General features: G+C 72.3%; 35 protein-coding genes. 10 read left to right on the top strand and 25 right to left on the bottom strand.

Annotated elements, in window-relative coordinates; all coding sequences use genetic code 11:
* Positions 1-162: 162 nt before the first annotated feature.
* Positions 163-1089 (bottom strand): proline dehydrogenase family protein, encoded by a 927-nt coding sequence (locus tag P1P75_RS08195; RefSeq protein WP_319253029.1) that lies wholly within the window; start codon positions 1087-1089, stop codon positions 163-165.
* A gap of 164 nt (positions 1090-1253) precedes the next feature.
* Between P1P75_RS08195 and P1P75_RS08190 the strand changes: the two genes are divergently transcribed.
* The 5 genes from P1P75_RS08190 (at position 1254) to P1P75_RS08170 (ending at position 7474) form a co-directional block, all read left to right on the top strand.
* On the top strand, positions 1254-2441 hold the full coding sequence (locus tag P1P75_RS08190) for a helix-turn-helix domain-containing protein (RefSeq protein WP_319253027.1): 1188 nt from the start codon (positions 1254-1256) through the stop codon (positions 2439-2441).
* A gap of 102 nt (positions 2442-2543) precedes the next feature.
* Positions 2544-4043: an ABC transporter substrate-binding protein gene (locus P1P75_RS08185; RefSeq protein ID WP_319253025.1), complete on the top strand. Its 1500-nt coding sequence runs from the start codon at positions 2544-2546 to the stop codon at positions 4041-4043.
* Positions 4040-5788 carry an ABC transporter permease subunit gene (locus P1P75_RS08180; RefSeq protein ID WP_319253023.1) on the top strand — a complete coding sequence of 583 codons (1749 nt, stop codon included), beginning with the start codon at positions 4040-4042 and terminating at the stop codon, positions 5786-5788. Before P1P75_RS08185 ends, P1P75_RS08180 begins: the two co-directional genes overlap by 4 nt.
* Complete coding sequence (locus P1P75_RS08175) at positions 5778-6785, top strand: ABC transporter ATP-binding protein (RefSeq protein ID WP_319253021.1); 1008 nt, start codon at positions 5778-5780, stop codon at positions 6783-6785. The genes P1P75_RS08180 and P1P75_RS08175 overlap by 11 nt, the downstream gene beginning before the upstream one ends.
* Positions 6782-7474: a dipeptide/oligopeptide/nickel ABC transporter ATP-binding protein gene (locus P1P75_RS08170; protein ID WP_319253019.1), complete on the top strand. Its 693-nt coding sequence runs from the start codon at positions 6782-6784 to the stop codon at positions 7472-7474. The genes P1P75_RS08175 and P1P75_RS08170 overlap by 4 nt, the downstream gene beginning before the upstream one ends.
* Here the strand turns inward: P1P75_RS08170 and P1P75_RS08165 are convergent.
* Positions 7449-8033 carry a TetR/AcrR family transcriptional regulator gene (locus P1P75_RS08165; protein ID WP_319253017.1) on the bottom strand — a complete coding sequence of 195 codons (585 nt, stop codon included), beginning with the start codon at positions 8031-8033 and terminating at the stop codon, positions 7449-7451. The two genes, P1P75_RS08170 and P1P75_RS08165, sit on opposite strands and share 26 nt — an antisense overlap.
* Before the next feature lie 96 nt (positions 8034-8129).
* Here P1P75_RS08165 and P1P75_RS08160 point away from each other — a divergent pair, with 96 nt between their 5' ends.
* Positions 8130-9662, top strand: a complete 1533-nt coding sequence (locus P1P75_RS08160) for an MFS transporter (RefSeq protein ID WP_319253014.1) — start codon at positions 8130-8132, stop codon at positions 9660-9662.
* A gap of 65 nt (positions 9663-9727) precedes the next feature.
* On the opposite strand, the gene serA is transcribed toward P1P75_RS08160, so the two are convergent.
* The 6 genes from serA to P1P75_RS08130 form a co-directional block, all read right to left on the bottom strand.
* Entirely contained in the window at positions 9728-11317 is a 1590-nt protein-coding gene (gene serA / locus P1P75_RS08155) for a phosphoglycerate dehydrogenase (RefSeq protein ID WP_319253012.1), read from the bottom strand.
* Between the two features lie 268 nt (positions 11318-11585).
* Entirely contained in the window at positions 11586-12584 is a 999-nt protein-coding gene (ilvC, locus tag P1P75_RS08150) for a ketol-acid reductoisomerase (RefSeq protein WP_319253010.1), read from the bottom strand.
* Positions 12585-12713: 129 nt separating this feature from the next.
* Positions 12714-13241 carry an acetolactate synthase small subunit gene (gene ilvN / locus P1P75_RS08145; protein WP_073494430.1) on the bottom strand — a complete coding sequence of 176 codons (528 nt, stop codon included), beginning with the start codon at positions 13239-13241 and terminating at the stop codon, positions 12714-12716.
* Positions 13242-13261: 20 nt separating this feature from the next.
* Entirely contained in the window at positions 13262-15115 is a 1854-nt protein-coding gene (locus P1P75_RS08140; protein ID WP_319253008.1) for an acetolactate synthase large subunit, read from the bottom strand.
* Between the two features lie 244 nt (positions 15116-15359).
* Positions 15360-18383 (bottom strand): EAL domain-containing protein, encoded by a 3024-nt coding sequence (locus P1P75_RS08135; RefSeq protein WP_319253007.1) that lies wholly within the window; start codon positions 18381-18383, stop codon positions 15360-15362.
* A 416-nt stretch (positions 18384-18799) separates the two neighbouring features.
* Positions 18800-19765 carry a 2-hydroxyacid dehydrogenase gene (locus P1P75_RS08130; RefSeq protein ID WP_319253005.1) on the bottom strand — a complete coding sequence of 322 codons (966 nt, stop codon included), beginning with the start codon at positions 19763-19765 and terminating at the stop codon, positions 18800-18802.
* A gap of 76 nt (positions 19766-19841) precedes the next feature.
* On the opposite strand from P1P75_RS08130, the gene P1P75_RS08125 reads away from it, so the two are divergent.
* Together P1P75_RS08125 and P1P75_RS08120 are read left to right on the top strand one after the other, a co-directional pair.
* Positions 19842-20840, top strand: coding sequence for an aldo/keto reductase (locus tag P1P75_RS08125; protein ID WP_319253003.1), 999 nt, complete (start codon positions 19842-19844; stop codon positions 20838-20840).
* Positions 20841-20986: 146 nt separating this feature from the next.
* Positions 20987-22129, top strand: a complete 1143-nt coding sequence (locus P1P75_RS08120; RefSeq protein ID WP_319253045.1) for a PQQ-dependent sugar dehydrogenase — start codon at positions 20987-20989, stop codon at positions 22127-22129.
* Between the two features lie 26 nt (positions 22130-22155).
* Here the strand turns inward: P1P75_RS08120 and P1P75_RS08115 are convergent, their stop codons facing one another.
* From P1P75_RS08115 to P1P75_RS08040, 16 genes are all read right to left on the bottom strand, one after another.
* A complete protein-coding gene (locus tag P1P75_RS08115; protein ID WP_319253001.1) occupies positions 22156-22422 on the bottom strand; it encodes a DUF6191 domain-containing protein in 267 nt (88 codons plus the stop codon).
* A gap of 35 nt (positions 22423-22457) precedes the next feature.
* Complete coding sequence (locus P1P75_RS08110; protein WP_319252999.1) at positions 22458-25502, bottom strand: AAA family ATPase; 3045 nt, start codon at positions 25500-25502, stop codon at positions 22458-22460.
* Positions 25503-25765: 263 nt separating this feature from the next.
* Positions 25766-25963, bottom strand: coding sequence for a hypothetical protein (locus P1P75_RS08105; RefSeq protein WP_319252997.1), 198 nt, complete (start codon positions 25961-25963; stop codon positions 25766-25768).
* A 216-nt stretch (positions 25964-26179) separates the two neighbouring features.
* Positions 26180-26770 carry a hypothetical protein gene (locus P1P75_RS08100; protein WP_319252995.1) on the bottom strand — a complete coding sequence of 197 codons (591 nt, stop codon included), beginning with the start codon at positions 26768-26770 and terminating at the stop codon, positions 26180-26182.
* A 35-nt stretch (positions 26771-26805) separates the two neighbouring features.
* A complete protein-coding gene (locus P1P75_RS08095) occupies positions 26806-27378 on the bottom strand; it encodes a GNAT family protein (RefSeq protein ID WP_319252993.1) in 573 nt (190 codons plus the stop codon).
* Positions 27356-29584: an MMPL family transporter gene (locus P1P75_RS08090; protein WP_319252991.1), complete on the bottom strand. Its 2229-nt coding sequence runs from the start codon at positions 29582-29584 to the stop codon at positions 27356-27358. The genes P1P75_RS08095 and P1P75_RS08090 overlap by 23 nt, the downstream gene beginning before the upstream one ends.
* A gap of 245 nt (positions 29585-29829) precedes the next feature.
* Entirely contained in the window at positions 29830-30276 is a 447-nt protein-coding gene (locus P1P75_RS08085; protein ID WP_319252989.1) for a hypothetical protein, read from the bottom strand.
* A gap of 87 nt (positions 30277-30363) precedes the next feature.
* Positions 30364-31878, bottom strand: a complete 1515-nt coding sequence (gene gatB, locus P1P75_RS08080) for an Asp-tRNA(Asn)/Glu-tRNA(Gln) amidotransferase subunit GatB (protein ID WP_319252987.1) — start codon at positions 31876-31878, stop codon at positions 30364-30366.
* A gap of 15 nt (positions 31879-31893) precedes the next feature.
* Positions 31894-32136 (bottom strand): hypothetical protein, encoded by a 243-nt coding sequence (locus tag P1P75_RS08075; protein ID WP_319252985.1) that lies wholly within the window; start codon positions 32134-32136, stop codon positions 31894-31896.
* Positions 32133-33635 (bottom strand): Asp-tRNA(Asn)/Glu-tRNA(Gln) amidotransferase subunit GatA, encoded by a 1503-nt coding sequence (gene gatA, locus P1P75_RS08070; RefSeq protein WP_319252983.1) that lies wholly within the window; start codon positions 33633-33635, stop codon positions 32133-32135. The genes P1P75_RS08075 and gatA overlap by 4 nt, the downstream gene beginning before the upstream one ends.
* A gap of 5 nt (positions 33636-33640) precedes the next feature.
* The gene (gene gatC / locus P1P75_RS08065; protein WP_073498632.1) at positions 33641-33937 is read right to left on the bottom strand and encodes an Asp-tRNA(Asn)/Glu-tRNA(Gln) amidotransferase subunit GatC; all 297 of its coding nucleotides are present in this window, start codon (positions 33935-33937) and stop codon (positions 33641-33643) included.
* A 246-nt stretch (positions 33938-34183) separates the two neighbouring features.
* Positions 34184-36445, bottom strand: a complete 2262-nt coding sequence (locus tag P1P75_RS08060) for a bifunctional diguanylate cyclase/phosphodiesterase (RefSeq protein WP_319252981.1) — start codon at positions 36443-36445, stop codon at positions 34184-34186.
* A 266-nt stretch (positions 36446-36711) separates the two neighbouring features.
* Complete coding sequence (gene ligA / locus P1P75_RS08055; protein WP_319252979.1) at positions 36712-38907, bottom strand: NAD-dependent DNA ligase LigA; 2196 nt, start codon at positions 38905-38907, stop codon at positions 36712-36714.
* Positions 38908-38922: 15 nt separating this feature from the next.
* Positions 38923-39924 carry a methionine synthase gene (locus tag P1P75_RS08050; protein WP_319252977.1) on the bottom strand — a complete coding sequence of 334 codons (1002 nt, stop codon included), beginning with the start codon at positions 39922-39924 and terminating at the stop codon, positions 38923-38925.
* A gap of 57 nt (positions 39925-39981) precedes the next feature.
* Entirely contained in the window at positions 39982-40680 is a 699-nt protein-coding gene (locus P1P75_RS08045; RefSeq protein WP_319252975.1) for an SDR family oxidoreductase, read from the bottom strand.
* A gap of 18 nt (positions 40681-40698) precedes the next feature.
* Positions 40699-41238 (bottom strand): TIGR00730 family Rossman fold protein, encoded by a 540-nt coding sequence (locus tag P1P75_RS08040; RefSeq protein ID WP_319252973.1) that lies wholly within the window; start codon positions 41236-41238, stop codon positions 40699-40701.
* A 51-nt stretch (positions 41239-41289) separates the two neighbouring features.
* Between P1P75_RS08040 and P1P75_RS08035 the strand changes: the two genes are divergently transcribed.
* Entirely contained in the window at positions 41290-41613 is a 324-nt protein-coding gene (locus P1P75_RS08035) for a DUF427 domain-containing protein (RefSeq protein WP_319252971.1), read from the top strand.
* A 38-nt stretch (positions 41614-41651) separates the two neighbouring features.
* On the top strand, positions 41652-42434 hold the full coding sequence (locus P1P75_RS08030) for an alpha/beta fold hydrolase (RefSeq protein ID WP_319252969.1): 783 nt from the start codon (positions 41652-41654) through the stop codon (positions 42432-42434).
* A gap of 25 nt (positions 42435-42459) precedes the next feature.
* On the opposite strand, the gene mnmA is transcribed toward P1P75_RS08030, so the two are convergent.
* Positions 42460-43584 (bottom strand): tRNA 2-thiouridine(34) synthase MnmA, encoded by a 1125-nt coding sequence (mnmA, locus tag P1P75_RS08025; RefSeq protein ID WP_319252966.1) that lies wholly within the window; start codon positions 43582-43584, stop codon positions 42460-42462.
* Positions 43585-43702: the final 118 nt, after the last annotated feature.

The raw sequence follows: 43702 nt of genomic DNA, 5'->3' as shown, positions 1-43702 counted from the left end.
GGCCGAAGCCGCGACGCAGCCTCGTCACATCAGCCATGACTGATCACACTCCGCAGGAAGAACCGCAGGTTCGCCGGCTTCTCCGCCAGCCTCCGCATGCTGCGCCTCCCCGGGGGACAACCCCCGAACCCCCGGCCGAAGCCGCGACGCAGCCTCGTCACATCAGCCATGACTGATCACACTCCGCAGGAAGAACCGCAGGTTCGCCGGCTTCTCCGCCAGCCTCCGCATGAAGTAGCCGTACCAGTCGGTGCCGTATGCCGTGTAGACGCGCATGCGGTGGCCCTCGGCGGCCAGGCGCAGGTGTTCCTCGCCGCGGATGCCGTACAGCATCTGGAACTCGTACTCGTCGGGCTTGCGGCCGGCCTTGCGGGCGAGTTCCTGGGCGATGGAGATCAGGCGCGGGTCGTGGGAGCCGATCATCGGGTATCCCTCGCCCTCCATCAGGACCTTCAGGATCCGGACGTACGCCTTGTCGATCTCGTGTTTCTGCTGGTGGGCGACCTCGGCGGGCTCCTTGTAGGCGCCCTTGACGAGTCGCACGCGGCTGCCGTTCGCGGCGAGGCGGCGGGCGTCGGCCTCGGTGCGGAAGAGGTAGGCCTGGATGACGCAGCCGGTCTGGGGGTGGTCCTCGCGCAGTTCCTCGTGGATGGTGAACATCGAGTCGAGGGTGGTGTGGTCCTCTGCGTCCAGGGTGACGGTCGTGCCGATGGCGGCGGCGGCCTCGACGACCGGGCGGACGTTGGCGAGGGCCAGTTCGTGCCCGTTTTCCAGCGCCTGGCCGAACATCGACAGCTTGACGGACATCTCGACGCGCTCGCCGAGACCGAGCTCCGCGAGGCGGTCCACCAGCGCCAGGTAGGCGTCGCGGGCGGCGGCGGCCTGCTCGGGGGTGGTGATGTCCTCGCCGACGACGTCCATCGTCAACTCCAGACCGCGCCCGGTCAGCTCCTCGATGATCGGGACGATGTCGTCCACCGTCTCACCGGGGATGAAGCGGTCCACGACCTGCTTCGTCACCGGGGCCGCCGAGATCAGGCGTCGCATCCGGTCGCTGCGCGACGCGGCGAGAATCACGGGACCCAGCACGGGGCACCTCCACATACCAACCCATACGAGGCCGCTTCCCGACGTTTCGGGAACGGCACGGAGAACCACCGTGAAACCTAAGGATCCCTCCGATCGTCGGCCATCGACAGCTGTCACGCATCCGTGCCGCAGATCTCAGACAGATGTATGAAGGGGCCGCAAGGATGCGGGAGAATGACCGGGTGACGGCGGACTTCAAGGGCGAATACCAGGAGCTGGTCGACGAGATCTCGGAGCTGCTCGGCGCCCCGGCGACCCTGGAGAACCGCGACTTCGAGCTGATCGCCTTCGGTGCCTACGACAGCGAGGACGAACTGGCCGCCGCCGCGCTGGACCCGGTGCGCACCCGCTCGATCCTCACCCGTCGTTCCACCGCGGCGGTCCGGGCCTGGTTCGAGGGCTTCGGCATCACGCGGGCCACGGGCCCGGTGCGCATCCCGCCGGCCCCGGAGGCCGGCGTCCACCGGGGCCGTATCTGCCTGCCGGTGCGCCACCGCGGGGTCGTCCTCGGCTACGTCTGGCTGCTGGACGGCGGGCAGGGGCCCTCGGACGACCAGCTGGCGGGCGCGATGGAGGTGGCGGGCCGGATCGGCGCCCTGCTCGCCGACGAGGCCCAGCACGGCGCCGACCTCACCCGCGAACTGCGGGCGGTGCTGGCCGCCGACCGGGGCTGGCAGCGCGACATGGCGGTGGCGGAGCTGCGCACCGCGCTCGGCAGCCGCGCGGACGGCCCTCATACGGTGGTGTGCGTGGCGCCCTGGCCGTCGGCCGACCCGGACGAAGCGCCGTCGCTGCGTACCCTGCCCGGCGCGGAGGCCCTGTGCACGGTGCCGTGGGGGGTGAGCGGCCAGTGCCTCGCGGTGCTGGTCAGGCTGCGCTCGACGGACACCCTGACGCCGGCGACCTCGGCGGCGGCGCGGCTGCTGGAGCGGGCCGGCCGGGCGGGCGCGGCCGGGGTCGCGGCGGGGCGGGCCGGTCTGGCGGAGCTGGGGGCGGCCTGGCAGGAGGCGTCCGCGTCGGCACGGGCGGCGCTGGCGGAGCCCCGCCTCGGCCCGACCGCCGAGTGGGCGTCGATCGGCCCCTACCGGCTGCTGACATCGCTGCCGGCCGGCTCGGCCCAGGATCCCGCCGTACAGGCGCTGTTGACGCCTGCCCATCGTGAACTGGCCCGCACCGCCGAGGTGTACCTGGACCGTGCGGGTCAGGCGGGCCGGGCCGCGGCGGAGTTGGGCATCCACCGGCAGACGTTGTACTACCGGCTGTCGCGGGTGGAGCAGTTGACGGGCCTGGACCTCGACGAGGGGGAGGACCGGCTGCTGCTGCACATGGCGCTGAAGGCGCGGCGGCTCTAGACCGCGCTCCTCACCCGCACACCCTCGCTACTGAAAACGATTGTCATCGTGCTACGGTCGGCGCACCCTTGAATCTTTGACGACCCCTCTCCGGAGTGTTCCGTGCGCCTGCCCACCCGCCGCCTGCTCCCCGTACCGGCCCTCGCCGCCGCCTCCGCGCTGCTCACCGGCTGCTTCTCCGGTGACGGAACCACGGCCGGGTCCGGCGGCGCGGACGGAAAGCGGGTGCGGCTCGCGATGATGCTGCCGCCGCGCTCGGGCCTGTCCCCGCTGTCCGACGACGCCTTCAAGCTCTCGCGCTGGTCGACCGCCGAGACCCTGGTCAAGCTGGACGCGGCCGGTGACGCCCAGCCCGCGCTCGCCACCTCCTGGCGGCGCGACGGCCGGACCTGGAGCTTCGAGATACGCGACGGCGTCACCTTCCACGACGGCACGAAGCTCGACGCCGACGCCGTCGTACGCTCCCTCACCCGGGCCGCGGGCGCCTCCCCCAAGCCCCGCATCCTGGACGGCGTCGAACTGACCGCGAAGGCCGCCGACGCCGACACCGTCACCGTGACGACCGCCGCCGAGGACCCGCTGGTCCCGCAGCGGCTCAGCTCGCCGCAGCTGGCCGTCCTCGCCGCGAAGGCGTACACGGGCAAGACCGTGAACCCGGTCGGCGCCGGCACCGGCCCCTTCGAACTGACCGAGGTCAACGGCACCTCGACCGCCACCCTCGACCGCTACGACGCCTACTGGGGCGGCAGGGCCAAGGCCCCCGGCATCGACGTGCGGTTCGTGCCCGACGGCACCGCCCGTGCCGCCGCTCTGCGCAGCGGCGAGGCCGACATCGTCGAATCGGTCCCCGTCTCCCAGGCCGCGCTGCTCGACGAGGACCTCGTCACCGAGGTGCCCATGCCGCGCACCAACACCCTCTACCTGAACACCGGGAAGGGCGTGTTCAAGGACGCCTCGCTGCGCGCCGCCGCCCGTGAGGCGATCGACGCCGAGTCGATCGTGAAGGGCGTCTACGAGGGCCGCGCCGATGTAGCCGAGGGCCTGCTCGGCCCCGCGCTGCCCTGGGCGGCCGGGCTGCGCACACCGGTGACCCGGACCCAGGCGGGCGATCCGGCGGGGCGGACCGTCACCATCGGCACCTTCACCGACCGCGCCGAACTCCCCGAGGTCGCCGCGGCCCTGCAACAGCAGCTGCAGAAGGCCGGGTTCAGGGTGAAGCTGGACGTGCGCGAGTACGCCAACATCGAATCCGACGCGCTGGCCGGCGAGTTCGACGCGTTCGTCCTGTCCCGCGCGACCGTCCTCGACTCCGGTGACCCGGCCGCCTACCTCTACAGCGACTTCGCCTCCGACGGCTCCTTCAACATCGCCCAGCTCGACAACCCCTCGGTGGACGCCGGGTTGAGGAAGGCCGGCGAGACGCCCGCCGGAGACGCCCGCCGCAGGGCCGTCATCGCCGCCGAGGCCGCCGTCCTCGCGACCGACGCCGCTGTGCCGATGCTGCACGAGCGGGTCATCCAGGGCGACGCGGCCACAGTCGTCGGTGCCGCCCACGACCCGCGCGAGCGGGAACTCGTCACGGCCGCCACCCACGTCAAGTGAGACCCTCCGCCCGTCGGCTGTGGCCCGGCGCCGCCGGGGCGACCCGCTCGCTGTCCCTCCTCGCGGTCGTCGCCGCCGTCGGCCTGCTGCCCTGGCTGTCCGGCCGCGACCCCGCCCTGTCCGTCCTGCGGGCCCGCTCCGCCGAGCAGGAACCCACCCGGGAGGCCCTGGACGCCATCCGCCGCGACCTCGGCCTGGACGCCGGTCCACTGTCCCTGCTGGGCAGCTGGGCGGCCGGTCTGGTCCGCGGCGACCTCGGGCTCTCCTGGGTGTCCGGCACCGACGTGGGGCCCTCCGTGCTGGCCGGGCTCCAGGTGTCGCTGGCCCTGATGGGCGCGGCGTTCGGGGTGGCGGTGCTGCTCGGCGTCGCGCTCGTGGCGCCGGTGCTGGTGCGCGGACGGGCGTCGGCCGGCGCGGGCGCCGCGATGCTGGCGGCCGTGCCGGAGTTCCTGCTGGCCACGGTCGGGCTGCTGGTGGGCGGGGTGTGGCTGGGTCTGCTGCCGACGTCCGGCTGGGACGGCCCCTCGTCCATGGTGCTGCCCTCGGTCGCGCTCGGCGTCCCGGCGGGCGGCCTGCTCGGCCGCCTCGTCGCGGACGCGCTGCCGGCCGTCCTGGAGGAGCGGTGGGTCGAGCTGTGGCGGGGCGCCGGAGTGAGCCGCGCCCGCGTCTCGGCCGCCGCGCTGCGCCGCGTCCTGCCGCCGCTGGTACCGCAGTTCGGCATGGCCGCGGTCGGCCTGACCGGTGGCGCGGTCGCCGTGGAGACGGTGTTCGCGGTCCCCGGCATCGGCCGTACGGCGCTGGGGGCGGCCAAGTCGCAGGACCTGCCGCTGCTGCAGGGCGCGGTCCTGGCCCTGCTGCTCCTGGGCCTGGTCACCGGCGCGCTGTCGGCGCTCGTACGGCGGCGGCTCCTGGGCCCTGCCCTGCGGGACGCCTCGCTGTCGCTGCCGCCGCCGCTGCCGGTCCGCGTCCACCCCGCGATCCCGCTGACCCTGGCCGCGCTGCTCGCCACGGCGATCGGCTGGGGCCTGCTGCGCGACCCGTACGCCGTGAACACGGCCGTCCGGCTGGCCCCGCCCTCCTGGGCGCACCCGCTCGGCACCGACGGGCTCGGCCGGGACGTCCTGGCCCGCCTCGGACACGGCGCCGCGTCGACGGTCGGCACGGCGGCGGCCGTCTGCCTGCTCAGCCTGGTCCTCTCGCTCGCGCTGGGCTTCCTGCCCGGGGTCGCTGCCGGGGCGGCGGACATCGCCAACGCGCTGCCCCCGGTGATCGTCGGCATCCTGGTCGCGGCCGTCGCGGGCCCCGGCACCGGCGGGGCGGCCTTCGCCGTCGCCCTGATCTCCTGGCCGCCACTGGCCGCGCACGCGGCCGCACTGGTGCAGGAGGTGCGCGCGTCGGGGTTCCTCACCGCCCAACGGGCCATCGGCGCGACCCCGTCGTGGATCCTCACCCGGCATGTGCTGCCCACGGTCGCCGCGCCCGTCGCCCGGCACGCCCTCCTCCGGCTGCCCGGCATCGCCCTCGCCCTGGCCTCCCTGGGCTTCCTCGGCCTCGGCGCCCAGCCCCCGGCCCCCGAGTGGGGGCTTCTCCTGGACGAGTCCCGCGCCTACGTGGAACGCGCCCCGTGGGCCGCCCTGTCCCCGGCGATCGCCCTGGCCCTGCTGGCGGGGCTGGCGGTGTCGGGGGCGGCGTACACACAGGGCGTCGCACGAACTGCCGGAAAGGAGGCCCCCGTTGGAGTCTGAGGTGACAAAGGCGCCGCCGGTAGGGCACCCGAGCCTGCTCTCGGTCCGTGACCTGCGTGTCTCCTTCGGCGGCACCGAGGCCGTACGCGGGCTGTCCTTCGACGTTGGCCCCGGTGAAGTCCTCGCGCTGGTCGGGGAGTCGGGGGCGGGCAAGTCCCTCACCGCTCGCGCCCTGCTGGGGATGCTTCCGCGGGGCGCGGCCATGAGCGGGGACATCCGGCTGGACGGTTCCGCGGACCTCGCCGCCGCCCGCGGCCGCCGTATCTCGCTCGTGCCGCAGGACGCCCTGTCCGCCCTCTCCCCCGTGCACCCCGTCGGCGAGCAACTCGCCGCCGCCGTACGGTCGCTGCACCGTGTCTCCCGCGCCGAGGCCCGCGCGCGTGCCGTCGCCGCGCTGGACCGGGTGGGCATCCCGGACGCCGCCCGGCGGGCGCGGGCGTATCCGCACGAGTACTCCGGCGGGATGCGCCAGCGGGCGGTGATCGCGATGGCGATGTTGGGCGAACCGGACCTGGTGGTGGCCGACGAGCCGACCACCGCGCTGGACGCCGAGCGCCGCGAGCAGGTGCTGCGGGTGCTCGCCGAACAGCGTGAGGCGGCCGGCGCCGCCCTGCTCCTCGTCACCCACGACCTGGACGTCGTACGCGACCACGCGGACCGCGTGCTGGTGATGTACGCGGGACGGTTGAGCGAACTCGGCCCCACGGACGTCGTGTTGAACCGTCCGCGCGCCCCCTATACCGCCGGACTCCTGGCCTCCCTCCCCCAGGACGGCCCCCGGCGCCGCAGGCTGACCACCCTCCCCGGCACGCCTCCGGCACCGGGCGCCCTGCCGCCCGGCTGCGCCTTCGCGCCCCGCTGCCCGCTGGCGGCGGACGTGTGCCGCACCGGGGAACCGGAGCCGCGGAGCGTGGACGGACGGCTCGTCGCCTGCCACCTGGCGGACGAAGTCCCCGCGCGCGCCGTCACGTTGTTCGGGGAAGGACGACCGGCATGACCGCACCCCTGCTCGACGTGCGCGATCTCGTGGTCCGCTACGGGTCCGTCACCGCCGTGGACGGTGTCTCCTTCGCCCTGGAGGCGGGCGAGACCCTCGCCCTCGACGGCCCGTCCGGCTGCGGCAAGTCGACCACCGCCCTGGCCGTCCTTCAGCTGCGCCGCCCCGACTCCGGCGAAGTCCGCTTCGAGGGCCGGGAGTTGACGGCCCTCACCGATCGGGAGCTGCGCCCCCTGCGCCCGCGCATGCAGCCGGTCTTCCAGGATCCCTACGGCTCCCTCAACCCCCGCCACCGCATCCGCGACGCGGTGGCGGAACCCCTGAAGGTCCAGGGCCGCTGGACCGACGCCGACGGCCCCGCGCGCGTGGCCGCGCTTCTCGACCGGGTCGGCCTCGACCCGTCGTACGGCGACCGCCGCCCCCACGAACTCTCCGGCGGGCAGTGCCAGCGCGCCGGCATCGCCCGCGCGCTCGCCTCCGAGCCTCGCCTGCTGGTCCTCGACGAACCGGTGTCGGCCCTGGACCCGTCGGTTCGCGCGGGGATCCTGAACCTGCTGGCCGACCTCCGCGACGACCTGGGGCTCGGCTACCTGTTCATCTGCCACGACCGGGCGGTGGTACGGCACTTCGCGGACCGGGTGGTGCGGATGCGGGACGGACGGGTCAGTCCTTCGTCGCCGCCGCGATGACCTGGCGCAGCCCTTCCGCGAGCTGGTCCGCCTCGGGCGCGGTCTTCGGGTCGAAGGACCACTGTGCGATGAGGCCGGTCATCAGGGTGACGTAGAACAGGCCGACGGTGTCGGCGGTCTCGTCGGACACGTCCTCCTCGCGGCCGCCCATGAGCAGCGGGATCAGGCCGCGTCCGGCCTCCCGCTGGGCCCGCGACAGATGGTCGCGGACCTCGGGCAGTTTGTCGCCCATGACGAGGATCTCCATGCTGAGCCGCCACAGCGAGCCGGGCTCGCGCATGGTGCCGATGATGTTCGCCCACACGCAGCGGAAGCGTTCGAGAGAGCCGGGCTCCCCCGCCGGCCCCGCGCCGTCGCTCCCCTCGAAGGCGTCACCCATCCCCTCGACCAGCGAGATGTAGGCCTGCGCCAGGAGCGCGTCCTTCGAGCCGTAGTGGTAGCCGATCGAGGCCAGGTTGGTCCCCGACTCCTTGACGACGTCCCGCGCGGTGGTGCGCGCGAACCCCTTCTCCAGCAGGCAGCGCTTGGCGCCCTCCAGCAGATCCTCACGGTGTCCCATGCGGCCAGCGTACCCCCCGATCCATACAGTCGTCCCATACGCATGACTTATACATGCGTTCTAGACAACCGTTTAAGACACTCGTACAGTCCCGGCATGACGAACTCGACGAGCACCTCCCCGGGCCCCCGCGCCGGGCGCCGCGAATGGACCGCCCTCGGCGTCCTGATGCTCCCGCTGCTGCTGGTCTCCATGGACGTCTCCGTCCTCTACTTCGCCATCCCGGCGATCAGCGCCGACCTGGAGCCCACCGGCACCCAACAGCTGTGGATCTTCGACATCTACGCCTTCGTCCTGGCCGGCCTTCTGATGACGATGGGCTCCCTCGGCGACCGCATCGGCCACCGCAGGCTCCTCCTGATCGGCGCCGCCGCCTTCGGTACGGCCTCGTTGGTGGCGGCGTACGCGAACAGCGCCGAGACCCTGATCGCGGCCCGCGCAGTCCTTGGCATCGGCGGTGCGACCCTGATGCCGTCGACGATGGCGCTGCTGCGCACGATGTTCACCGACCCCGGTCAGCGTGCGAAGGCGATCGGCATGTGGTCCGGGGTGATGACGGCGGGCATCGCACTCGGCTCGGTCATGAGCGGTGTGCTCGTCGAGTACTTCTGGTGGGGCTCGGTCTTCCTGGTCAATCTGCCCGCGATGGCCCTGCTGCTGGTCCTCGGGCGAGCGCTGCTCCCCGAGTCGAGGAACCCCGCCCCCGGCCGCTTCGACCGGCCGAGCGTCCCGCTGTCGATGGCCGCCGTGCTCCCTGTGGTCTACGGCCTCAAAGAGATCCCGTCCGAGGGCTGGAACGTCCGTTACGTCGTCTCGATCACCGTCGGCCTGCTCTTCGCGGCCCTCTTCGTCCACCGCCAGCGCACCGCAGCCTCGCCGATGATCTCCCCGGCCCTGTTCCGCGGCCGCGGCTTCGCGCCCTCCGTCGCCCTGAACCTCGTCTCGGCCTTCGGGATCATGGGGTCGGCGTACTTCACCACGCAGTACCTGCAGTCGGTACTCGACAAGAGCGCGCTGGAGGCGGCCCTGTGGGCGCTGCTGCCGTCGGTACCGATCGGGGCGGCCGCCCCGGCCGCCACTGCCCTGGTGCACAAGGGCGTCGACCGCGCCCACGTCGTCACAGCGGGCTTCGCGACCGCCGCGGGCGGTTTCGCGCTGCTGTCCCTCGCCGGCACGGACTCGATGTGGCTGGTGCTGGTCGCGTGCGCCGTCCTCGCCGTCGGGGGCGTCATCGTGATGTCCCAGATCATGGACCTCGCGATGGGCACCGCTCCGGTGGAGCGGGCGGGCTCCGCGTCCTCCCTGATGGAGACGGGCGCGGAGTTCGGCGGCGCGCTGGGCATGGCGGTGCTCGGATCGATCGGCACAGCGGTCTACCGCCACGAGATGCCGTCCACGGCCCCGGATGTCGCAAGGGAGACGCTGGGCGGGGCGCTGGCAGTCGCCGATCAGGTGCCGGGGCTGGCGACGATGGCCCGGGAGGCGTTCACGAGCGGGATGAACGGCGCGGCGATCGCCGGGGCGGTGCTGCTGTCGGGGGCGGCCGGCCTGGCGGCGGTGACGCTGCGGGGAGTCCAGGCGCACAACAAAACGCCGGACGAGCTGCACAGCTCGTCCGGCGTCGTCTGAGAACGAGGCCCTCAAGGGCCGAAGCGGGGGTCCGCGGGCGGCAGCCCCCGGACCCCCCACCCACGTCAGACCAGGTTCACCGCGCGCGCGGACGCCGCGCCGATCTCCACGGCGACCTCCGCCAGGACACCCGCGGGGACCGAGTCGTCCACGGTGAGGACCGCGAGGGCCTCCCCGCCGACCGCCGCGCGGGCGACCTGCATGCCGGCGATGTTGATCCCGGCCTCGCCGAAGATGCGCCCGACGGTGCCGACGACACCCGGACGGTCCTCGTACCGCAGCACGACCATGTGGTCGGCGAGCGCGAGGTCCACGTCGTACTCACCGACGGCGACGATCTTCTGCAGGTGCTTCGGACCGGCCAGCGTGCCGGACACCGACACCTCCTCGCCGCTGCTGAGCGTGCCGCGCACCGTGACGACGTTGCGGTGGTCGGCCGACTCCGAGCTGGTCGTCAGCCGCACCTCGACGCCGCGCTCCTGCGCGAACAACGGGGCGTTGACGTACGACACGGTCTCGTCGACGACGTCCTCGAAGACACCCTTCAGCGCGGACAGCTCCAGCACCTTCACGTCGTGCTGGGTGATCTCGCCGTAGACCTCGACGTCGAGGCGGACGGCGACCTCACCGGCGAGCGCGGTGAAGATGCGGCCGAGGCGCTCGGCGAGGGGCAGGCCAGGCTTGACGTCCTCGGCGATGACGCCGCCCTGGACGTTCACCGCGTCCGGGACCAGCTCGCCGGCGAGGGCGAGGCGCACCGAGCGGGCGACGGCGATGCCGGCCTTCTCCTGCGCCTCGTCGGTGGAGGCACCGAGGTGCGGGGTGGCGACGACCTGGTCGAACTCGAACAGCGGGGAGTCCGTGCAGGGCTCCTTGGCGTACACGTCGAGGCCGGCGCCGGCGACCCGGCCCTCCTTCAGCGCCGAGTACAGCGCCGCCTCGTCGACGATGCCGCCCCGGGCCGCGTTGACGATCCGCACGCTGGGCTTGACCTTGCGCAGCGCCTCGTCGCCGATCAGACCGACCGTCTCGGGGGTCTTGGGCAGGTGGACCGTGATGAAGTCGGAGACCTCGAGCAGCTCGTCCAGCGACAGGACCTTGACGCCCATCTGCGCGGCCCGCGCGGGCTGCACATAGGGGTCGTAGGCGACGACCTTCATCCCGAAGCCCGACATGCGCTGGGCGACGAGCGCGCCGATACGGCCGAGGCCCACGACGCCGAGGGTCTTCTCGGCCAGCTCCACGCCGGTGTACTTGCTGCGCTTCCACTCGCCGTTCTTCAGCGCGGCGTTGGCCTGCGGAATGTGGCGGGCGGTGGCGAGCAGGAGACCGCACGCCAGCTCGGCGGCGGTCACGATGTTGGAGGTGGGGGCGTTGACGACCATCACGCCGGCCTTGGTGGCGGCGGACACGTCGACGTTGTCCAGGCCGACGCCGGCTCGCGCGACGACCTTCAGCTTCTTCGCGGCGGTGATCGCCTCGGCGTCCACCTTGGTGGCCGAGCGGATCAGGATCGCGTCGACATCGGCGATGGCCGGGAGCAGTTCGGCTCGATCCGCTCCGTTGCAGTGCCGGATCTCGAAGTCCGGGCCGAGTGCGTCCACGGTCGCGGGCGACAGCTCTTCAGCGATGAGTACGACAGGTTTCGAGCTCACGTGAGTCCTCACAAGTCCAAAGCGTGCGGACGGCCGTCCCGACGGCCGCAGGCGGAGGAGGGGCTAGCCGCGTGGAAGACGCACGACGCTGTGGGCCTGACGCGTATTAGTGCAGCAGTGTAGTGGCGCGGCGAGGAGCGTCTTGCGCCTCTGCGGAAGGATCACCCGTCCGTGGCTGGACGGGCTGGACAACACCATGACACACGGCGTTACCCCTGGTTAACCGACGAGGGCCGGAGCGAATCGCTCCGGCCCCCCGGCGTGAGGCTTACGCCTCCTCGTCGACCCAGCTCATCAGCTTGCGCAGCTGCTTGCCGGTGGTCTCCAGCAGGTGCTCGGAGTCGGCCGTCTTGTACTCGTTGTACTTCTTCAGACCGCCGTGGTACTCGTCCATCCAGTTCTGGGCGAAGGTGCCGTCCTGGATCTCGGCGAGGACCTGCTTCATCTCGGCCTTGGTGGCGTCCGTGATGATGCGCGGGCCGGTGACGTAGTCGCCCCACTCGGCGGTCTCGGAGACCGACCAGCGCATCTTCTCCAGGCCGCCCTCGTACATGAGGTCCACGATCAGCTTCAGCTCGTGGAGGCACTCGAAGTAGGCGATCTCCGGCTGGTAGCCGGCCTCGACCAGGGTCTCGAAGCCCGCCTTGACCAGCGCCGAGGTGCCACCGCACAGCACGGCCTGCTCACCGAACAGGTCGGTCTCGGTCTCCTCGGTGAAGGTCGTCTTGATGACACCGGCGCGGGTGCCGCCGATGGCCTTGGCGTACGACAGGGCCAGCGCGAAGGCGTTGCCGGTGGCGTCCTGCTCGACGGCCGCGATCGCGGGGACGCCGCGGCCCTCCTCGTACTGACGGCGGACCAGGTGGCCCGGACCCTTCGGGGCGACCAGGGCGACGTCCACGCCGGCCGGGGCCTTGATGAAGCCGAAGCGCACGTTGAAGCCGTGCGCGAAGAACAGCGCGTCGCCGTCCTTCAGGTTCGGGGCGATGGACTCCTCATAGACCTGGGCCTGGATCGGGTCCGGGATCAGGATCATGATGAGGTCGGCCTCGGCGGACGCCTCCGCCGGGCTCAGCACGCGCAGACCCTGCTCCTCGGCCTTGGCCTTGGACTTGGAGCCCTCGTGCAGACCGACCCGCACGTCGACACCGGAGTCGCGCAGCGACAGCGCGTGGGCGTGGCCCTGGCTGCCGTAGCCGATGACCGCGACCTTGCGGCCCTGGATGATGGACAGGTCGGCGTCAGCGTCGTAGAACAGCTCGGCCACTTTGGGTTCTCTCCTTGGTGTGCAGGTGTTGCGTCCCACCGTATGACGGCGGGCGGAAGGGAAGTCTCGGGGTCTCGGTATACGGGCGGCCCGTGTCGGCCGGCCGCCCGGTTCCGTCGCCTCGCGTCGTTACGCCGACCGGTCCAGTGCTCGCAGCGAACGGTCGGTGATCGAACGGGAGCCGCGGCCGATCGCGATCGTGCCGGACTGGACCAGCTCCTTGATGCCGTACGGCTCGAGCATCTTGAGCATGGCGGTGAGCTTGTCGCTGCCGCCGGTGGCCTCGATGGTGACGGCTTCCGGGGAGACGTCCACGGTCTTGGCGCGGAACAGCTGGACGATCTCGACGATCTGGGAGCGCGTCTCGTTGTCGGCGCGCACCTTCACCAGAACGAGTTCGCGCTGAACGGCCGATCCGGGTTCCAGCTCCACGATCTTCAGCACGTTGACGAGCTTGTTGAGCTGCTTGGTGACCTGCTCGAGCGGCAGTTCCTCGATCACGTTCACCACGATGGTGATGCGCGAGATCTCGGGGTGCTCGGTGACACCGACCGCGAGCGAGTCGATGTTGAAGCCTCGGCGGGAGAACAGGGCGGCGATCCGGGCGAGGATGCCGGGCGTGTTCTCCACCAGGACGGAGAGCGTGTGCTTGGACATGTCTCTTGGGTCTTCCTCGCTCAGTCGTCTTCGTTGTCGCCGAAGTCGGGGCGGACGTCCCGTGCGGCCATGATCTCGTCGTTGGAGGTGCCTGCGGCGACCATCGGCCACACCATCGCGTCCTCGTGGACGATGAAGTCCACGACGACGGGGCGGTCGTTGATCGAGTTCGCCTCTTCGATGACCTTGTCCAGGTCGGCCGGGTCCTCGCAGCGGATCGCGTAGCAGCCCATCGCCTCCGACAGCTTGACGAAGTCGGGGACGCGGGTGCCGGCGCTCGGCTGCTTGCCGTCCGCCTCCGGGCCGCTGTGCAGCACGGTGTTGGAGTAGCGCTGGTTGTAGAAGAGGGTCTGCCACTGGCGGACCATCCCGAGGGCGCCGTTGTTGATGATGGCGACCTTGATCGGGATGTTGTTCAGGGCGCAGGTGGTCAGTTCCTGATTGGTCATCTGGAAGCAGCCGTCGCCGTCGATCGCCCAGACGGTCTTGGAGGGGACGCCCGCCTTGGCACCCATCGCGGCCGGGACCGCGTAGCCCATCGTGCCGGCGCCGCCGGAGTTCAGCCAGGTGGCGGGCTTCTCGTACTGGATGAAGTGCGCGGCCCACATCTGGTGCTGGCCGACGCCCGCCGCGAACACCGTGCCCTCGGGCGCGAGCTGCCCGATGCGCTCGATGACCTGCTGCGGGGAGAGCGAGCCGTCCGCGGGCTGGTCGTAGCCCAGCGGGTAGGTCTCGCGCCAGCGGCTGAGGTCCTTCCACCAGGCGGTGTAGTCGCCCGGCCCGCTCTCGGTGTGCTCCTTCTGCACGGCCTGGATCAGGTCGGCGAGGACCTCGCGGGCGTCGCCCACGATCGGCACGTCGGCGGCACGGTTCTTGCCGATCTCGGCCGGGTCGACGTCCGCGTGGACGATCTTGGCGTACGGCGCGAAGCTGTCGAGCTTCCCGGTGACGCGGTCGTCGAAGCGGGCGCCGAGGGCGACGATCAGGTCGGCCTTCTGGAGTCCGGTGACGGCGGCCACCGAGCCGTGCATGCCGGGCATGCCCAGGTGCAGCGGGTGGGTGTCGGGGAACGCGCCCAGCGCCATCAGGGTGGTGGTGACGGGCGCGCCGGTCAGCTCGGCGAGGACCTTCAGCTCGGCGGTCGCCTGGGCCTTGAGGACGCCGCCGCCGACGTAGAGGACCGGCCGCTTGGCGGCGGTGATCAGCTTGGCGGCCTCGCGGATCTGCTTGGCGTGCGGCTTGGTCACCGGGCGGTAGCCGGGCAGGTCCATGGTGGGCGGCCAGGAGAAGGTCGTCCGCGCCTGGAGGGCGTCCTTGGCGATGTCGACCAGGACCGGCCCTGGACGGCCGGTGGAGGCGATGTGGAAGGCCTGCGCGATGACGCGCGGGATGTCCTCGGCCTTGGTGACCAGGAAGTTGTGCTTGGTGATCGGCATGGTGATGCCGACGATGTCCGCCTCCTGGAAGGCGTCCGTGCCGATCGCCTTGGAGGCGACCTGGCCGGTGATCGCGACCAGCGGCACCGAGTCCATGTGGGCGTCGGCGATCGGGGTGACCAGGTTGGTGGCGCCCGGTCCCGAGGTGGCCATGCAGACACCGACCTTGCCGGTGGCCTGCGCGTATCCGGTGGCGGCGTGGCCCGCGCCCTGCTCGTGGCGGACCAGGATGTGACGGACCCTCGTGGAGTCCATCAGCGGGTCGTACGCGGGAAGGATCGCACCGCCGGGAATGCCGAATACCGTGTCGGCGCCGACCTCCTCGAGAGAACGGATGAGGGACTGCGCACCCGTCACGTGCTCGACGGGCGCGGAGTGCTGCCCTCCGGATCGGGGCCGCGGCTGCGGGTGATGGGCCCCGGTGGCCTGCTCGGTCATCGGCATTCTCTTCTCGATGCTGAGGGTTTTTGCGAGGTTTGTACGGTGTTCGACTGCTGGACTGCAGGTACTGGTGCAACAAAAAACCCCTCGTGCCAAAAGGCAAGCGAGGGGAGCGCGCCGGTGTGGGTCGCTGGGGATTCCGGATCGTCCTCCGGTGCGTCCCAGCTCAGCCGACGCGCTGTCCAAGTACGAGAATTCGGGTGCGCATGGCATTGACCCTCCCCCCGGCACGCACCGACTGTCAAGTGGGTGGGACGGGGGTCTCATTATGTGAGCGCAGGGCCGTGCCACCACCGAGGCTGCCGCCTCCCAGGACGGCCGGGACCCCCGCGGTGAACACCCCCGCGGCGCCCCCGGTGAACGCGGGCTCGGCGGGCCCGTGCGGCAAGGGGCAGCTGCCCCGCCCGAGCGCCCGGCGCAGCCGGTACTCGTCGAGCGGTCCGGCGAAGGCCATGCCCTGCCCGTGCGTGCAGCCCATCGAGCGCAGGGCGACGACCTGCTCCGGAAGGTCCACGCCCTCGGCCACGGACTGGAGTCCGAGTTCTCCGGCGATCCGCAGCAGCCCACTGGTGATCTTGTGCAGCCGGTCGGACTCCACGACCCCCTCGACCAGACCCCGGTCGAGTTTCAGTACGTCGACGGGGAGCCGGCGCAGCGCCGTTATGGCCACGCCGCCGCCGAAGCCGTCCAGCACGATCCGGACACCCAGGCGCCTCAGTGCGGCGAGCCGGCGCTCCAGGTCGTCCAGACGGACCCCGGCGTCGATGTCGGACAGCTCTATCACCAGGGACCCGGACGGCAGCCCGTGGCGGGTCAGCAGGGCCTCCACGGAGCCCAGCGGCAGCGAGCGGTCCAGCAGCCGCCGGGCGCCCGTCTGGACCACCACCGGTACGTTCAGCCCGCTCGCGGCGCGGTCGGCGGCCTGCTCGACGGCCTGCTCCAGCACCCAGCGGCCCAGTTCGGCGGTCCGGTCGCCCTCGTCCGCCACCCGGAGGAACTCGGCGGGGGTGAACAGCACCCCCTGCGAGGACCGCCACCGCGGCTGCGCGGCGACCGACGAGATCCGGCCGTCGTCCAGCCGCACCACGGGCTGGTGCAGCAGCGCGAACTCCCCGTCGTGCAACGCGGCGCGCAACCGCGTCGCCAGCTCCGCCTTGCGTACGACGTCCTGCTGCATCTGCGGCTTGTACAGCTCGACCCGGCCCTTGCCGCCCGCCTTGGCCCGGTACATCGCGAGGTCGGCGTTGCGCAGCAGCTCTCCGGCGCCGAGTCCCGCCTCGGCGAAGGCCACGCCGATGGAGGCGGCGACCCGCACCTCGCTGCCGTCGATCAGATACGGCTGGGAGAGCGTGAGCCGCAGCCGGTCGGCCAGCTCCAGTATGTGCCCCTCTCGGGCACCGCGGTCGCGGGTGCCGTCGCCGACGATCAGGGCGGCGAACTCGTCGCCGCCGAGCCGGGAGGCGGTGTCCCCCTGCCGCACGGCGTCCTGGAGCCTGCGGGCGGCCTGGATGAGGAGTTCGTCGCCGGCCTGGTGGCCGATGGTGTCGTTGACGGCCTTGAAGCCGTCCAGGTCGATGAAGAGGACCGCGGTGTTGCGCAGGGCGGCGCCCCGGTCGGAGCTGCGACGGCCGGAGAGCGCCTGCTGCACGCGCCGGGTGAACAGGGCGCGGTTGGGCAGGTCGGTGAGTGGATCGTGCTCGGCGTTGTGCTGGAGCTGCGCCTGGAGGCGGACCCGCTCGGTCACGTCGCGGCTGTTGAAGATCAGGCCGCCGTGGTGCCGGTTCACGGTGGACTCGACGTTGAGCCAGCCTCCCCCGTCGCCGAAGCGGAACCGGCACTCGATGCGCGTGGTGGGTTCCTCCTGGGGGTTGGCGGCGAGGAAGCGGCGCACCTCGTGCACCACACACCCCAGGTCCTCCGGGTGGATGAGGTCGGCCAGTTCGGTGCCCACCAGCTCCTCGGCGGTCCGGCCGTAGACACCGGCGGCGGCCGGGGAGACGTAGCGCAGGACGCCGCTGGGGGCGGCGATCATGATGACGTCGCTGGAGCCCTGCACCAGGGACCGGAAGTGGTTCTCCTTCTGGGCCAGCTCCTGGGTGAGGGTGATGTTGTCGAGCAGCATGATGCCCTGGCGCACCACGAGGGCCAGCACGACGGCGCCGCCGGTGAGGAGGACGACGCGGTCGACGCTGCGGCCGTTGAGGACGTTGTAGAGGATCCCCAGGGTGCAGACGGCGGCGGCCAGATAGGGCGTGAGGGCGGCCAGGGAGCCGGTGATGGGGCGGGTGACCGGATAGCGGGTCGCCTCGGCCCCCGGCGCGGGCTGCCGCGCGGGCTGCCGCCCGTGCGGACGCTGTCCGGGCACGTGCTCGTGCACCACGCGCGTGTGCCGCTCGGCGCCCGCCCTGCGGTGCCGCCCGGCGGCCCAGGGGGCGTATGCGAGGAGCAGGGATCCGGCGAACCAGCCGGCGTCGAGGAGCTGGCCCGAGCGGTAGTTGTTGTGCAGCAGCGGTGAGGTGAACAGGGCGTCGCACATCACGGTCAGCGCGAGGGCGCTGACCGCGGTGTTGACCGCGGTGCGGTTGACGGGCGAGCGCCGGAAGTGCAGCACCAGCACCATGCTCACGAGGGCGATGTCGAGCAGCGGATACGCCAGGGTGAGCGCCGCGGTCGCCACGCTCGGTCCGTCGAGGTCCGCGGCCTGGGCGAGCGCGAGGCTCCAGGCGAGGGTGAGCAGCGAGCCGGCGATCAGCCAGGCGTCCAGCGCGAGGCAGATCCAGCCGGCCTTGGTCACGGGCCGGGCGGCGAGCACCAGCAGCCCCACGATCGCGGGCGGTGCGAAGCAGAGGAAGAACAGGTCGGCGAGGCTGGGGCTGGGCACCGGCCGCTCCAGGACCACCTCGTACCACCCCCAGATCGCGTTGCCGAGGGCCGCCATCGCCGAGGAGAACGAGAACAGCAGCCAGGCGGGGCGCAGGCGGACGCGGCGGGTGCGCGCGTAGAGGGCACACGACACGGAGGCGGCGCCCGCGGCCGCGGAGAGGCCGAAGTCCCCCATGATCAGGGCGACATGGTCGGACCCCCAGCCGAGCGCGGAACCGACGGCGTATCCCGCGCACACCAGGGCCAGCAGGAGTTGGTGGACCGTGTTCGATCCGGGGCCACCGAAGGCCGGCGGCTTGGCAGGCGGCGTGCCCGCCGGGGCGGGGGCCTGCGCCCGCGGCGCTCCGTCGAGGAGGGTCGTGGAGGTCGGCGGCGAACTCACCGGATCCTCCAGGTCCGTGCCGCTCCCGCGTCCCGCACGCCCCGGTGCGCCGGGTGCGCGTGACTGCGGCGGCCGCTGTGCCTGCGGTGGTGACGGCCGGTGGGCCGGCTTCCGTGACCGGCGGGGCCGTCGCTTCCGCGCCTGGCCGTGCAACAGGGCCGTCGGCGGCGGCTCCGCCGCGTCGGGTCGTTCGTCCATAGGCCGTGCATCGCCCGTCGCCCCCCTCACAGTCTGAGATGTCCATCCCCGGCGCCGAACGGTGCACGGCGCAGCCCCTGTCGGGACGATACACCAGTCTCGTCACTCAGGGACATAGCTTCTCTACGCTCAGTGACGACCAGCGACTATGCCGGTACGGACCGCGTCCGAGGGACTGCGGAGCGTGCCCGAACCGGACCGTAGGTGTGCCGTGGCCGTCAGGCCTCGTTGGTGGCGCCCGTCGTAAGGATCACGTTGCGCAGGGGCTCCCGGTTCACGAAACGCCCCAACTGGTCCACCAGCAGGCGCTTGGCACGCGGCAGGAAGGCGGACGTGGGCCCGCCGACGTGCGGGCTGATCAGCACGCCCGGCGCCTGCCACAACGGGTGGTCCCGCGGCAGGGGTTCGGGATCGGTGACGTCCAGGGCGGCGGTGAGCCGGCCGCTCTCCAGCTCCGCGAGCAGGGCCTTGGTGTCGACGACCGCGCCACGGGCGACGTTGACCAGCAGCGCGCCGTTCTTCATGCGGGCGAGGAAGCCGGTGTTCACCAGTTGCCGGGTGGTCTCGGTCAGGGGCGTGGAGAGGATCACGACGTCCGCCTCGGGCAGCAGCGCGGGCAGTTCGGTGAGTGGGTGCACGGGACCGCGCGCCGTAGTGCGTGCGGAGCGCGCGACGCGCGCCACCCGCGCGACCTCGAACGGCGCGAGCCGGTCCTCGATCGCCGAGCCGATCGCGCCGTACCCGACGATGAGGACGTTCTTGTCGGCGAGCGCGGGGTGGAACTCGCTCTGCCAGTGGCCCTGTTCCTGGGCGCGCACGAACTTCGGGATGCCGCGCAGGGAGGCCAGGGTGAGGGTGAGCGCCAGTTCGGCGGTGCTCGCCTCGTGCACCCCGCGCGCGTTGCAGAGCTGTACGCCCGGTGGGAGGTCGGCCAGGCGCGCGGTGACGTCGTCGACGCCCGCGGTGAGGGTCTGGACGACGCGGACGTTGCGCATCCGCGGCAGCGGGCGCACCTTCACGGGCTGCCGCTTCATGTAGGGCACGACGTAGAAGACGCAGTCGGCGGGGTCACCCGGGAACTCCTGCTCTCCGGTGGGTCCGCCGTCCCAGAAGAGGGGGTGGAGGCCCTCGGGGAGCCCTTCGATCTCGTCCGGCGGGATGGGAAGCCACAGGTCAGCAGTCATGGTGAGGAGGCTATGTCAGGCATGCGCGCGTGCAGCGGTTAGGTTGGTGGGCCGGGCGAGGGAGGGTCACGAGCAGGTGGAGCGCAGGACGATCGGCGCGGCGGCGCTCGCGGTGGGGGCCGTCGGACTCGGGTGCATGCCGATGAGCTGGGGATACAGCGGGTCGCGGCAGCGGGGGGACGAGTCGCTGAGGGCCCTGCACCGGGCGCTGGATCTGGGGGTCTCCCTGCTGGACACCGCGGACATGTACGGCCCGTTCACCAACGAGCTGTTGCTGGGGCGGGTGTTGAAGGAGCGTCGCGGGGACGCGTTCGTGTCGACGAAGGCCGGGCTGCTGGTCGGCGAGCAGCACATCGTGGCCAACGGCCGCCCCGGCTATGTGAGACGGGCCTGTGACGCTTCTCTCCGGCGGCTCCAGACCGACGTCATCGACCTGTACCAGCTGCACCGCGCGGACCCCGAGGTCCCGGTGGAGGAGACGTGGGGCGCGATGGCCGAGCTGGTGCGGGCGGGCAAGGTACGGGCGTTGGGCCTGTGCGCGGTGGGCGCGCGGGGCGGACGCCGTGCGGGCGGGCGGCTGTACGACGCGACGATCCGTCAGCTGCGACGGGTGCAGCAGGTGTTCCCGGTGAGCGCGGTGGAGGCGGAGCTGTCGGTGTGGTCGCCGGAGGCGCTGGACGCGCTGCTGCCGTGGTGCGAGGCCCGCGGTATCGGGTTTCTGGCGGCCATGCCTTTGGGGAATGGTTTCCTCACCGGCACGCTGACGCCCGGCGAGGGCTTCGAACCCGATGACATGCGGGCCCGGCACCCCCGTTTCACCGCCGAGATGATGGCCGCCAACCAGCCGGTCGTCGCGGGTCTGCGCCGGGTGGCCGCCCGGCAGGGCGAGGGCGTGACGGCCGCGCAGGTGGCGCTGGCCTGGGTGCTGGCGCAGGGCCGGCACGTGGTGCCGGTGCCGGGGGCCAAGCAGGAGCGCTGGGTGGCGCAGAACGCGGGGGCGGCCGGGCTGCGGCTGAGCGCGCGGGACCTGGCCGAGGTGGCGGAGCTGCCGGCGGCCCAGGGTTCGTGGGACTGAGGACCTCCGGGCGGCTCCGTGGAGGCCGGGGCGGCGGAATCGGGTTCCGGAGATCGGGAACTCGAACGGCGCGAGCGGTGTATGACAAGGAGAACCTGCCGCTGGACCGCCGCGTCGAAGGGACCAAGATCGTGCAACGTCGCGCAGTGACGGCCGTACTGGCCGCGAGTGTGCTCCTGCTGTCGGCAGGCTGCTCCTCGGACGAGCGGGGGTCCCCGGGCGCCGCCCCGAGCCCGTCCCCGAGCCCCACGGCGGCCGGCTCGTCCGCCTCGCCTGCCGAGGAGACCCCGCCCGCCAAGGGCACGGTCAAGGTGGTGCGCACCGTCGCCGGGGGTCTGAACACCCCCTGGGGCCTCGTGCCGCTTCCCGAGGGCGGCCTGCTGGTCGCCTCGCGCGACGAGGGGACGATCACCCTGGTCGACGAGGAGAGCGGCAGGAAGACCGAGCTGGGTGAGGTGCCGGGCGTCTCGGCGGCGGGCGAGGGCGGCCTGCTCGGCATCGCCCTCTCCCCCGACTACGCCTCGGACCACATGGTGTACGCCTACTTCACCTCGGCGTCCGACAACCGCGTGGTGCGCATGCTGTACGACGCCGGGCGCCCCGTCGGCGAGCAGCTGGGCGCGCCGGACACCGTGTTCCGGGGCATCCCCAAGGGCATGATCCACAACGGTGGGCGGATCGCCTTCGGCCCCGACGGCCTGCTGTACGTCGGCACCGGTGAGAGCGGCCGGCAGGGTCTGTCGCAGGACAAGGAGTCCCTGGGCGGCAAGATCCTGCGGCTGACCCCGGAGGGCGAGCCGGCCCCGGGCAACCCCTTCCCCGACTCCCCGGTGTACTCGTACGGCCACCGCAATGTGCAGGGTCTCGCCTGGGACGCGAAGCAGCGGCTGTTCGCCGCCGAGTTCGGCCAGAACACCTGGGACGAGCTGAACGCGATCGTGCCGGGCGGCAACTACGGCTGGCCGGAGGCGGAGGGCAAGTCCGACGACGGCAAGTACCGCGATCCGCTGGACCAGTGGGGCACCGACGAGGCCTCGCCCAGCGGGATCGCCTACGCGAAGGGCTCGGTATGGATGGCGGGCCTGAGGGGGCAGCGCCTGTGGCGCGTTCCGCTGAAGGGCACGGTCGCGTCGGCCGATTCGCAGGCCTTCCTGGAGGGCGACCACGGCAGGCTGCGCACCGTGGTCGCGGCGGGCGGCGGCAAGCTGTGGGTGACGACCAGCAACACGGACGGCCGGGGCGCGCCGAAGGAGGGCGACGACCGGATCCTGGAGCTCGAGGTGAGCTGAGGGTTTCCCGCGCGCGGGCCCGCCCGTCAGCCGCCGGGCTCCGCGGGTGGGGCCGGGTCGGGCGGAGCCGGGTCAGGTGCGGCCTCGTCGGGTGGTGCCGGGTCAGGTGCGCCCTTGTCGGGCGGCGCCGGGTCGGGCGGTCGCACGACCACGACGGTTCCGGACGCGAGGTCTATCGGCCCGTGTCCGGGATCGGCGTCACCGACGTCCTGCCTGGTCAGCTCCAGACGGTTCTGCTCGTCACGGGTGTGCTTGCGGCCGGGTGCGAACAGTTCGTCGAACATGTTGAACACGGCGCCTCCCCTGCCGGTTCCGGCCAGCGTACGCCTCACCCCGCGGGCGGCACCTGGAGAGCTTCGGCCGGGAAGAGCCCCAGCCGGTGCGCCACCGCCGCCGCCTCGCCCCGTCCTGCGACGCCGAGCTTGCCCAGGATGTTGGAGACGTGGACGCTCGCCGTCTTCGGCGAGATGAAGAGGGTCTCGGCTATCTGGCGGTTGGTACGGCCGGCCGAGACCAGACGCAGGACGTCGCGTTCCCGGCCGGTGAGACCGAGCGCCTCGACGGGGTCGGAGGCGGCCGGGGCCCGGCGGGGACCGGGCGTCAGGGACAGCCGGGCCCGCTGGGCGAGCCGGCCGACCGCGTCGGCGAGGGGCCGTGCGTCCAGGTGGGCGGCGACGGCGTGGGCGAGGCGGAGCAGCTCCGCGGCACGGTCGCGTTCCTCGTCACCACCCTCCGTGAGGAGGGCCTCGGCCAGCCGGTACCGGGTGCGGGCGAGGTCGTGGGGGCGCTCCATCGTCTCGAAGGCGGTGACCGCCTCGGCCCAGTCCCCGGGGCCACCGCGGCCCTCGGCGCGCAGCAGCTCGGCCCGCAGCCACAGCTCGTGTGCCCGCCAGACGGGGACGACGGCGACGATCTTCTTGGCGGCCTCCCGGATGCGGGCGAGGAGCTCGTCGCGGCCCTGGTCGGCGCCGGGCAGGCCACGGGCGTCTCCCTCGGCGGCGGCCCCGGTGAGGAGCAGCGGCCAGGCGTAGCGCTGGGCGCCGGGCGGGAAGCCGCGGTCGAGGGCGCGGGCGAGGTGGGCGCGGGCGTCCGGGAGGCGGCCCGCGCCCGCGGCGAGGGCGACGGCGAGCCGGGTGAGGGGCAGGTCGTTCTGGGGTGCCAGGTCCTGGGAGCCGAAGTACCCGCGCGCCGCCGCCAGTTGGCGGCCGGACTCGGCGAGGTCGCCGCGGGTCAGGGCGAGTTCGCCGCACAGGGCGGCGTGGAAGCCCCGGATGCCCACGCCCTGGCCGATGCGTCCGGCGGCGGCGCAGGCCCGCTCGGCCTCGTCCCAGCGGCCCAGCGACAGCAGGGATTCGGCGAGGTTGGCCCAGACCCAGGACTCCGTCTCGGAGAGTCCGTGCCGTCGCGCGTAGGCGATGCCCTCCTCCATGATCGGCAGGGCCTCGCGGGAACGGCCGACGGCTTCGAGTTCGGAGGGGAGGTTGACGTAGGCGTTCAGCGCGACGGACGGGATGTTCTCGGCGAGTGCCTGGTCCTTGACCTCGTACAACGCGGTGAGGCCGGGCTCGACGTGGCCGGCGTCGACCATGAGGACGCCGAGGATCTGGCGGGCGTCGAGTTCGATCTCGCGGACGCCGACCATGCGGGCGTACTCCACGGCGTGCTCGGCGGCGGCGTAGGCGTCGGGTCCGGGGGCGTGCAGCAGGGACCAGTTGGCGACATGGGTGAGCACCTCGGCGTGCACCTCGCTGGGCGGCAGGCCGCGCACCAGGTCCTGTGCGGTGGACAGTTCCTCGCGGCCGCTGCCCCGGCCCAGGGAGCGCACCAGCCGGGAGCGCTGCACCCAGAACCAGGCCCTGCGCAGCGGGTCGTCCTCGTCCTCCAGCAGCCGGAGCGCCCGCTTGGTGATCTTCAGTGCGCTTTCGCGGTCCCCGCACAGACGGCCGGCCACGGCGGCCTCGGCCATGAGGTCGAGGTAGCGCAGCGGCGTGGTCTCTGGATCGCAGCCGCAGGCGGGGTAGGCCTCGGCGTAGTCGAGGGGCCGCAGTCGGTTCCGTACGTCCTCGGGGGCGGCGTCCCAGAGTTCCATCGCGCGTTCCAGGAGCCGCAGTTGCTCGCTGTAGGCGTGCCGGGAGCGGGCGGTGACGGAGGCGTCGAGGACGGCGGGGAGTGCCTTGGCCGGGTCGTGGGCGTGGTACCAGTAGCTGGCCAGGCGGGTGACGCGCTCGTCGGCCGGGACGAGCGTCGGGTCGGCCTCCAGGGCCTCGGCGTAGCGGCGGTTGAGACGGGAGCGTTCGCCGGGCAGCAGGTCGTCGCCGACGGCCTCGCGGACCAGGGAGTGGCGGAAGCGGTAGCCGTCGCCGGCGGGGGTGGCGAGCAGGATGTTGGCGCCGACGGCGGCGCGCAGGGCCTCGATGAGGTCGTCCTCGGCGAGCCGGGCCACGGCGGCGAGCAGCCGGTACTCGACGGTGGAGCCGCCCTCGGCGACGATCCGGGCGACGTTCTGGGCGCTCTCCGGCAGCGCCTCGACGCGGACGAGCAGCAGGTCGCGCAGGGTGTCCGTGAGGCCGGGGCGGCAGCCCTCGTGGGCGGCGACGGCGAGTTCCTCGACGAAGAAGGCGTTGCCGTCGGAGCGTTCGAAGATGTCGTCGACCTGGGCGGGGTCTGGTTCGGCGGCGAGGATACCGGCGATCTGACGGCCGACCTCGTCGCGGGTGAGGCGGGCGAGGTCGAGGCGGTGGACGGTGCGCAGCCGGTCGAGTTCGGCGAGCAGGGGGCGCAGTGGGTGGCGCCGGTGGATGTCGTCGGCGCGGTAGGTGGCGAGGACGACGAGGCGGCCGGTGCGCAGGGTGCGCAGCAGATAGGAGAGGAGATGGCGGGTGGAGGCGTCGGACCAGTGCAGGTCCTCCAGGGCCACCACGACGGTGCGGTCGGCGGCCACCCGCTCCAGGAGGCGGGCGGTGAGTTCGAAGAGGCGGGCCATGCTCTCCTCGTCGTGCCGGCCCGCGCTCGCCTCCCCCAACTCGGGCAGCAGCCGGGCGAGTTCCTCCTCCTGGCCGGCCGCGGCGGCGGCCAGGTCGTCCGGCAGGGCCCGGCGCAGGGCGCGCAGCGCGGTGGAGAAGGGGGCGAAGGGCAGCCCGTCGGCGCCGATCTCGACACAGCCGCCGAGCGCGACGACGGCTCCCCGGCGGTCGGCCGCGGTGGCGAACTCCTCGACGAGCCGCGTCTTGCCGACCCCGGCCTCGCCGCCGATCAGCAAAGCCTGCGGCTCGCCCGCGGCGGCGCGGGCGAGCGCGTCGTTCAGAGTGGCCAACTCGTCGGCGCGGCCGACGAAGACGGGGCTGACGGACCTGTTCTCCACGGGGGCGAGCATCGCACGGAGGTGCGACGGCGGCCCAGTCGTTATCGGTGGCGCGGGTGTCGTCGGTGCCGTGCGTGTCATCGGTGGCGCGGGTGTCGTCGATGGCGGGGCTGTCGTTGGTGCCGCGGCTGTCGTCGGCGAAGCGGCTCTGGCCGGCGGCCGGGTCGTGCTCGATGGCGCGGCTGTCGCCGGCAGCCCGGTCGCCGTCGCCGTGGCCGGTGTGGGCGTGGTAGGGCGGCCGACCCCCGTGCGGCCGCCCTGCCGTGCCCCGGTGCTCACGCGGTGCGGGCGGACCGCAGCCGGCGGGGGCGGTGGGTATGGGGTTCGCTCTCGGGGGTCTCGGCGCGGGCTGCGCGCTGGGCCTCCCGGCGGGCGGCGCGGCGGCCGCGGAGGGCCTCGCGGGCCAGCCGCTCGTCCGCGGCGCGGCGCAGGAGTTCGGCGGAGCGGGCCTGGTGGATCTCGTACTCGTACATGGTGGACGTCCTCTGAAGGTCGGTGGATCCGGCGCCGCTCGGTGCGACGCTCTCGATGCCTCAACCTTCGTCTCCCAGGGGGGTCCGCCACATCGGGAGAGTTCCGCATGTTCGGGGCCGGGCGGGGCCTTAGACACGCGGGAGGGGCCTTAGTACGGCCGTAAGGTGCTTACGGCCGTACTAAGACCCCTCGTGAACCGCGTGAGCCGCGAGGGCTCAACTGGCGGACGGCAGTCCGAGCAGGGCGTCGGTGTACTTGAGGACGGCCAGGAGCAGGCCGATCACGCCGAGCGTGACGCCCGCCCAGGCGACGGACTTGATCCACGGGGCCTGCACCCTGCCGGGGGCGCCGAAGGCGGGCCGGGCCAGCACCACGACGCCGGTGAAGAGCGCCGCCAGCGCGAACAGGCCGGCCCACAGGGCGGTGGCCTGCCAGGCGTCGCCGTAGACGGCCTGGATCTGGTCGGCGACGCTCGCGCTCGACGCCGTCTCCAGCTGGCCGACCAGGGTCTGGCGCGCGGCGGCGACCGTCCCGATCCAGCCGCCGGTGAGCGACACCAGGCCGAGCGCGACAGAGACGACGGCTCCCGCGCCCAGGCCGACACCGGCCGGGCGGCTCTCCTCGACGATCTCGTCGAGGTCACTGTCCCCGGCATCGGTGTCCACGCCGTCACTCTCCTCGGCGACCGGCGTGACCTCGTCCTTCGCGTCCGTCTTGGTGACGTCCACCGTCTCCTCGTCGCGCTTCGCCTCGGTGGCCTCCGCGCCCGTCCCGGCGCCGGCCTCGTCCACTGTCTTGGTTCCCATGTCTCGCACCGTACGGACGCTCTCTGAGAGGTTTCTTAATGATCGCTGTGAGCGACACGCGTGTGTGCGGCTCGCCACTCGGGGGCCAGCACGGACCACACTTCCAGGTCGTGCCGCACTCCACGATAGGGGTAGGCCTCGCGCCGTACGCCGTCGCGGGTGAACCCGAGCCGCCGGGCGACGTTGAGGCTGGGCACGTTGCCGGCGGAGGCGACCCACTCGACGCGGTGGATGCCGCGCCGTTCGACGGCGTGGTCGATGAGCACCCGCATCGCGCGCGTGACGAGGCCGCGCCCGGTTCCGGCGGGTTCCAGCCAGCAGCCGACCTCGCAGTTGGCCTGCTCGGCGTCGAAGTTGAGGAAGAGCACGCCGCCGACCAGGTCGCCGTCCAACCAGATGCCGTGCAGCGAGCCGGTGTCGGCGGCCCGCATGTCGGCGTACCGCTGGAGCACCTCGCGCGCGCCGGGCACGTCGGTGGCCTTGGCGGCGAACGGGATGTACTGGTTGATGAACTCCCGGCCGCGCTCCAGGTGCGTCAGGAACTCCTCGGCGTGCCAGGGATCCAGGGGGCGTAGTTCGGCTCCCTCACCCAGCGATATCGCGTACATCCGGCTGCCGCTCCTTCTCCAGTTCCGCCACGACCTCGGTGAGCCTCTCATGGGCGGCCCGGGACTTGGGAGGTTCGATGCTGATCCGCGGCAGGCGCCGGTCCAGCCAGCGGGGCAGCCACCAGTTGGCGGCGCCGAGCAGGTGCATCAGGGCGGGGACGAGGAGGGTGCGCAGGACGAACGCGTCGAGGGCGACGGCTGCGGCCAGCGCGATGCCGAACATGGCGATCACGCGGTCGCCGCTGAGGACGAAGGCGAGGAAGACGGAGATCATGATGACCGCGGCTGAGTTGATCACCCGGCTGGTCTCGGCGAGCCCGACGCGCACGGCCCGCCGGTTGTCGCCGGTCTCCAGCCACTCCTCGTACATCCGGCTGACCAGGAAGACCTGGTAGTCCATGGAGAGCCCGAAGAGGACCGAGACCATGATCACGGGGAGGAAGGGTTCGATCGGCCCCGCTCTGCCCAGGCCCAGCGCTTCGCTTCCCCAGCCCCACTGGAAGACCGCGACGACGACTCCGAAGGCGGCGGCGACGGCGGCCACGTTCATCACGGCGGCCTTGAGCGGTATACCGACGGAACGGAAGGCGAGCAGGAGCAGCAGACAGCCGAGGCCGACGACGACGCCGACGAACAGCGGCAGTTTGCCCACGATGACCTCGGCGAAGTCGTCGTAGCCGGCCGTCACCCCGCCCACCTGGACGTCGAGCGAGGTGCCGGCCTCGGCCCGCGGCAGCACCTCGGCGCGCAGCAGGTCGACGAGGTCACTGGTCCGGTGCGACTGCGGCGAGGACTGCGGTACGACGGTGAGGTACGCGCTGTCGCCGCCCGCGCTGTAGGTCACCGGGGTCACGGCGGCCACGCCCTCGGCGGCTAGCAGGGTGGCGTCGAGGTTGTCCAGGGCGAGCCGGTCCTGGGCGCCGTCGACGTGGGTGACCAGGGTCAGCGGGCCGTTGACGCCGGGGCCGAAGCCCGCGGCGAGGAGGTCGTAGGCCTGGCGGGTGGTGGTGTTCTCGGCTCGGTTGCCCTGGTCGGAGGTGCCGAGGCGGAGGGAGAGCGTGGGTACGGCGAGACCGGCGATCACGACGAGGGCGAGCGCGCCGAGGAGCTTGGGGTGGTGTTCGACGAACGCCGACCAGCGGGCGGCGAAGCCGGTGGGCAGTTCGAGTTCGGGCCCGTGTTCGGCGAGGCGGCGCCGTTCGCGGCGGCTGAGGGCGCGCGGGCCGATGAGGGAGAGCAGGGCGGGCAGCAGGGTGACGGCGGCGGCGACCGTCAGTACGACGGTCAGACAGGCGGCGATCGCCACGCCGTTGAGGAAGTCCAGCCGCAGGATCAGCATGCCGAGCAGGGCGATGCAGACGGTGGCGCCCGCGAAGACGACGGCCCGTCCCGTGGTGGCTACGGCGTCCTCGGCGGCCTCGGCGACCGGCAGGCCCCGTTTCAGGCCGCGCCGGTGCCGGGTGACGATGAAGAGCGCGTAGTCGATGCCGACGCCGAGCCCGACGAGCATGCCCAGCATGGGCGCGAAGTCGGCGACGGTCATGGCGTGCCCCAGCAGCGCGATCCCGGCGTAGGCGGTGCCGACGCCGATCAGAGCGGTGGCGATGGGCAGCAGGGAGGCGGCGAGCGAGCCGAAGGCGAGGAACAGCACGACGGCGGCGACGGCCACGCCCACGACCTCGGCGAGGTGCCCGCCAAAGGATTCGGTGAGCGCGACGGCGCTGCCGCCCAGTTCCACCCGGAGTCCGTCGGTCCGCGCGGCCTCGGCGGTGTCGACGACGGCCTTCGCCTCGCCGCGGTCGATGTTCTCGGCGCTGTCCTCGAAGGTGACGGTGGCGTAGGCCGTGCGCCCGTCGGCGCTGATCCGCGTGGCGCCCTGGTCGTCGTAGGGGCCGGCCACGGAGGCGACGCCGGGGAGGTCGGCGATGCTCGCGAGGGTACGCGTCATGGTCTGTTCGACGGCGGCGGCGCGGACGGTCCCCCGCTCGGTGTGCCAGACGACGGTGTCGCTGTCGCCGCCGAGGCCGGGGAAGCCCTCGGCGAGCAGCCGGGTGGCCCGGCCGGACTCGGTGCCGGGGACGTCGTAGTCGTTGGAGTACGAGGAGCCCGCGATCGTCGCGGCGGTGGCCGTCCCACCGAGGGCGAGAAGCCAGAGCAGGACCGCGACGAGGCGGTGCCGGACACACCACTGTGCAAGGGCTGCCACGAGACGTGCTCCCGAAGAGTGAAGACCATGTGGGGATCTTGGGATCTTTGATCGGGAACAGCCGTACATGAACTGAACAGCCCGCAAAGAACGCATGAGTAACGCGGGGCCACTCTTACAGGCGTAAGTGATCGTTTGAGGGGTTCGTGGGCTTATTCACAGGAGTGGGAGCCAGATCACAGGACAATAACGATGCCTCTGTCGTGAGTCCGCCGTCCCGTGCGGGCCGGCCCGCCGGAACTCCGTCAGTCCAGCTGGTCGCCGACCGCCATCACCATCACCCCGGCGATGAGCAGCCACAGCGCGCGCCGGGTACGGCCGCGGGAGCCCAGCAGCGCGGCGAGCGCGCACACGGCGGCGCCCAGGGCGTAGGCGGCGGGCACGAGAGCGGGGGCGGGTCCTGTGAGGCGCAGGAGGGCTGCGGCGAGCCCGGCGAGGGTGAGCAGGGCGCCGGTCCCGGCGGCGGTCCAGCGGGCCTGCCGGGCGTCCTCACCGGCGTACTCGTCCTCACCCGAGTCCTCACCCGAGTCCCCGTCCGCGTCGGCGTCCGCGTCGGCGTCCGCGTCGTCGGGGTCGGGGTCGGGGCGAGGCATGTCGTCCGTGGTGTCGGTGTCCGTGCCGTCCGTGTCGTGCGCCTCGATCGCGTCGGTCCGTATGCCGTCCTGGGTGTCGGAGTCGGTACGTCCACTCATGGCGGGCGAGCGTAGCGCCTCAGGCCGGGAGACGGAGAAGGGGGATGCACCGAAGCCGGTGCATCCCCCCAGGGGGCGGGCGTGGGCTCAGCCCTCGCTGACGCCCAGCTTCTCCAGGATCAGTTCCTTGACGCGGGCCGCGTCGGCCTGACCGCGGGTGGCCTTCATGACCGCGCCGACCAGGGCGCCGGCCGCGGCGACCTTGCCGCCGCGGATCTTGTCGGCGATGCCCGGGTTGCCGGCGATGGCCTCGTCGACGGCCGTGCCGAGCGCCGAGTCGTCCGAAACGACCTTCAGCCCGCGCTTGTCGACGACCTCGTCCGGGGTGCCCTCGCCCGCGAGGACGCCCTCGATGACCTGACGGGCCAGCTTGTCGTTCAGGTCGCCCTTGCTCACCAGCTCGGCGACGCGGGCGACCTGCTCGGGCGTGATCGCCAGCTCGTCCAGCGTGCGGCCGGACTCGTTGGCGCTGCGCGCCAGTTCGCCCATCCACCACTTGCGGGCGGAGGCCGCGTCGGCACCGGCGTCGATCGTGGCGACGATCAGCTCCAGCGCGCCGGCGTTGAGGATGGCCTGCATGTCGGTGGCCGAGATGCCCCAGTCCGCCACCAGGCGGTTGCGGCGGACCAGCGGCAGTTCGGGCAGCGAGGCGCGGATCTCCTCGACCCACTCACGGGTCGGGGCCACCGGCACCAGGTCCGGCTCCGGGAAGTACCGGTAGTCCTCGGCCTCCTCCTTCACGCGGCCCGAGGTCGTCGACCCGGTGTCCTCGTGGAAGTGCCGGGTCTCCTGGATGATCGTCCCGCCGCTGTTCAGTACGGCGGCGTGCCGCTGGATCTCGAAGCGGGCCGCGCGCTCCACGGACCGCAGCGAGTTGACGTTCTTCGTCTCGGAACGCGTGCCGAACTTCTCGCGGCCGTGCGGGCGCAGCGACAGGTTCACGTCGCAGCGCATCTGGCCCATCTCCATGCGGGCCTCGGAGACGCCGAGCGCCTTGATGAGCTCGCGCAGTTCACGGACGTACGCCTTGGCGACCTCGGGGGCTCGCTCCCCCGCACCCTCGATCGGCTTGGTGACGATCTCGATGAGCGGGATGCCGGCGCGGTTGTAGTCCAGCAGGGAGTGGGACGCGCCGTGGATGCGGCCGGTGGCGCCGCCCACGTGGGTCGACTTGCCGGTGTCCTCCTCCATGTGGGCGCGCTCGATCTCCACGCGGAAGGTCTCGCCGTCCTCCAGCTGGACGTCGAGGTAGCCGTTGAAGGCGATCGGCTCGTCGTACTGGGAGGTCTGGAAGTTCTTCGGCATGTCCGGATAGAAGTAGTTCTTCCGGGCGAACCGGCACCATTCGGCGATCTCGCAGTTCAGCGCGAGGCCGATCCGGATGGCGGACTCGACGCCGGTCGCGTTGACGACCGGGAGCGCGCCGGGCAGGCCGAGGCAGACCGGGCAGGTCTGCGAGTTGGGCTCGGCACCCAGCTCGGTCGAGCAGCCGCAGAACATCTTGGTCTTGGTGCCGAGTTCGACATGGACCTCGAGGCCCATGACGGGGTCGTACGACGCCAGCGCGTCCTCGTACGACACCAGGTCGGTCGTGGTGGTCACGGTGAAACTTCCCTCTCAGCCCAGCAGGACGTCGTCGTCGCCCAGCCGCTTCAGCTCGCGGTAGAGGATGGCGAGGCCGGTGGCGATGGCGGCGGCGGACACGGCGGCGTCGATCAGGCGGAGCGTGTCGCTCTCGGTGCGGGCCAGTTTGGCCTGCTTGGCGACACTCACCGCGCCGAACACGGTGGTGGCCATGGACAGGTACAGGCCGGACTTGGACTTCTTGAAGCCCTTGGCCTTGGACAGTGCCTTACTCACAGCGACGGAGCCTCCTCGAGCAGCGGGTGCCCCCACCTTTCCACGAAGGCGGCCTCGACGGCGGCGCCGACCTTGTACAGCCTGTCGTCCTTCAGCGCCGGGGCGATGATCTGGAGGCCCACCGGGAGGTTGTCCTCCGGGGCGAGACCGCAGGGCAGCGACATGGCCGCGTTGCCCGCCAGGTTGGTCGGGATGGTGCACAGGTCGGCCAGGTACATCGCCATCGGGTCGTCGGCACGCTCGCCGATCGGGAAGGCGGTGGTGGGCGTGGTCGGCGAGACGATCACGTCGACCTGCTCGAAGGCCTTCTCGAAGTCGCGCGTGATGAGCGTGCGGACCTTCTGGGCGCTGCCGTAGTAGGCGTCGTAGTAGCCGCTCGACAGGGCGTACGTGCCGAGCATGATGCGGCGCTTGACCTCGGGGCCGAAGCCCGCCTCACGGGTGAGGGAGGTGACCTCCTCGGCGGAGTGCGTGCCGTCGTCGCCGGTACGGACGCCGTAGCGCAGGCCGTCGAAGCGGGCGAGGTTGGAGGAGCACTCGGAGGGCGCGATCAGGTAGTACGCCGACAGCGCCAGGTCGAAGGACGGGCAGTCCAGCTCGACGATCTCGGCGCCCAGTTCCTTCAGCAGCGCGACGGACTCGTCGAACCGCTGGATGACACCGGCCTGGTAGCCCTCGCCGCGGAACTGCTTGACGACGCCGACGCGCATGCCGTCGACGCTGCCGTTGCGGGCGGCCTCGACGACCGGGGGGACCGGGGCGTCGATGGACGTGGAGTCGAGCGGGTCGTGCCCGGCGATCACCTCGTGCAGCAGGGCCGCGTCCAGGACCGTACGGGCGCAGGGCCCGCCCTGGTCGAGGGAGGAGGAGAAGGCGACCATGCCGTACCGGGAGACCGCGCCGTACGTCGGCTTCACGCCGACCGTGCCGGTGACGGAGGCCGGCTGGCGGATGGAGCCGCCGGTGTCGGTGCCGATGGCGAGGGGGGCCTCGTAGGAGGCGAGGGCGGCGGAGGAACCTCCGCCGGAGCCGCCGGGGATGCGGGTGAGGTCCCAGGGGTTGCCGGTGGGGCCGTAGGCGCTGTTCTCGGTCGAGGACCCCATGGCGAACTCGTCCATGTTGGTCTTGCCGAGGATCACCACGTCGGCGGCCTTCAGCCGCTTGGTGAGCGTCGCGTCGTACGGCGGGATCCAGCCTTCGAGGATCTTCGAGCCGACGGTCGTCGGGATGCCCTCGGTGGTGAAGATGTCCTTCAGCGCGAGGGGCACACCGGCGAGAGGCCCGAGCTTCTCGCCGCGCTCCCGCTTCTCGTCGACGGCGCGGGCCTGGGCCAGCGCGCCTTCACGGTCGACGTGCAGGAAGGCGTGCACCTTCTCGTCGACGGCCTCGATACGGGCCAGGTGGGCCTCGGTGACCTCGACGGCCGTGAGGTCACCGGAGGCGATCTTCGCGGCGATCTCGGCGGCGGTGAGCTTGATGATGTTGACGGTGTCCGTCATTGCGGTTAGTCCTCCCCCAGGATCTGCGGCACCTTGAAACGCTGCTGCTCCTGGGCCGGGGCGCCGGAGAGCGCCTGCACGGGGGTGAGCGACGGACGGACCTCGTCCGCCCGCATGACGTTCGTCAGCGGGAGCGGGTGCGAGGTCGGCGGTACGTCTTGGTCGGCGACCTCGCTGACGCGGGCGACCGCGCCGATGATGTCGTCCAGCTGTCCCGCGAAGTGGTCGAGCTCTTCGGGCTTCAGCTCCAGACGCGCCAGCCGGGCGAGGTGGGCGACCTCCTCGCGCGTAATGCCAGGCATGCAGCGTTCCTCTGGGGTGAGTGTGTGTGGTGTGGGGTCCAATCCTATGGGGCCGGGGCGCCTACCGGTTAAACGGTTCGCCGTGAGGCCCTCGTCGGCCGCGTCCGTCCCCGGCCGCGCTGCCCGGCAAGCGGGTGTCGTTGGAGTCTCCTGGACGTCCAGGAGACTCCGGGGGCCGGCCTCCCCCGGGCGGATGGGCCGCCTTCGATCGGCCGAACGGGTGGGCGGCCGGGTGTACGGCCGGCATCACTCGTCGGCGGCGGCCGCGGGCAACGCCGCCGCAGGCCGCTGCCAGCCCCGCGCCCCACGGGCCCGCAGCCACGCCGTGGTCTCCTCCGCAGGCATCGCCGCCGCGACCAGCCAGCCCTGTACGGCATCGCAGCCGAGGTCGCGCAGCCGCTCCCACGTCTCGTCGTCCTCGACGCCCTCCGCGACGACGAGCAGCCCGAGTGAATGCGCGAGGTCGACGGTGCAGCGCACGATCTCCGCGTCCTCGGTGTCCACGGCGAGCCGGCCCACGAACGACCGGTCGATCTTCAGTTCGCTCACCGGCAGCCGCCGTAGATGGACCAGGGAGGAGTAGCCGGTGCCGAAGTCGTCGAGGGACATCTTCACGCCGTGTCCGGTCAGCGCGTTGAGGGTGTCGGCGGCACGCTGCGGGTCCTCCAACAGGACGTGTTCCGTGATCTCCAGCTGGAGCGCCGCCGCGGGCACCCCGTGCCGCGCCAGCCGGGCCGCGACGGAGCCGGCGAAACCGGGGGTGTGGACGTCGCGCGGGGAGACATTGACCGCGACGGGCACGTACAGCCCCTGGGCCCGCCACCGTGCGACCTGTTCGAGGGCCGTGTCGAGCACGTACTCGGTGAGGTGCGGCATCAGCCCGGAGGATTCGGCGATCGCGATGAACTCGTCCGGCGGCACCTTCCCCCGCTCGGGGTGCACCCACCGCACCAGCGCCTCCAGCCCGGCGACCTGGCCGTCGAAGCGGACCTTGGGCTGGTAGTGCAGCTGGACGTCGTGCGCGTCGAGCGCGCGACGCAGGTCGCCCAGCAGACCGAGCCGGTCGGGTGTGTTGGAGTCGCGCTTGGACTCGTAGACCTCGACGCCCGTACGGTCCCGTTTGGCCTGGTACATCGCCACGTCCGCCCGCCGCAGCAGGCCTTCCGCGTCGAGCGCGTGGTCGGGGAAGACGGCGACCCCGGCGCTGGCCTCCAGGACGAGGGTGAGCCCGTCGAGGTCGAGGGGGGAGCTGAGATGGGCGACGAGTCCTCGGGCCACGCGGGTCGCCGAGGTGGTGGAGTCGGCGACGGGCAGTAAGACGGCGAACTCGTCACCGCCGAGCCGCGCGACCTCGGCCCCGCGCGGCAGGGCCAGCCTGAGCCGGTCGGCTATCTGGAGGAGCAGCCGGTCCCCGGCGAGGTGGCCGAGCGTGTCGTTGACCGACCGGAACCGGTCGAGGTCGATCAGCATCAGTGCGGCGCGGGCGCCGATCCGCTCGGCGTCGTCGAGGGCGGTCCAGATCCGCTCGCCGAGCCACTGGCGGTTGGGCAGTCCGGTGAGCGGGTCGCGCAACTGTTCCTCGGCGCGGGCGCGGGCCATCCACAGCGTGGAGTCGAGGGCGATCAGCGGGATGGCGAAGAGCGGCAGCAGGATCGGCTTGGCGACGGCGACGACGCACACCAGCGGGGCTATGCCCAGCAGGGCGACCGCGACGAGCCCCTGTCTGAGCAGGGCGGTACGGGCGACGGTGGGCAGACGGCCGGCCCGGGGGGTGTGCAGGTACCAGAGCAGGATGCGGGTGACGGCGAGGTAGGCGACGGCGACCAGCACCACCTGGGGTGCGGTGTAGACGGTCCAGGTGTCGGGGGTCCACGGCCGCTCGACGGACGGCACCCGCCCGCACGCGGCCAGCAGCAGCGCGCCCGCGCCGATGCCGAGGATGTCCACCGCGCCGTGCAGGACGCCCTGGCGCCAGCGGTGGCTGCGGGCTATGCCGACCAGGACGACGACGGTGAGGCTGACCAGGCCGGCGGGCAGCCAGCCGTAGAGCAGCAGGACGGCGAGGGTGAGGGCGGCTCCGGAGCCGGTGCCGCCCCACCAGCGGGCCCGGCCCAGCATGACGAGGTGGCCGACGACGACGCCGGTCAGCACGGCCAGCGACCAGCCGACGGTGCCGGAGGGGAACAGCGCGTGGCTGGAGGTGAAGGCCCGGTAGAGGGCGGCGCCGAGGGCGAACCCGGCCCCCGCGACGACGGCCGCGGGGAGCGCGGGCCAGGTCAGGTGGCGTTCCGCGTCGGCGTCGTAGGGTCCGGAGAGGTCCGCGGGGTCGGAGCCGGCCGGGAACGGGCCGGCGGCGCGGGGGGCCGTCCGGGTGAGCGGGTCGCCGGTGCGGGCCGGTTCGTCCGGGGGACGCTCTGACCACGCCACCCACCGGCTGCCCCACCAGGCGTCGGTGACCCGGCGCCGGGGCAGCCCAGTGTCCGGGGCGGCGCTCTCGGTCGGTTCCATTCCCGTCCCTCTCACAGCCGGCGGTGCCGACGCCACGCGGTCCGCTGCCCGACAGCCTTTCGCCGGTGCCGCGTTGGAAGACCCTTCCCCCGGCCCGTCAGGAGCGGGGGATGCCCCGACGGCAGCGGGGCACGGCGGGCGCACGTCTCAACAGTAGGCCGCGGAAGGCTTCCGCGGGCAGCGGTCGTCGACGGTTGCCCGATTGCGTCCCTGCCACCCGGAAGCAGCCGGTATGCGCCGATCGGGTGGCCTTCGGCCGCCGGTCCTCAGGACTCGGGGACCGGCAGGGCGACTTCGGCGGCCGCCTCCGCCCCCTGTTCGAGGAGGACCGTGAAGCCGTCCTCGTCCAGCACCGGAACCTTGAGCTGCATCGCCTTGTCGTACTTCGATCCGGGGCTGTCACCCACCACGACGAACGACGTCTTCTTCGACACCGATCCGGTCACCTTCGCGCCGCGGCTCTGCAGGGCGTCCTTGGCGCCGTCCCGGGTGAAGTGCTCCAGGGTGCCGGTGACCACGACGGTGAGGCCTTCCAGCGGGCGCGGGCCCTGGTCCTCGCCGGAGCCCTCCTCCTCCATGCGGACGCCGGCGGCCTTCCACTTGCGGATGATCTCGCGGTGCCAGTCCTCGGCGAACCACTCCTTGAGGGAGGCCGCGATGACCGGGCCGACGCCGTCGGTGCCGGCCAGCTCCTCCTCGCTCGCCTGCTCGATGCGGTCGATGGAGCGGAACTCGCGGGCCAGCGCCTCGGCCGCGACCGGCCCCACGTGCCGGATGGACAGGCCGGTGAGGACGCGGGCCAGCGGGCGCTCCTTGGCGGCGGCGATGGAGTCCAGCATGGCGAGCGCGTTCTTCTTCGGTTCGCCCTGCTGGTTGGCGAAGACGGTGACGATCTTCTCCTCGCCGGTCTTCGGGTCCCGCTTGGGCAGACCGCTGTCCTGGTCGAGGACGTACGCCCTGATGGGCAGCAGCTGCTCGATGGTGAGGTCGAACAGGTCGCCCTCGTCGGCCAGCGGCGGCTGCGCGGGCTCCAGCGGCTTGGTGAGGGCCGCGGCGGAGACGTACCCGAAGTGGTCGATGTCCAGGGCCTTGCGGCCCGCGAGGTAGAAGAGCCGCTCGCGCAACTGGGCGGGACAGGTGCGGGCGTTGGGGCAGCGCAGGTCGACGTCGCCCTCCTTCATCGGCCGCAGCGGGGTGCCGCACTCGGGGCACTCGGAGGGCATCACGAACTCGCGCTCGCTGCCGTCACGCAGGTCGGCGACCGGCCCGAGGATCTCGGGGATGACGTCGCCCGCCTTGCGCAGCACCACCGTGTCGCCGATGAGGACGCCCTTGGCCTTGACGACGTCCTGGTTGTGCAGGGTCGCGAACTCCACCTCGGACCCGGCCACGGTCACCGGCTCGACCTGGGCGTACGGCGTGACGCGGCCTGTACGGCCGACACCCACGCGGATGTTGAGAAGCTTGGTGTTGACCTCCTCCGGCGCGTACTTGTAGGCGATCGCCCAGCGCGGGGCACGGGCCGTGGAGCCGAGCCGCCCCTGGAGCCGGATCTCGTCGAGCTTGACGACGACCCCGTCGATCTCGTGCTCCACGGAGTGCCGGTTCTCGCCGTAGTAGGCGATGAACTCCCGTACGCCGTCGAGGTCGTCGACCACCTTGTTGTGCCGGGAGGTGGGCAGGCCCCAGGACTTGAGGAGGTCGTAGGCCTCGGAGAGGCGGGTGAGGCCCTCGTACCCCTCCAGGGCGCCGATGCCGTGGACCACCATGTGCAGGGGGCGGCCCGCGGTGACGCGGGGGTCCTTCTGGCGCAGTGAACCGGCCGCCGCGTTGCGCGGGTTGGCGAAGGGCTTGTCGCCGGCCTCGACCAGACGGGCGTTCAGCTCCTGGAACTTCTCCATCGGGAAGTAGACCTCGCCGCGGATCTCGACGAGGGAGGGGACACCGTCGCCGGACAGCCGGTCCGGGATCTCCGCGATGGTCCGCACGTTGGGCGTGATGTCCTCGCCGGTCCGGCCGTCGCCACGGGTGGCCGCGCGGGTCAGCCGGCCGTTCTCGTACGTCAGGTTGACGGCGAGTCCGTCGACCTTCAGCTCGCACAGGAAGTGGTACGCGGAGGCGCCGACGTCCTTGTGGACGCGCTCGGCCCAGGCGGCCAGCTCCAGATCGTCGAACGCGTTGTCCAGCGACAGCATGCGCTCGCGGTGCTGGACGGCGGTGAACTCCGTCTCGTACGCCCCCGCCACCTTCTGCGTCGGCGATTCGGGGGTGCGCAGCTCGGGATACCGCTCCTCCAGGGCTTCCAGGGAGCGCAGGAGGCGGTCGAACTCCGCGTCGCTGACGACGGGGGCGTCCTTCACGTAGTACCGGAAGCGGTGCTCCTCGATCTGCTCAGCGAGCTGCGCGTGCTTCTCCCGTGCCTCCGAGGGCACCGTCGTCTCCGCTTGCCTGTCGCCGGCCACCGTGTTGTCCTCCCGTTACTCTGGGTTGTCCGCGAGGGATCTCGCCGCCCGGACGCAGTGGGCGAGCGCCTCCCGCGCGTACTCGGGCGAAGCCCCCGCGAGGCCGCACGCCGGAGTGACGGTCACCGCCTCCGCGAGAAGGTCGGGTCGCAGCCCCAGCCTGCGCCACAGCGTCCTGACACCCATGACGCTACCGGCAGGGTCCGACAATGCGGCGTCCGTCCCCGGCACCACACCGGCGAACAGCCGGGTACCGGCTTCCACCGCCTCACCGATCGTGTCGTCGTCACGCTCGGTGAGGAGCGAGAAGTCGAACGACACGGCAGCCGCTCCGGCCCGCCGCAGCAGGGCGAACGGGACGTCCGGCGCGCACGAGTGCACCACGACGGGGCCGCCCTCGTGCACCCCCACGACCTCGCGGAGTGTCGCCTCGACGACCTGCCGGTCCACGGCGCGGTACGTGCGGTAGCCGCTGGCGGACCTGACGTGGCCGCGCAGGACGGCGGTGAGGGAGGGTTCGTCGAGCTGCAGGACGACCTGGGCGCCGGGGACGCGGCGCCGCACCTCGGCGAGGTGCACGCGCAGGCCCTCCGCGAGGGAGGCGGCGAGGTCGCGGCAGGCGCCGGGGTCCGAGAGGGCGGCCTCGCCGTTCCTCAGCTCCAGGGAGGCGCCGAGGGTCCACGGGCCGACGGCCTGCACCTTGACCTGGCCCTCGTACCCCTGGGTGGCCTCCTCCAGGGCGTCGAGGTCCTCCCGCAGCCACGACCTGGCCCGCCGGGTGTCCCTGCCGGGACGGTCACCGAGACGCCAGCCGCTGGGCTCCACCCGCGCGTACAGCTCGACGAGCATGCCGGCGGTGCGGCCGATCATGTCGGCGCCGGGCCCCCTGGCCGGCAGCTCCGCGAGAAACGGAAACTCTTCGAAGGACCCGGCAACCGTCCTGGCGGCCTCCCTGGCGTCACCGCCGGGCATGGACCCGATCCCGGTGGCGGACCCGAACCTGAAATATGCGTTCACGAACCGAAGCCTACGTATCCTCCGGCCCGCGGTGATCCAGCCCGTCCAGGGGTGCCCCTACCGACCCGGCCGCACCGTCAGGTCGTTGACCTCCGCGTCCCGCGGCAGATCGAGCGCCATGAGGATCGTCGTGGCGACCGACTCGGGATCGATCCACTCGGCGGGGTCGTACTCCTTCCCCTCCTGCTGATGGACCTTGGCCTGCATCGGGCTGGCCGTACGCCCGGGATACACGGAGGTGACCCGCACCCCGTTGCCGTGCTCCTCCGCCCGCAGCGCGTCCGCCAGCGCCTTGAGCCCGTGCTTGGACGCCGCGTACGCCGACCAGTTCGCGCTCGCCCGCAACCCCGCCCCGGAGTTGACGAACACGACGTGCCCGCGAGCCGCCCGCACCTGCGGCAGGAAGTGCCGCGTCAACTCGGCGGGAGCGATCAGATTGACGTTGAGCTGGTGGCGCCACGCCTTGGGCGTCAGCTCGCCGACGGGCCCGAGATCGACCACCCCGGCGATGTGCAGCAGCGAGTCCACCCGCTCCGGCAGCGACTGGTGCGAGAAGGCCCAGCTGAGCTTGTCGGGGTCCGCGAGGTCGCCGACCAGCGTCCGCGCCCCGGGAAACTCCGCCGCCAGTTCCTTCGCACGTCCCGCGTCCCGCGCGTGCAGCACGATGTCGTCCCCGCGCGCGTGGAGGCGGCGGGTGACGGCCGCGCCGATGCCGGAACCCGCTCCGGTGATCACATGAGTTGCCATACCCGCCATGCTCGCATCACCGCCGGCTCAGGCGACGCCCTGGCTCTCCTCCAGGTAGGCGAGCGCCCCGACCGGCTCCTCGGCGAAGAACACCAGGTCGGTGAGCGGCCGGGGCAGGAATCCCTCGGTGTCCATGCGCCGGAACTGCTCCTTGAGGCCGTCGTAGAAGCCGGCCGTGTTGAGCAGGACGACGGGCTTGTCGGTGTGGCCGTGCTTCTTCAGTTCCAGGATCTCGGTGGCCTCGTCGAGGGTGCCCGTGCCGCCGACCATGACGACCACCGCGTCGGCCTTCTCCAGGAGCAGCCGCTTGCGTTCGGCGAGGTCGCGCGCGATGACCATCTCGTCGGCGCCGGGCCGCGCCTTGGCCGCGAGGAAGTCCACGGAGACCCCGCACAGCCGGCCGCCGGCCTCCTGCACGCCGTCGGCGACCACCTTCATGAGCCCGGCGTCGGAGCCGCCCCACACGAGGGTGTGCCCGCCCTTGCCGAGCAGTTCGGCGAATTCCCGGGCGGGCCGGGTGTAGCGGTCGTCGAGGTCGGCGGCGGAGAGAAAGACACAGATGCGCATCCGGCCACGGTACGCGGGAAGAACCGGCGGCCTTCGCGTGCTGTCCCGGGTATGGCCGACGGACACACGATCACGATCGAGCAGGGCACCCAGCACGTACGGGTCGTCCATGGGAACCAGGTGCTGGCCGAGACGGACCGGCCCCTGATCCTCAGGGAGACCGGCTGCCCGGTGCGCTACTACCTTCCCGCGGACGACGTACGCCTGGATCTCCTCACCCCCTCCGACACCCACACCCACTGCCCGTTCAAGGGCACGGCGTCCTACTGGTCGCTGCCGGACGCTCCCGACCTCGTGTGGGCGTATTCCGACCCGAAGCCGGACGTCGAACGGATCAAGGACCACCTGTGCTTCTACGAAGTGGAGGTGTCGTAGGGCGATAAGTCCCGTGTCCTGGGGCAGTCTGCACAGGCATGGACAAGAAGACCCTTTCCCGCGACGGCACCTCCCTGGCGTACGCCCGTGCAGGGCAGGGCCCCGCGGTCATCCTGGTGAGCGGGGCGATGTCGACGGGCGGCACGGTGGCGCCCCTGGCCGGGCTCCTCGCCCCGCACTTCACCGCCTTCTGGTACGACCGCCGGGGCCGCGGCGAGAGTGGCGACACGGCCCCGTACGCGGTGGAGCGCGAGGTCGAGGACCTGGCTGCACTGATCGAGGAGGCGGGCGGCGAGGCGGCGCTGTACGGCGTCTCCTCGGGCGGCGCGCTGGCCCTGGAGGCTGCTGCCGCCGGGCTGCCGGTGAGCCGGGTCGCGGTGTACGAGACGCCGTTCGCGGACTTCTCCGAGGGCGGCGCCGAGGAGCGCGCCGCGTACACCGAGCACCTGACGGAGGCCCTCGCCCACGACCGGCGCGGGGACGCCGTGGAACTGTTCCTGCGTCTGACGGGCCTGGCGGAGGAGATGATCCGGGGCGCCCGCCAGTCGCCGATGTGGCCCGCCATGGAGAGGATCGCCCCCACCCTGGCCTACGACGACGCCGTCATGGGCGACGGCCTGGTTCCCCGGGAGCGGCTGGCCTCGCTGGACGTCCCGGTCCTGTCACTGGCCGGCTCGGCCAGCCCGGACTGGATGCGCCGGGCCGCCCGAGCGGTCGCGGAGGCCGCCGCGCAGGGCACCTACCGGTCCCTGGAGGACCAGACCCACATGGTCGACCCGAACGTCCTGGCGCCGGTGCTCACCGAGTTCCTCACGCCGTAGGGCGGACGGCCGCTGGGGCGGACGGTCACACGGCGGCGGTCTTCGCGCGCGTGGTCGAGGCGATCGTCGCCGAACCGACCACGCGCGTGTCGTCGTACAGGACGATCGCCTGGCCGGGGGCGACCCCGCGGACCGGCTCGGTGAAGGTGACGTGCAGGGTGGCGTCGACGAGTTCGGCCCTGACCTCGGTCTCGCCGCCGTGGGCGCGGAGCTGGGCGGTGTAGGTGCCGGGGCCGGCCGGGGCCGTGCCGCACCAGCGGGGCTTGACGGCGGTGAGCGCGGTGACGTCCAGGGCGTCGGCGGGGCCGACCGTCACGGTGTTGTCCACCGGTGAGATGTCGAGGACGTAGCGCGGCTTGCCGTCTGCGGCCGGGGTGCCGATGCGCAGGCCCTTGCGCTGGCCGATGGTGAAGCCGTACGCGCCGTCGTGGCTGCCGATCCTGGTGCCGCTCTCGTCGACGATGTCGCCCTCGGCCTTGCCCAGCCGCTTCGCGAGGAAGCCCTGGGTGTCGCCGTCGGCGATGAAGCAGATGTCGTGCGAGTCGGGCTTCTTGGCGACCGCGAGGCCGCGGCGCTCGGCCTCGGCGCGGATCTCGTCCTTCGTCGTCACCGTGTCGCCGAGCGGGAACAGGGCGTGCGCGAGCTGCCTCTCGTCCAGGACGCCGAGGACGTACGACTGGTCCTTGGCCATGTCGGAGGCGCGGTGCAGTTCGCGGCTGCCGTCCTCGCGGACGATCACCTGCGCGTAGTGGCCGGTGCACACGGCGTCGAAGCCGAGGGCCAGGGCCTTGTCCAGGAGCGCCGCGAACTTGATCTTCTCGTTGCAGCGCAGGCAGGGGTTGGGGGTGCGGCCGGCCTCGTACTCGGCGACGAAGTCGTCGACGACGTCCTCGCGGAAGCGGTCCGCGAGGTCCCAGACGTAGAACGGGATGCCGATGACGTCGGCGGCGCGGCGCGCGTCGCGGGAGTCCTCGATGGTGCAACAGCCCCGCGCGCCCGTGCGGAAGGATTGCGGGTTCGCGGAGAGCGCGAGGTGGACACCGGTGACGTCGTGGCCGGCTTCCGCGGCACGGGCGGCGGCGACGGCGGAGTCCACTCCGCCGGACATGGCGGCGAGGACGCGGAGGGGGCGCTGCGTGGTCTCAGTCATAACCCCTCCAGGGTACGGGGCGCCGGGAACCGCGGCCCGCGAGTATCCGTTGTGGATCTCGAGGGGCGAGGAAGGACAGGGCGGAGATGGGTGCGGAGATGGGTGCAGGGGTGGGGGC

The organism is Streptomyces sp. ID05-39B (assembly GCF_033794725.1).
Classification (GTDB): Bacteria; Actinomycetota; Actinomycetes; order Streptomycetales; family Streptomycetaceae; genus Streptomyces; species Streptomyces bobili.
This window is presented reverse-complemented; position numbering and strand designations above follow the sequence as displayed.

Coding starts and splice junctions, on each gene's coding strand:
- P1P75_RS08035 (WP_319252971.1), top strand. CDS start 41,290: ATGGCCGACGGACACACGATCACGATCGAGCAGGGCACCCAGCACGTA.
- P1P75_RS08095 (WP_319252993.1), bottom strand. CDS start 27,378: ATGTACGCGATATCGCTGGGTGAGGGAGCCGAACTACGCCCCCTGGAT.
- P1P75_RS08130 (WP_319253005.1), bottom strand. CDS start 19,765: ATGACTGCTGACCTGTGGCTTCCCATCCCGCCGGACGAGATCGAAGGG.
- P1P75_RS08045 (WP_319252975.1), bottom strand. CDS start 40,680: ATGGCGGGTATGGCAACTCATGTGATCACCGGAGCGGGTTCCGGCATC.
- P1P75_RS08160 (WP_319253014.1), top strand. CDS start 8,130: ATGACGAACTCGACGAGCACCTCCCCGGGCCCCCGCGCCGGGCGCCGC.
- P1P75_RS08110 (WP_319252999.1), bottom strand. CDS start 25,502: ATGCTCGCCCCCGTGGAGAACAGGTCCGTCAGCCCCGTCTTCGTCGGC.
- P1P75_RS08170 (WP_319253019.1), top strand. CDS start 6,782: ATGACCGCACCCCTGCTCGACGTGCGCGATCTCGTGGTCCGCTACGGG.
- P1P75_RS08190 (WP_319253027.1), top strand. CDS start 1,254: ATGCGGGAGAATGACCGGGTGACGGCGGACTTCAAGGGCGAATACCAG.
- P1P75_RS08100 (WP_319252995.1), bottom strand. CDS start 26,770: ATGGGAACCAAGACAGTGGACGAGGCCGGCGCCGGGACGGGCGCGGAG.
- P1P75_RS08165 (WP_319253017.1), bottom strand. CDS start 8,033: ATGGGACACCGTGAGGATCTGCTGGAGGGCGCCAAGCGCTGCCTGCTG.
- P1P75_RS08085 (WP_319252989.1), bottom strand. CDS start 30,276: ATGAGTGGACGTACCGACTCCGACACCCAGGACGGCATACGGACCGAC.
- ilvN (WP_073494430.1), bottom strand. CDS start 13,241: ATGTCCAAGCACACGCTCTCCGTCCTGGTGGAGAACACGCCCGGCATC.
- P1P75_RS08040 (WP_319252973.1), bottom strand. CDS start 41,238: ATGCGCATCTGTGTCTTTCTCTCCGCCGCCGACCTCGACGACCGCTAC.
- gatA (WP_319252983.1), bottom strand. CDS start 33,635: ATGACGGACACCGTCAACATCATCAAGCTCACCGCCGCCGAGATCGCC.
- P1P75_RS08060 (WP_319252981.1), bottom strand. CDS start 36,445: ATGGAACCGACCGAGAGCGCCGCCCCGGACACTGGGCTGCCCCGGCGC.
- gatC (WP_073498632.1), bottom strand. CDS start 33,937: ATGCCTGGCATTACGCGCGAGGAGGTCGCCCACCTCGCCCGGCTGGCG.
- P1P75_RS08030 (WP_319252969.1), top strand. CDS start 41,652: ATGGACAAGAAGACCCTTTCCCGCGACGGCACCTCCCTGGCGTACGCC.
- mnmA (WP_319252966.1), bottom strand. CDS start 43,584: ATGACTGAGACCACGCAGCGCCCCCTCCGCGTCCTCGCCGCCATGTCC.
- P1P75_RS08140 (WP_319253008.1), bottom strand. CDS start 15,115: ATGACCGAGCAGGCCACCGGGGCCCATCACCCGCAGCCGCGGCCCCGA.
- P1P75_RS08105 (WP_319252997.1), bottom strand. CDS start 25,963: ATGTACGAGTACGAGATCCACCAGGCCCGCTCCGCCGAACTCCTGCGC.